General features: G+C 38.6%; 46 protein-coding genes and 1 pseudogene (2 of these 47 running past the window's edge). 14 read left to right on the top strand and 33 right to left on the bottom strand.

Annotated elements, in window-relative coordinates; genetic code table 11:
* The 3 genes from ACKWBX_RS17510 to ACKWBX_RS17500 form a co-directional block, all read right to left on the bottom strand.
* On the bottom strand, positions 1–163 hold the beginning of the coding sequence (locus ACKWBX_RS17510) for a hypothetical protein (RefSeq protein WP_413970017.1). Its footprint begins 557 nt before the window's first position; the window shows 163 of its 720 coding nt (coding positions 1–163); its start codon is at positions 161–163; its stop codon lies beyond the left edge, outside the window.
* Positions 164–237: 74 nt separating this feature from the next.
* Positions 238–3,735: a T9SS type B sorting domain-containing protein gene (locus tag ACKWBX_RS17505; RefSeq protein WP_413970016.1), complete on the bottom strand. Its 3,498-nt coding sequence runs from the start codon at positions 3,733–3,735 to the stop codon at positions 238–240.
* An 873-nt stretch (positions 3,736–4,608) separates the two neighbouring features.
* On the bottom strand, positions 4,609–5,181 hold the full coding sequence (locus ACKWBX_RS17500; RefSeq protein WP_413970015.1) for an REP-associated tyrosine transposase: 573 nt from the start codon (positions 5,179–5,181) through the stop codon (positions 4,609–4,611).
* A 162-nt stretch (positions 5,182–5,343) separates the two neighbouring features.
* On the opposite strand from ACKWBX_RS17500, the gene ACKWBX_RS17495 reads away from it, so the two are divergent.
* The gene (locus ACKWBX_RS17495) at positions 5,344–5,520 is read left to right on the top strand and encodes a hypothetical protein (protein ID WP_413970014.1); all 177 of its coding nucleotides are present in this window, start codon (positions 5,344–5,346) and stop codon (positions 5,518–5,520) included.
* Positions 5,521–5,577: 57 nt separating this feature from the next.
* On the opposite strand, the gene ACKWBX_RS17490 is transcribed toward ACKWBX_RS17495, so the two are convergent.
* The 5 genes and pseudogenes from ACKWBX_RS17490 to ACKWBX_RS17470 all read right to left on the bottom strand — a co-directional run bounded on the left by ACKWBX_RS17490 (position 5,578) and on the right by ACKWBX_RS17470 (position 11,630).
* A complete protein-coding gene (locus ACKWBX_RS17490) occupies positions 5,578–6,108 on the bottom strand; it encodes a hypothetical protein (RefSeq protein ID WP_413970013.1) in 531 nt (176 codons plus the stop codon).
* Positions 6,109–6,126: 18 nt separating this feature from the next.
* Positions 6,127–7,110, bottom strand: a pseudogene (locus ACKWBX_RS17485) (RHS repeat-associated core domain-containing protein); the annotation flags it as partial.
* Positions 7,111–8,176: 1,066 nt separating this feature from the next.
* Positions 8,177–9,064: a tyrosine-type recombinase/integrase gene (locus ACKWBX_RS17480; RefSeq protein ID WP_413970011.1), complete on the bottom strand. Its 888-nt coding sequence runs from the start codon at positions 9,062–9,064 to the stop codon at positions 8,177–8,179.
* Positions 9,057–9,986: a tyrosine-type recombinase/integrase gene (locus tag ACKWBX_RS17475; protein ID WP_413970010.1), complete on the bottom strand. Its 930-nt coding sequence runs from the start codon at positions 9,984–9,986 to the stop codon at positions 9,057–9,059. The genes ACKWBX_RS17480 and ACKWBX_RS17475 overlap by 8 nt, the downstream gene beginning before the upstream one ends.
* 114 nt (positions 9,987–10,100) lie before the next feature.
* Positions 10,101–11,630 (bottom strand): hypothetical protein, encoded by a 1,530-nt coding sequence (locus tag ACKWBX_RS17470; protein ID WP_413970009.1) that lies wholly within the window; start codon positions 11,628–11,630, stop codon positions 10,101–10,103.
* A gap of 148 nt (positions 11,631–11,778) precedes the next feature.
* On the opposite strand from ACKWBX_RS17470, the gene ACKWBX_RS17465 reads away from it, so the two are divergent.
* Positions 11,779–12,114 carry a helix-turn-helix domain-containing protein gene (locus ACKWBX_RS17465; RefSeq protein WP_413970008.1) on the top strand — a complete coding sequence of 112 codons (336 nt, stop codon included), beginning with the start codon at positions 11,779–11,781 and terminating at the stop codon, positions 12,112–12,114.
* 46 nt (positions 12,115–12,160) lie between these two features.
* On the opposite strand, the gene ACKWBX_RS17460 is transcribed toward ACKWBX_RS17465, so the two are convergent.
* The 5 genes from ACKWBX_RS17460 to ACKWBX_RS17440 form a co-directional block, all read right to left on the bottom strand.
* Complete coding sequence (locus tag ACKWBX_RS17460) at positions 12,161–12,631, bottom strand: hypothetical protein (RefSeq protein ID WP_413970007.1); 471 nt, start codon at positions 12,629–12,631, stop codon at positions 12,161–12,163.
* Between the two features lie 6 nt (positions 12,632–12,637).
* On the bottom strand, positions 12,638–13,558 hold the full coding sequence (locus tag ACKWBX_RS17455; RefSeq protein ID WP_413970012.1) for an RHS repeat-associated core domain-containing protein: 921 nt from the start codon (positions 13,556–13,558) through the stop codon (positions 12,638–12,640).
* A gap of 1,093 nt (positions 13,559–14,651) precedes the next feature.
* Complete coding sequence (locus tag ACKWBX_RS17450) at positions 14,652–15,539, bottom strand: tyrosine-type recombinase/integrase (protein ID WP_413970011.1); 888 nt, start codon at positions 15,537–15,539, stop codon at positions 14,652–14,654.
* Positions 15,532–16,461: a tyrosine-type recombinase/integrase gene (locus ACKWBX_RS17445; protein WP_413970010.1), complete on the bottom strand. Its 930-nt coding sequence runs from the start codon at positions 16,459–16,461 to the stop codon at positions 15,532–15,534. Before ACKWBX_RS17445 ends, ACKWBX_RS17450 begins: the two co-directional genes overlap by 8 nt.
* Positions 16,462–16,575: 114 nt before the next feature.
* Complete coding sequence (locus tag ACKWBX_RS17440; RefSeq protein WP_413970009.1) at positions 16,576–18,105, bottom strand: hypothetical protein; 1,530 nt, start codon at positions 18,103–18,105, stop codon at positions 16,576–16,578.
* 148 nt (positions 18,106–18,253) lie between these two features.
* On the opposite strand from ACKWBX_RS17440, the gene ACKWBX_RS17435 reads away from it, so the two are divergent.
* Positions 18,254–18,589: a helix-turn-helix domain-containing protein gene (locus tag ACKWBX_RS17435; RefSeq protein WP_413970008.1), complete on the top strand. Its 336-nt coding sequence runs from the start codon at positions 18,254–18,256 to the stop codon at positions 18,587–18,589.
* A 46-nt stretch (positions 18,590–18,635) separates the two neighbouring features.
* Here ACKWBX_RS17435 and ACKWBX_RS17430 read toward each other — a convergent pair whose 3' ends face one another.
* The 5 genes from ACKWBX_RS17430 to ACKWBX_RS17410 are packed head-to-tail and all read right to left on the bottom strand — an operon-like array spanning position 18,636 to position 31,380.
* Positions 18,636–19,106 carry a hypothetical protein gene (locus tag ACKWBX_RS17430; protein ID WP_413970007.1) on the bottom strand — a complete coding sequence of 157 codons (471 nt, stop codon included), beginning with the start codon at positions 19,104–19,106 and terminating at the stop codon, positions 18,636–18,638.
* Between the two features lie 6 nt (positions 19,107–19,112).
* The gene (locus ACKWBX_RS17425; protein ID WP_413970006.1) at positions 19,113–24,872 is read right to left on the bottom strand and encodes a DUF6443 domain-containing protein; all 5,760 of its coding nucleotides are present in this window, start codon (positions 24,870–24,872) and stop codon (positions 19,113–19,115) included.
* A gap of 39 nt (positions 24,873–24,911) precedes the next feature.
* Positions 24,912–28,742, bottom strand: coding sequence for an RHS repeat domain-containing protein (locus ACKWBX_RS17420; RefSeq protein WP_413970005.1), 3,831 nt, complete (start codon positions 28,740–28,742; stop codon positions 24,912–24,914).
* 53 nt (positions 28,743–28,795) lie between these two features.
* A complete protein-coding gene (locus ACKWBX_RS17415) occupies positions 28,796–29,950 on the bottom strand; it encodes a LamG-like jellyroll fold domain-containing protein (protein ID WP_413970004.1) in 1,155 nt (384 codons plus the stop codon).
* Positions 29,951–29,988: 38 nt separating this feature from the next.
* Positions 29,989–31,380 (bottom strand): fibronectin type III domain-containing protein, encoded by a 1,392-nt coding sequence (locus tag ACKWBX_RS17410; protein ID WP_413970003.1) that lies wholly within the window; start codon positions 31,378–31,380, stop codon positions 29,989–29,991.
* A 223-nt stretch (positions 31,381–31,603) separates the two neighbouring features.
* On the opposite strand from ACKWBX_RS17410, the gene ACKWBX_RS17405 reads away from it, so the two are divergent.
* From ACKWBX_RS17405 to ACKWBX_RS17355, 11 genes are all read left to right on the top strand, one after another.
* Positions 31,604–32,011, top strand: coding sequence for a hypothetical protein (locus ACKWBX_RS17405; protein WP_413970002.1), 408 nt, complete (start codon positions 31,604–31,606; stop codon positions 32,009–32,011).
* Positions 32,011–32,493 carry a hypothetical protein gene (locus tag ACKWBX_RS17400; protein ID WP_413970001.1) on the top strand — a complete coding sequence of 161 codons (483 nt, stop codon included), beginning with the start codon at positions 32,011–32,013 and terminating at the stop codon, positions 32,491–32,493. The genes ACKWBX_RS17405 and ACKWBX_RS17400 overlap by 1 nt, the downstream gene beginning before the upstream one ends.
* Positions 32,494–33,906 carry a GspE/PulE family protein gene (locus ACKWBX_RS17395; RefSeq protein WP_413970000.1) on the top strand — a complete coding sequence of 471 codons (1,413 nt, stop codon included), beginning with the start codon at positions 32,494–32,496 and terminating at the stop codon, positions 33,904–33,906.
* 9 nt (positions 33,907–33,915) lie between these two features.
* Complete coding sequence (locus tag ACKWBX_RS17390; RefSeq protein ID WP_413969999.1) at positions 33,916–36,087, top strand: type II secretion system protein GspD; 2,172 nt, start codon at positions 33,916–33,918, stop codon at positions 36,085–36,087.
* Positions 36,087–37,292: a hypothetical protein gene (locus tag ACKWBX_RS17385; RefSeq protein ID WP_413969998.1), complete on the top strand. Its 1,206-nt coding sequence runs from the start codon at positions 36,087–36,089 to the stop codon at positions 37,290–37,292. The genes ACKWBX_RS17390 and ACKWBX_RS17385 overlap by 1 nt, the downstream gene beginning before the upstream one ends.
* Complete coding sequence (locus tag ACKWBX_RS17380; protein ID WP_413969997.1) at positions 37,282–37,794, top strand: hypothetical protein; 513 nt, start codon at positions 37,282–37,284, stop codon at positions 37,792–37,794. The genes ACKWBX_RS17385 and ACKWBX_RS17380 overlap by 11 nt, the downstream gene beginning before the upstream one ends.
* Positions 37,795–38,102: 308 nt before the next feature.
* A complete protein-coding gene (locus tag ACKWBX_RS17375; RefSeq protein ID WP_413969996.1) occupies positions 38,103–38,357 on the top strand; it encodes a hypothetical protein in 255 nt (84 codons plus the stop codon).
* 64 nt (positions 38,358–38,421) lie between these two features.
* Positions 38,422–38,784, top strand: a complete 363-nt coding sequence (locus tag ACKWBX_RS17370) for a hypothetical protein (protein WP_413969995.1) — start codon at positions 38,422–38,424, stop codon at positions 38,782–38,784.
* A 550-nt stretch (positions 38,785–39,334) separates the two neighbouring features.
* Positions 39,335–40,183, top strand: a complete 849-nt coding sequence (locus ACKWBX_RS17365; RefSeq protein WP_413969994.1) for an endonuclease/exonuclease/phosphatase family protein — start codon at positions 39,335–39,337, stop codon at positions 40,181–40,183.
* An 18-nt stretch (positions 40,184–40,201) separates the two neighbouring features.
* Positions 40,202–40,687 (top strand): hypothetical protein, encoded by a 486-nt coding sequence (locus ACKWBX_RS17360; RefSeq protein ID WP_413969993.1) that lies wholly within the window; start codon positions 40,202–40,204, stop codon positions 40,685–40,687.
* Between the two features lie 95 nt (positions 40,688–40,782).
* Entirely contained in the window at positions 40,783–41,979 is a 1,197-nt protein-coding gene (locus ACKWBX_RS17355) for an IS256 family transposase (RefSeq protein ID WP_413969992.1), read from the top strand.
* A 114-nt stretch (positions 41,980–42,093) separates the two neighbouring features.
* Here ACKWBX_RS17355 and ACKWBX_RS17350 read toward each other — a convergent pair whose 3' ends face one another.
* From ACKWBX_RS17350 to ACKWBX_RS17280, 15 genes are all read right to left on the bottom strand, one after another.
* The gene (locus ACKWBX_RS17350) at positions 42,094–42,747 is read right to left on the bottom strand and encodes a hypothetical protein (protein ID WP_413969991.1); all 654 of its coding nucleotides are present in this window, start codon (positions 42,745–42,747) and stop codon (positions 42,094–42,096) included.
* Positions 42,748–42,915: 168 nt separating this feature from the next.
* Positions 42,916–44,553: a hypothetical protein gene (locus ACKWBX_RS17345; protein ID WP_413969990.1), complete on the bottom strand. Its 1,638-nt coding sequence runs from the start codon at positions 44,551–44,553 to the stop codon at positions 42,916–42,918.
* Positions 44,554–44,555: 2 nt separating this feature from the next.
* On the bottom strand, positions 44,556–48,119 hold the full coding sequence (locus tag ACKWBX_RS17340) for a hypothetical protein (protein ID WP_413969989.1): 3,564 nt from the start codon (positions 48,117–48,119) through the stop codon (positions 44,556–44,558).
* Positions 48,120–48,142: 23 nt separating this feature from the next.
* Positions 48,143–49,678 (bottom strand): FtsZ/tubulin family protein, encoded by a 1,536-nt coding sequence (locus ACKWBX_RS17335; RefSeq protein WP_413969988.1) that lies wholly within the window; start codon positions 49,676–49,678, stop codon positions 48,143–48,145.
* A 4-nt stretch (positions 49,679–49,682) separates the two neighbouring features.
* The gene (locus ACKWBX_RS17330; protein WP_413969987.1) at positions 49,683–50,072 is read right to left on the bottom strand and encodes a hypothetical protein; all 390 of its coding nucleotides are present in this window, start codon (positions 50,070–50,072) and stop codon (positions 49,683–49,685) included.
* 2 nt (positions 50,073–50,074) lie between these two features.
* Positions 50,075–51,370, bottom strand: a complete 1,296-nt coding sequence (locus ACKWBX_RS17325; protein ID WP_413969986.1) for a hypothetical protein — start codon at positions 51,368–51,370, stop codon at positions 50,075–50,077.
* Between the two features lies 1 nt (position 51,371).
* Complete coding sequence (gene yidD / locus ACKWBX_RS17320; protein ID WP_413969985.1) at positions 51,372–51,653, bottom strand: membrane protein insertion efficiency factor YidD; 282 nt, start codon at positions 51,651–51,653, stop codon at positions 51,372–51,374.
* Positions 51,654–51,657: 4 nt separating this feature from the next.
* On the bottom strand, positions 51,658–51,888 hold the full coding sequence (locus ACKWBX_RS17315; RefSeq protein WP_413969984.1) for a hypothetical protein: 231 nt from the start codon (positions 51,886–51,888) through the stop codon (positions 51,658–51,660).
* A 339-nt stretch (positions 51,889–52,227) separates the two neighbouring features.
* Positions 52,228–53,160 carry a tetratricopeptide repeat protein gene (locus ACKWBX_RS17310; RefSeq protein WP_413969983.1) on the bottom strand — a complete coding sequence of 311 codons (933 nt, stop codon included), beginning with the start codon at positions 53,158–53,160 and terminating at the stop codon, positions 52,228–52,230.
* The gene (locus tag ACKWBX_RS17305; protein ID WP_413969982.1) at positions 53,147–54,199 is read right to left on the bottom strand and encodes a type I restriction endonuclease; all 1,053 of its coding nucleotides are present in this window, start codon (positions 54,197–54,199) and stop codon (positions 53,147–53,149) included. Before ACKWBX_RS17305 ends, ACKWBX_RS17310 begins: the two co-directional genes overlap by 14 nt.
* 1 nt (position 54,200) lies before the next feature.
* Positions 54,201–54,503: a DUF6804 family protein gene (locus ACKWBX_RS17300; RefSeq protein ID WP_413969981.1), complete on the bottom strand. Its 303-nt coding sequence runs from the start codon at positions 54,501–54,503 to the stop codon at positions 54,201–54,203.
* Positions 54,504–54,794: 291 nt separating this feature from the next.
* Positions 54,795–54,947: a YegP family protein gene (locus tag ACKWBX_RS17295; protein WP_413969980.1), complete on the bottom strand. Its 153-nt coding sequence runs from the start codon at positions 54,945–54,947 to the stop codon at positions 54,795–54,797.
* A 100-nt stretch (positions 54,948–55,047) separates the two neighbouring features.
* A complete protein-coding gene (locus ACKWBX_RS17290) occupies positions 55,048–56,082 on the bottom strand; it encodes a hypothetical protein (RefSeq protein ID WP_413969979.1) in 1,035 nt (344 codons plus the stop codon).
* A 117-nt stretch (positions 56,083–56,199) separates the two neighbouring features.
* Complete coding sequence (locus ACKWBX_RS17285; protein WP_413969978.1) at positions 56,200–56,865, bottom strand: DNA-binding response regulator; 666 nt, start codon at positions 56,863–56,865, stop codon at positions 56,200–56,202.
* A gap of 11 nt (positions 56,866–56,876) precedes the next feature.
* Positions 56,877–57,671, bottom strand: the end of a protein-coding gene (locus ACKWBX_RS17280) for an ATP-binding protein (RefSeq protein WP_413969977.1). It continues 969 nt past the right edge of the window; the window shows 795 of its 1,764 coding nt (coding positions 970–1,764); its start codon lies beyond the right edge, outside the window — the gene reads right to left on this strand; it ends in the stop codon at positions 56,877–56,879.

Raw genomic sequence — 57,671 nt, 5'->3', positions numbered from 1 at the left:
CCGGGCTTCCGACTTTATGAAATTGGGAATGCAACAATGATTTGGAATGCTTTCCGATGTCGCCCAAAAAGGGCATGTGTTTTTCCGTGTTGCCCTTTTGTTTCAGGGGCGCACAGCCAATGATCAGCATAGCCGATAGCAGTAAATAGCCAAAAGTTCGCATACGTAGGTTTTCTTACAGAACATAACGAAAAAAAGCCGTAAGTGTTGTACGAAAAAGGCGTGTAAGTGGAATTCTTATCGTTTCAAGGAAAAGTGGCCCGTAAAAACCTTCCCATCATCATAAATATATTTGAACCAATAATCCGAAGCTGGCAATTGCGTACCGTTCAACGTACCGTCCCATCCAAGTCCCGTAGCCGATTCCTGAGTCAATAACTTTCCGTAACGGTCATAGATAAATAGTCTGGATCCGGGATAATTTTTGGCCCCTATAATGTTCCAATATTCATTGTACCCATCCCCATTGGGCGTAAAAAAGTTCTGGTACCCCAAGGCAATGACCTCCCGGCTTATCGTACGGCATAAATACTTGTCCCTTACGAAGACCGTGTACACTCCGGGAAATACTTCCAAACGATCGCTGTCCTGAAAGTTCTCGCCATCTACGGAATATTCAAATTCTCCCGTGCCGATAACACTGACCCGTATTTCCACATTATCCGATGGCACCCCTATTTCCGCAGTAAAATCTTCGGGCGCACCCGAGGAGACCACCTCAAAGGCAACGGTCTTTTCACAGGCAACCCCGTTCGTGGTCTGGGTAACGGTCAAGCTGTAATCCCCGATGGCAACAATGTCAATAATCCTATCCGTACTTATTTCAATATTGCTCCCATTTCTCCAAGACCAAGTCTCAAAATCGCCTCCATCGACTATCAATTCGGGACTATCGGGACAGATGACATACGTTTCCTCTATATCTGGCTGTGGTAACGGGATTATATTGATGTTGAAATTGGTAATCTCATAACAGGATTCCAGTTGGGAATGATTGGTCCGTACAAAAATAGTCTCGGTCAACATATCATTCACGTATCCGGTTTTTGGAAGTGTATTCATATTGCTGATGGCATCGGCCTCACTTATAAAATAACTGATTTCGTATTCATTGGAATCTTGTCCGTTCAATACCTCTTGATCCTTTACGGAAAAATCAAAATTCGCTTTTCCGGTTTCAGCTACATCGCAGCGATTCATATCCGAGGGTTTATGGGCGACCGGACCGTTCAACACCTCAATGTTGAATTCACTTACTATAGAACAAGCAACGTTTTGCGCATTATGAACACGATAATATACAGTCTGCGGATTGCTGGTATTGGTATAGGAACCAGTGATCGGATTCATATTTTGTTCTGCATCCGTTTCATTTTCATAAAAAAGAACGGAATAAGTAGAATTACTTTGCGAACCTAGAATTTCAGCTTCCTTTTCGGTTAGGTCAAAATCAAAGATGCCATCGGTATTGTCCTCACATACATACCAAGCGTCAACATTTTGTACTACCGGTGTATCGAACACCCTTAGCTCTAATGAAGTAGTATCATAACAGCTAGGGTCTGCCGTGTTTTCCACTCTTACGAAAACCGTCTCGGAATAGGGCGTGCTATTGGTGTAATCCGTATTCAAGGCACCGGTCCCATTTTCCGCATCCATCTGAGTAGCATGATAGCTCACGGATAGGCCGGCCGGGTTCTGGGCCGCAATGACTTCCGCATTTTTGTCCGATAAGTCAAATAATAGTAGGCCATCGTTATCCGTATCACAACTGACAAAATCCGTTGGTCGGTTGGCCATTACGCCGTCCAATACCTCCAAGGTAAAACTGCCCGTTTCAAAACACTCGTTGTACGTACTATTGTATAAACGGAAAAAGATTTCCTGAACAGGTGTAGTGTTGGTATAAACAGGGCCTATTTCATGCGAATCCACCATGGCATCCGCTTCCGTTTCATAAAAGGAAATACTAAATGTGGTACTGTCCTGCCCATTTAAAATCTCCGTATTCTTATCGGATAGAACAAATTCAAATTCCCCATCGGTATCCGTATCACAAACGGTCCAATCCATTACGGGATAGAGAGTCGGGGCGGGTTTTACCCGTAGTTCAAAACTAGTGGTGTCAAAGCAACCGTGATTTCCCTTATTTTGAATCCGGACAAAAATAATCTCGCTCTCCAATGTGTTCGGGTAAGGATTGGGTAAGCTGTTTACATTGTTCTCGGCATCGAGCTGACTTGGATGATAACTTATATCAAAATCGTTTGCGTTTTGTGTTCCCAAAACCTCGGGATTCTTTGTAGAAAGATCAAAGTCGTATGTAGGTTGTACGCTACACACCTCAAAGGTTGAGACCGTATTAGCCGTCGGCGTTTCATAAATAGTGATTTCCCGAGTCTCAGTTTTGGTTTCCGTTGCAGTTGTAACCGTAACCGACACGATATAATTCCCAGTAGCTCCATAGGTATGCGTGGGGTTCTCCATAGTGGAAGTGTTACCGTCACCAAAATCCCAATTGCTACTAATTATGGGCTCGGTCGCATTAAGATCAAATTGAGTAATCTCACCGAAACATAAATTTTGAGCGGTAAAGGATACCAGAAAAAAGGATTGGATGAACTGAGGGAGTCCCACAGAGGCACGTCTTCCATTGAGTTGAACACTTTCTCCTAAAAAATTACATGCCAAACCTTTTTCCTCTGGATTTTCTATGGAACTTAGGTATAGGTTATTAAAGTTAGAGGCATATATCTTTCCATCTATTCCCAATTGGAGAGCGCCTAGAGCCACGCCTATTTGGCCCATATTGTCATGTATCAGAACACTGGAGCCTCTAATATCAGTACTTTCGGTATCATATTGATATAGTCTACTAAAACGCGGTAAACCAAGTCTGCTATCTACCAAATACAGGAACCTGCCGCTAGGCGAAAACTCTATACCGTAGTATTGCTTGGAAACATCCTCGTCCAATTTCCGTACATTACCTATTTCCCCTGTTGCATTGTTAAAATCAAAGAGTTCCACGATGCCCATGGTAGGTATGCAACCTGCCAATTTACTACCGTCAGGGGAAGCCTTAAGATACCCAGCAAAATTCCAGGACCCATTAGGTAAAGTTTCCCTATGGGGTTCTCCCACATTAGATTCTATGGCTACTGGATTTATACCTGTGGGAGTAACCAAATAGGCCAAATAAGCATCGCTATCCCATCTGTGGGCAAGAACCCATATATCTCTTCCGTTAGCATGTTGCACCGCAGTTAACTTTTCTGATACAAAAGATTCTAATTGTATATTCTTTTGAGTGGTAATATCCCCTAAGCCCCCATCCAAGCTCAAATCGATTAACGAATACGTAAGACCCGGTAAGTTGGTATCACTCATAACCGCAAAAACATAGTATAAGTTGGGAGACTCGGGCATCGGAACAACTATTGCGGACTGGGTGCTGGTTATATTTCCTCCTAGACCTGTGCCATTGGCCATTACAGCGTGGTTTCTGTTCCACACCGTACTGCCGTCGGTGTAAAAGAGAAGATTACCATTAGAATCTGAAACTGTAGCACAACCCTCATCCGTATACATTGCACTATCTGTTAATGCAATGGGTGTTCCCGAATTAAAATCGAGTCCTGCGTTTTTACCAAAATACCAGATTGCGGCTTCCTTTTGTGCAAAAAGGGCATGGGAACTTACGATTATAAGAAAGGCGGTAATTATTTTTTTCAAGATTTGGTCGTGTTGGTATACGGAACAAAAATAAACAACTATTAAGACATAGTAGGTATTTTACTACATAACGTAAAAACTATGGACGAAGTGTATTTTTCCTAACGTTTTTATACATAAAATACGTGGTAAAATATGCTACTAAATAAATTGGATTTCGCAATGGTCCTGTATACTCTTATTCGGTACGGTCACTGTTCACGCTTATCTACCCTTCCGTAGTGAACAGTAGCCCTTAGTTTGGGAATGTCATTTCGAGCGAATGCGAGAAATCTATGGATTTTGTCGAGATTTCTCAGTCATGTTTTCCTTCGAAATGACCGGAAAGTAACAATGATTCTTTTTGGAGCATGCACGCAGAATGCCGCTGTTCATACTGTCTGCCTTCGGTAGTGAACAGTAGCTCTTAGTTTGGGGATGTCATTTCGAGCAAATGCGAGAAATCTCAATATGCTAACCTTGTTTTTAAATAGCTAACGTGTTTCTATCATTTATGTTCAAAGTAGAGTTGTGCACTTTCCTTTTCCTTCGGCTCCACTCAGGATGACGGAAAACCTTTTGTTGGGATTTCTCGATCGCTACGCTCATTTCGAAATGACAAAACGTGGCAACTGGGTCATTTCGAGCGAATGCGAGAAATCTATGGATTTTGTTGAGATTTCTCAGTCATGCTTTCCTTCGAAATGACTTGAAAGTAATAATGGGTCTTTTTTGTGTATGCGCAAAGAATACCCCGCTTCGCAGTAGCTGCGCTGCTACGGTAAAACCGTAACCTCCGGCAATATTAATTCTTTCTCTAAATAATTCGATGCCGATGAATATACCCCCGCTGGCGAGAGCGTCGCGCTCGTGCCCCGCTTTGTTATGCAATAATCACGGTTCCATCATACCCGAATGCATGCCCTCATTATCAATTTTCAAAATAGTATCGTCATCGGCATAATTTCTGGCACTGCTGTATTTCCAATCTACTGGGTCGGTAACGAAGCCTTGTTCAACAGGGTTGTTATGTATATACCCTATCTTTTGTTTGATGACTTTTCCGATGCACAATTCTATAGGTTTGTTATGCTGTTGCCAGAACTGCCTTTTCACAACATTGCTTTTCTTCTTCCCTGCCCTTTCCATCATCCATAAAAGCCATTCTTTTCTACTTTCTTGAGGATTTTCCTCTATCGCCCTTATCGACTTTCTAGCCGTGAAACCTTTAAAATCCCGTAACAGACCCGAAGGGTCTTCATGGTCTGACCTGAATACTAGATGAACATGGTTCGGCATGAAGCAATAGGCAAATATCTCCATTCCTTTTTCAGTTCTACAATACGTTACCGCTTCCTCTAAGATTGAAAAATATACTTGTCCTGTAAAAACATCTAGCCAATAGACCGTAGCGAAACTTACAAAATAAGCCGCCGAGGGGTTTTGAAACTTGTATTTTCTGCTCATCGACTAAAAATACAAAAACCGCGACATCTCCTTCGTGGCTTTTTACCTGTTTATATTTCTAATCGTTATTGCTTACTCTGGACGGCACGAGCAGAAAGATGCTCGCGCTAGCGGGGGGGGGACTATAGCTTGAACAGGGGTAGCACCAAAATCATAAATATTATGGCATATTGTAATAAATGCTCCTGCTCCCTGGTCGGCCATATATGCCCGAACTGTAAAACGGATTACAATACCTACATGCCCGGCACACCTAATTTAAAACATCCGAGCGAGGTCGAGGCCCTTATCATCCACCGTATAGAGAACAATCTCTTTGAAAGACCTGTTGGGCTCTAGGGCATAAAAAAACCACCTTGCGGGCGGTTTCTATAAATCCTCTCTGAAAATAATTCATTATTCTAGTGTGCTATCTACATAGATTTCTTTTTCAAAGTAATACTTTTTAACCTTCTTGCTTTTGAAAACAGAATCGATGGGTAAATCTTTATTGTAATATTCCAGAATGTAGCCCTTAATGGTATTACTGCCAGTCGAATCAAACTTTTTTCCAAAGACTACGGTTTTATCAAAATCATTGCCTTTCATCCATTTTTGATTAATCGTATCATGTCTTAGATTAACAAAAATTTCCATATTTACATCGTACTCATTTGACAAATCCTCTTTAAGTGAATATTCGTCATCATTCTCCATGTAGACAACCATTCCAGAGTTTTTAAAAAAAGGTTTTTCCAAGAAAGCAAAACTTTTTGCATATTCACCTTGGTATATGGTATCGGATGATGTTTCTATTTTAAAACCAACCTGTTTATTTGTAATAGCTTTTGATTTATCCTCACCCTTGCAACTAGAGAATTGAATAATCACTAAAGCAATTAAAAAAAACAGGATGGCATCATTAAACTTTTTTTTATTGTTGAACATAAATTATTCATCTTTAATTTAATTTCTCCTTATCGTTGTATCACGGACCGTTCTAATTTCATTAGAACCTCTTGCCCTAGTAAAGTGTGGGCTTACACTTACCGAATCACGCTTAGAGTCTGCTGAAAGCAAACTGTCCGCTTTCTTAACCGCAGCTTCTTGATCTCCCAATGTACCAAATCCAGAATAACTAGTACTGAAGACATTTTCCATGGAACCCTCATCAAAGGTAATTAGGAAAAAACTAAATGGATATTGAACATTCGGTTCTAGTTCCGGTTTTTGTTCCATTGTGCTTTTATTCGCTTCAGGTACCGGGGAAGTCACTACCTGCTGTACATCCGTAGCTCTATCAAAAGTACCGGTCAACCACTCTATGAGCCTTACCCATGGATTGCCGCCTCCCTTAGCACTTCCAGCCCCAGGTAGATCATCATAGTTTAATTCTCCTTTTCGCCTTCCTCTTCGCCCCCTGTCTTCAGTACCTATACCCCAACTAGATATTCCGTCCCAACCGTCATCGGAAGCATTGGAACTTGGACTACTAGCCGTTACCACTACTCCATCTAAATTTATGGCTCCCGTAGAACTCGGAACCCCACCAGGCCCCCACAAAGTTCCTGTTTCCGGATTATAATAGGAAGGGCCTATGTAGGTTGCACCGTCCGGAACATCCCCTGGTCCGTGTACATCCGGGTCATAGATAACTGTCCCATCACCGGTACGGTAATAATCGGTAATACGGTCTGCTCCCCCTGGCATGAGTCCATCGATATCAATGTAATAGATTGGATTGTTCAGAGCATAGCTATAGGGGGAGTAGCTTTTCATCATATCTGCCAAATTATCCATGTTGAACCATCGGCCCAAAGCAGGGTCAAAATTTCGCCAACCAAAGTCCAGCCAGTCTAAACCCAGAGATTTATCAAGCTCCTTTCCGTTATAGGTCATGTAGTTGTTCTCCACTCCATTCACTACCGAATTGTAACCTTTATGTTCAAGCCCGAAGGGATAGACGTTTACACATTTTTTTCAACTACGGGTCAGTTTTCAGCGGTTTCCCTCAAAAAATTTTTCATAAGAACGTCCTTTCTACATCATCTTTTCAGTCTTTAAAGATAAAAAAATAGGATAGATTCCTCGCAAGTAAAAGCCAGTATTTTCGTGCCTCAAAAACCTCTGTCTTTCACTTGCTCCCACGTCCTCGGTATGTTACATAAAACGGGTTATAATACATTCCCTAAAAGTCCAACGCTTCTCCACCTGTAGTTATAACCAGTTTTATGTAAAATACTCCCATTCGCCATACTTCCAACGCTCACAACGGAACTCGGATTTATATTTTTAGTTATTATTCAGAAGATTATGAAGACTAACGCACTTCGTTTGTTTCATTTTAAAAGCTTGCGGAACTCATCCGCATCAGCCAACAGCTTCCGCAACCTTTTAAAACGTAAAACCGTTTTCAGAAGAGCAAAACCGTTTTTAAAAGATGAAGATTTAGGCGGTGGATTCGACGCAAAGGCAATCTTCAGCTTTTAAAAATGATAGCCTAAGTGGCTACGGAACGTCACGCAAAGATTGGCGGAACGAGTTGTGTAAAAAAACAAGCAAAGAAGTAAAGCAAGCTTTTCCGCTTGATGTCTTTTTGTGAAGATTTTTTTATGCAAATTCGGTGCGTTGGCTTACGAAGTAAATATTTCCGTTTTCCTAGTGCGATGGAAGAAGTGGCTGTAAAAAGCGTTGGATTAGCGGATATTTTACATAATAGCAGTTATAACGACGCCCGCAACAATAACAACAAGCCGTAGGCAACCAAAAGGGAAGCTCTTATAACTACTATTATGTAAACATAGCTTGGGGCATTTTTTGGCTTTCGGCGGTGGGAACAGCTCTTTACTTTTTTAAGATTTCTGCTTTCTTTTAAACGACTAATTTTCTTAAAAAAGTAATGTGCTGTGTGAGCGATTTGGCAAGCCAATAAAATGCAGAAGTGTGGCGAGGAAGCAAAGCAAAGACAGAGGATTTTGAGGTACGATAAAACTGGATTTGATTTGCGTGGATTTATTCAGCTAATTGGATGGAAGTTGTTGACGATTTCGTGTAGGTTTTCCAAGTCGTCCTGTAAATATCTTTCGGTGGAACTTATGTATCTGTGTCCTGCTAAATATTGAACCTTTCGCAAGTTGTATTGTCCTAACCAATTTGTAATTACTGATGCTCTGATTTGATTGATGTTCTCAACTTTGTGATTGGTCTTTTTCAGCTTTTTAATGATGTTGGTAATTGTGTTACTCAATCGTGCATTATTCGGTATCAATAAGCGTTCACTTTCTATATTTCTACGTTGTTTTATTTCTTCTCTAATTTCTTTGATGTATTCTAATAATTCTATGACTTGCCAAGGTTTTAGCTCTAATTCTCGTGCGTTCATTTTCTTGTGTCCTGGAACGTAGATTTTACCTTTGTAGACTTTTATGTGTTCTATTTCCAACGCTTTTAAATTGGTTGTGCATAATCCTTGATACACCATTAAACCAACTATTATTCTATCTCTTTTAGCTGTTAATTTATGATACTGGTCTTTGATGTTTTCAGTTTCATAACTATAATATAAATCTTCTAATTCATCAGCTTCAAGTAAGTTGTAATTGACTATCCTTTTTACGCCTTTGATGTTGGTACTTTCGATTGGGTTTTCACTTTTATAATTTTCTTCCACCAAGTAATTTAGATAGACTTTTACTCGTCCCAATCTATGGTTTACGGTCTTTTTGGTCGTTCCTTTTCGTTGTAGGTATTTGATGTATTTCAAGCAATCCTTATAATCGATTTCGATAGCTGTGGTATGGTTTCTATTGCACCATTTTATAAATAACTGTGCTTGTTTTATGTAGTTCTCGATTGTGGTTTCTGCATACCCTTTCTTTTGTAGATGTATTTTATAATCATTCATTTTCAACGGTTTTTAACAAGTGGGTGTAAATCTGTGTGCTTTCCAGACTGCTATGACCTAAAAAGGATTTGATACTTTCCAATGGCACTTCCTTTTGCAGTAGATGTGTGGCGATTGAGTGGCGTAACGTGTGTAACGTAATTTGTTTCTTTTCGATGCTTTTGTTTTCTGTGGCCAACACAATGGCCTTTAAACGGTTGGCAATGCTCATTCCGTCCATTCTTCTTCCTTGTTGGCTTATCAACAAGGCTTCGGTGCCCTTGTAATTGTAGAACTCTGGTCGAGCTTCAAAGATGTAATCTTCCAATACTTGCAGGTTGTAACCGTTCATTGGCACGAACCTTTCTTTGTAGTTCTTTCCTTTTCTGACGTACAGGCGTTCCTTATCAAAAAGTACGTCCTTAACGTCCAAGTGTACTGCTTCATTTCTTCGTAAGCCACAACTGTACACAATGCTCAATATCGCTTTATCCCGTAACCTAAATCGTTTTGCATCGTGGCTGTAACTGCAAGCCGTAAAGAGTTCCTTGATTTCTGATTGCGTGAGTATATTTAACTTTTCTTCTGTTGGATTGGTTTCATATTTCAGATGTAAATGGATGCCTTTATGGTTGTGGTTCTGTAAATATTCCTTGAACTTTTTTAAGGCTTGTTGGTGTTTATTCAAGTAGCTTTTACTTAATGCTCCGTTTCGTCTTTCGTTGTTGCGCTCTTGCAAGTAGCTGTAATATTCCTTTGTGGTTTTTGCCGTGATGTGGTTGATATTTAGGATGCTTTTTTGCTCCAAGTAGTAAAAGAACTCTTGCAGATGATTGGGCAGATTGTAAACCGTACTTTCTGCATATCCAAGTATATCCAACCATTGTTTGTAACTCTTGACCAGTACTTTGTAATGTTCGTTCTGTAATTTTAGATGCTTCATTTTGGACAGTTTTTTATTAGGGCATACCTTTTTAGTGGTTTACCTATTTTTATTGGCAATTGTTTTAAAATGTGATAGTTAAGTGAGCCATTTTGTAAGTGGCCCATTGGTGGCTCATTGGCTCACTTCCATCAAGCTGACACAGTTGTCCAGAGCGTTGTTTATCTGTTCCTGCAACTCTGTGTATTCCTCGTAACTTACGATTTCGTAGATATAACCTTTGTACTTATTATTAGTGGTTTTCTTGATGTAATTATCTGCTATTAACTGCGTGTGGTATCTTCGTAATGTTGTGCCTTTTATGCGTAGATTTCGTCTTATTTCTGCATTGGTAAACGTAGTTTGTTTATTGGCTTTGAGATAGGTTTTAAGCGCTTCAAGATAGTTTCTACACGCTCCGCTTATCATATCGCTTTTACGTAGTAAAACCTCTTGTAAAAGTTGGTTAGCTTCTTTAATATCTTCGATAGTCGTTTCAATATATTCCTCTCCAGTGTTTTTGTCATAATGCCTGTGGCGCTGCCACTGTTTGTAAAAGGTAACAGCTTCAATAAATTGTAAATAATGTGAGTTTGTTCTACGTGGTTTAAATACAGATTGTGGTAATTGTAAATGTTCTGCAAAAGGATTTACTACTCGTATTTTTTTAAGTAGATGCTGTACATTTTGTAATTGTCTTTTAGCTTTTAATTCTGCATCGATGTTTACATTTCCTGCCGATAGTTTACGTTGATACTGCATTATTTTTTCGTCCTGTTCGTGGCTTTCATCGATGTATAATAAAAAGGAACGATTGCTATTATCTTCGTAAATGCTTTCTTGTGTGGTACAACCTGCAACACATACAGGACCTTCAACCGTTAATTTTATCGTCTTAGTATTTCCGTTTCTGTCTTTATGGCTTACTCGTTTTGTGATGCTTCTTTTTGATTGTAATTCTCGTAATGGATAGAGTGCGTTTTCTGCTCCGTCCATATCTTCTATCAATATTAACTTGTGTTGTAATTCTGTGCGATTGAAGTAATAAAAGGCATTCTCGCTTAAAACCGTCATATCCACGATGTCGTGTTCTGGTATGAGTTCTGCTACTTTAGATTGTAAATGGGTCTTTCCTGTTCCGGAACTTCCCAAGCTGATGCAATGCAATGGGTTTGCGCTTTTACGAGAAGTGAAGATGATGTACATTAACAGCCTGTTGGTTTCCTCGCCGATTACTCCGCTATTTCCGATTAGGTCATTTGTAAGCTGTAATAGATTTTGCTTTTTGAGTAATTTAATGGCTTCGGTTTCTTCTTTCTTTGTGAGTTCTCTTATGGTAAACTCGTTTGCATCTTCTTGCTCTAATTGTGATAGGCGATAGGTTTCTAATTCGTTGGTTAGTTCCTGTAATATTCTTCTAACTATCGATGTTCCTATTTCTATGCGTTCCGCTACTTTTCTAACTAATTTCTCGACTTGGTTATCGTTGTATAAATCAATATTATGGCGAAGTTTCGTGTGATGCTCCTTTTTGTTGATGCTTAATGTTACTCGTAAACTGTCTAATTTATTCAGCTTTATACCGCCTAATACGTGTATCTCTAAATGATTCGTGAAGTATTCGTAGTTATTGGTATTGGCGGTATTCAAAATATTTTTACTCATAATGCAGAGTTTTCTATTTTTTGTATTGTTTACTCTGCAATATTAGATATTACTATTCAATAAATCAAGACAATACTATTATTATTTGATTATATTTGCCCAAAACGTATAGTTTACTACTATTTAAAGACATTAAGAAGACTATTCTATGAGTTTAGGACAGAAGATTACAAAGATTAGGAAAGAGAAAAAGTTATCTCAAGTAGATGTAGCTTCGTATGTAGGTGTTTCTCGTGATGCGATTTCTAAATATGAGCGTGATGATATTGTACCGTCTGTTGAAAACGCTAATAAAATAGCACAGATTTTAGGTGTATCTCTCGATTATTTGATGTCGGAAGATGATAATTTAGAAGTCGTGGATATTGATATGCTTAATCGTATGAAAGAGATACAGCGACTTTCGGAAGATGATAGAAATACGGTTACCAAAATTATTGATGCTTTTATCAGAGATACTAAAACTAAAAAAGCCTACGCATAAAAAAACCGCCTCGTTAAAGGTGGCTTCATTTAGACTTATTTTAGTGTTAAACAACTTGTAAGTTACTTGAGTCTGGGTATATTTCTAAAATAGATGTTTCTTTGAGCTCTATTCCAATACTATAAAGCATATAAAAAAATGGGTCAATGTTATAGGGGTAACCAATGGTTTCTAAATAAATTACTGTTTTAGAATTAAGATTTTTAATACCCCACCATTTCCATTGTCGTTGTCTTATAGCATCAATCCAAGAACCAAAGTCCCATAGTTGGTTATTTGTAGAAAGGTCATCTCTAGTTATATTTTTCGTTTTTAAAACAAACCATTTGGGTAATGTTTTTTCCCAAACTTTATCGTCTTGACTTTCATTAGTATTCATCTCTATAATACTTCCCATTAGACTTTGTAATTTATCAAAAGATTTATTTGACAACTTAAAAGCAATAGTTATAGCTAATCCTGTTTGAGGAATACCATTAGAAATATCTTTCTTTAAAAGCCTATCTAATTCATTCATAATTTACTACTGCGCAGTTCTATTTATACTACTTTGGTCTATACTTTTCAGTAACTTTTCAAAATACTCTTTAGGTATACCAAATGAGTTATTTGTTACTGTTTGGTCTACTTGTTGTGGTGAACCTGGGTTCAATCTACCTAATCTTTGAGGAACAGCATTATTTCTTATTTCATTTGCAAATTCACTACTAACATTAAAACTAATCAATTCTGCATTTTCACCTCTTTTTTGTAAAAATTGTACAGCTCTAGCTTTGTCATCAAAGGTCACAAATAACATATCATCACCTTGTATACTTAAATCACCTGCGCCATCTACCGCAAATCGTTGTTTACTGGCATTAGGCATATCACCACCCTGAACCCTAAAGACCTTGGTTGCATCACTTGCCTCTTCTGTCGCATTAGCGACATTAGCAACTTTATTTGTAGCAACACGCATACCACTTGTAAGCCCTACACCTGAACCTCCCATTTGGGCTTGAACACCATAAAGAGATTTTGTTGTCTGTAATGAACTTCCCTGTGTGTTTTCGTATGTTCGAACAACTTGCGTAGCTGTATTACTCGCCAATTGTGAAGCATCTCTGTAAGGCTGTGCAACTCTATCAAAAGCTTGACTTGTTCTGGTTGTCATAGCACTTCCTTGACTTTGCCACCTTTTAAGAGTATTTAGCAACTCCTTACAACACATTTCTACTTGATTTCCATCTGGGTCAATAAAAAGAATAGGATTGTTTACGGTATAAGTATAAACAGATTGGTCATAATATTTTTCTGCCATTGCATCTGGCGTGAACCATCTTCCTAAAGCTGGGTCGTAGAATCTCGCACCATAATCGTACATATCAAGTCCAAGCTCTTCTTGGATTTCTTTTCCGTTGTACCTGAACTTGGAAGCCACGCTGTTACTGTTGGCGCTCACCACATTGTTGTACCCTTTGTGTTCGAGACCGAAGGGATAGACGTTTACACATTTTTTTCAACTACGGGTCAGTTTTCAGCGGTTTCCCTCAAAAAATTTTTCATAAGAACGTCCTTTCTACATCATCTTTTCAGTCTTTAAAGATAAAAAAATAGGATAGATTCCTCGCAAGTAAAAGCCAGTATTTTCGTGCCTCAAAAACCTCTGTCTTTCACTTGCTCCCACGTCCTCGGTATGTTACATAAAACGGGTTATAATACATTCCCTAAAAGTCCAACGCTTCTCCACCTGTAGTTATAACCAGTTTTATGTAAAATACTCCCATTCGCCATACTTCCAACGCTCACAACGGAACTCGGATTTATATTTTTAGTTATTATTCAGAAGATTATGAAGACTAACGCACTTCGTTTGTTTCATTTTAAAAGCTTGCGGAACTCATCCGCATCAGCCAACAGCTTCCGCAACCTTTTAAAACGTAAAACCGTTTTCAGAAGAGCAAAACCGTTTTTAAAAGATGAAGATTTAGGCGGTGGATTCGACGCAAAGGCAATCTTCAGCTTTTAAAAATGATAGCCTAAGTGGCTACGGAACGTCACGCAAAGATTGGCGGAACGAGTTGTGTAAAAAAACAAGCAAAGAAGTAAAGCAAGCTTTTCCGCTTGATGTCTTTTTGTGAAGATTTTTTTATGCAAATTCGGTGCGTTGGCTTACGAAGTAAATATTTCCGTTTTCCTAGTGCGATGGAAGAAGTGGCTGTAAAAAGCGTTGGATTAGCGGATATTTTACATAATAGCAGTTATAACGACGCCCGCAACAATAACAACAAGCCGTAGGCAACCAAAAGGGAAGCTCTTATAACTACTATTATGTAAACATAGCTTGGGGCATTTTTTGGCTTTCGGCGGTGGGAACAGCTCTTTACTTTTTTAAGATTTCTGCTTTCTTTTAAACGACTAATTTTCTTAAAAAAGTAATGTGCTGTGTGAGCGATTTGGCAAGCCAATAAAATGCAGAAGTGTGGCGAGGAAGCAAAGCAAAGACAGAGGATTTTGAGGTACGATAAAACTGGATTTGATTTGCGTGGATTTATTCAGCTAATTGGATGGAAGTTGTTGACGATTTCGTGTAGGTTTTCCAAGTCGTCCTGTAAATATCTTTCGGTGGAACTTATGTATCTGTGTCCTGCTAAATATTGAACCTTTCGCAAGTTGTATTGTCCTAACCAATTTGTAATTACTGATGCTCTGATTTGATTGATGTTCTCAACTTTGTGATTGGTCTTTTTCAGCTTTTTAATGATGTTGGTAATTGTGTTACTCAATCGTGCATTATTCGGTATCAATAAGCGTTCACTTTCTATATTTCTACGTTGTTTTATTTCTTCTCTAATTTCTTTGATGTATTCTAATAATTCTATGACTTGCCAAGGTTTTAGCTCTAATTCTCGTGCGTTCATTTTCTTGTGTCCTGGAACGTAGATTTTACCTTTGTAGACTTTTATGTGTTCTATTTCCAACGCTTTTAAATTGGTTGTGCATAATCCTTGATACACCATTAAACCAACTATTATTCTATCTCTTTTAGCTGTTAATTTATGATACTGGTCTTTGATGTTTTCAGTTTCATAACTATAATATAAATCTTCTAATTCATCAGCTTCAAGTAAGTTGTAATTGACTATCCTTTTTACGCCTTTGATGTTGGTACTTTCGATTGGGTTTTCACTTTTATAATTTTCTTCCACCAAGTAATTTAGATAGACTTTTACTCGTCCCAATCTATGGTTTACGGTCTTTTTGGTCGTTCCTTTTCGTTGTAGGTATTTGATGTATTTCAAGCAATCCTTATAATCGATTTCGATAGCTGTGGTATGGTTTCTATTGCACCATTTTATAAATAACTGTGCTTGTTTTATGTAGTTCTCGATTGTGGTTTCTGCATACCCTTTCTTTTGTAGATGTATTTTATAATCATTCATTTTCAACGGTTTTTAACAAGTGGGTGTAAATCTGTGTGCTTTCCAGACTGCTATGACCTAAAAAGGATTTGATACTTTCCAATGGCACTTCCTTTTGCAGTAGATGTGTGGCGATTGAGTGGCGTAACGTGTGTAACGTAATTTGTTTCTTTTCGATGCTTTTGTTTTCTGTGGCCAACACAATGGCCTTTAAACGGTTGGCAATGCTCATTCCGTCCATTCTTCTTCCTTGTTGGCTTATCAACAAGGCTTCGGTGCCCTTGTAATTGTAGAACTCTGGTCGAGCTTCAAAGATGTAATCTTCCAATACTTGCAGGTTGTAACCGTTCATTGGCACGAACCTTTCTTTGTAGTTCTTTCCTTTTCTGACGTACAGGCGTTCCTTATCAAAAAGTACGTCCTTAACGTCCAAGTGTACTGCTTCATTTCTTCGTAAGCCACAACTGTACACAATGCTCAATATCGCTTTATCCCGTAACCTAAATCGTTTTGCATCGTGGCTGTAACTGCAAGCCGTAAAGAGTTCCTTGATTTCTGATTGCGTGAGTATATTTAACTTTTCTTCTGTTGGATTGGTTTCATATTTCAGATGTAAATGGATGCCTTTATGGTTGTGGTTCTGTAAATATTCCTTGAACTTTTTTAAGGCTTGTTGGTGTTTATTCAAGTAGCTTTTACTTAATGCTCCGTTTCGTCTTTCGTTGTTGCGCTCTTGCAAGTAGCTGTAATATTCCTTTGTGGTTTTTGCCGTGATGTGGTTGATATTTAGGATGCTTTTTTGCTCCAAGTAGTAAAAGAACTCTTGCAGATGATTGGGCAGATTGTAAACCGTACTTTCTGCATATCCAAGTATATCCAACCATTGTTTGTAACTCTTGACCAGTACTTTGTAATGTTCGTTCTGTAATTTTAGATGCTTCATTTTGGACAGTTTTTTATTAGGGCATACCTTTTTAGTGGTTTACCTATTTTTATTGGCAATTGTTTTAAAATGTGATAGTTAAGTGAGCCATTTTGTAAGTGGCCCATTGGTGGCTCATTGGCTCACTTCCATCAAGCTGACACAGTTGTCCAGAGCGTTGTTTATCTGTTCCTGCAACTCTGTGTATTCCTCGTAACTTACGATTTCGTAGATATAACCTTTGTACTTATTATTAGTGGTTTTCTTGATGTAATTATCTGCTATTAACTGCGTGTGGTATCTTCGTAATGTTGTGCCTTTTATGCGTAGATTTCGTCTTATTTCTGCATTGGTAAACGTAGTTTGTTTATTGGCTTTGAGATAGGTTTTAAGCGCTTCAAGATAGTTTCTACACGCTCCGCTTATCATATCGCTTTTACGTAGTAAAACCTCTTGTAAAAGTTGGTTAGCTTCTTTAATATCTTCGATAGTCGTTTCAATATATTCCTCTCCAGTGTTTTTGTCATAATGCCTGTGGCGCTGCCACTGTTTGTAAAAGGTAACAGCTTCAATAAATTGTAAATAATGTGAGTTTGTTCTACGTGGTTTAAATACAGATTGTGGTAATTGTAAATGTTCTGCAAAAGGATTTACTACTCGTATTTTTTTAAGTAGATGCTGTACATTTTGTAATTGTCTTTTAGCTTTTAATTCTGCATCGATGTTTACATTTCCTGCCGATAGTTTACGTTGATACTGCATTATTTTTTCGTCCTGTTCGTGGCTTTCATCGATGTATAATAAAAAGGAACGATTGCTATTATCTTCGTAAATGCTTTCTTGTGTGGTACAACCTGCAACACATACAGGACCTTCAACCGTTAATTTTATCGTCTTAGTATTTCCGTTTCTGTCTTTATGGCTTACTCGTTTTGTGATGCTTCTTTTTGATTGTAATTCTCGTAATGGATAGAGTGCGTTTTCTGCTCCGTCCATATCTTCTATCAATATTAACTTGTGTTGTAATTCTGTGCGATTGAAGTAATAAAAGGCATTCTCGCTTAAAACCGTCATATCCACGATGTCGTGTTCTGGTATGAGTTCTGCTACTTTAGATTGTAAATGGGTCTTTCCTGTTCCGGAACTTCCCAAGCTGATGCAATGCAATGGGTTTGCGCTTTTACGAGAAGTGAAGATGATGTACATTAACAGCCTGTTGGTTTCCTCGCCGATTACTCCGCTATTTCCGATTAGGTCATTTGTAAGCTGTAATAGATTTTGCTTTTTGAGTAATTTAATGGCTTCGGTTTCTTCTTTCTTTGTGAGTTCTCTTATGGTAAACTCGTTTGCATCTTCTTGCTCTAATTGTGATAGGCGATAGGTTTCTAATTCGTTGGTTAGTTCCTGTAATATTCTTCTAACTATCGATGTTCCTATTTCTATGCGTTCCGCTACTTTTCTAACTAATTTCTCGACTTGGTTATCGTTGTATAAATCAATATTATGGCGAAGTTTCGTGTGATGCTCCTTTTTGTTGATGCTTAATGTTACTCGTAAACTGTCTAATTTATTCAGCTTTATACCGCCTAATACGTGTATCTCTAAATGATTCGTGAAGTATTCGTAGTTATTGGTATTGGCGGTATTCAAAATATTTTTACTCATAATGCAGAGTTTTCTATTTTTTGTATTGTTTACTCTGCAATATTAGATATTACTATTCAATAAATCAAGACAATACTATTATTATTTGATTATATTTGCCCAAAACGTATAGTTTACTACTATTTAAAGACATTAAGAAGACTATTCTATGAGTTTAGGACAGAAGATTACAAAGATTAGGAAAGAGAAAAAGTTATCTCAAGTAGATGTAGCTTCGTATGTAGGTGTTTCTCGTGATGCGATTTCTAAATATGAGCGTGATGATATTGTACCGTCTGTTGAAAACGCTAATAAAATAGCACAGATTTTAGGTGTATCTCTCGATTATTTGATGTCGGAAGATGATAATTTAGAAGTCGTGGATATTGATATGCTTAATCGTATGAAAGAGATACAGCGACTTTCGGAAGATGATAGAAATACGGTTACCAAAATTATTGATGCTTTTATCAGAGATACTAAAACTAAAAAAGCCTACGCATAAAAAAACCGCCTCGTTAAAGGTGGCTTCATTTAGACTTATTTTAGTGTTAAACAACTTGTAAGTTACTTGAGTCTGGGTATATTTCTAAAATAGATGTTTCTTTGAGCTCTATTCCAATACTATAAAGCATATAAAAAAATGGGTCAATGTTATAGGGGTAACCAATGGTTTCTAAATAAATTACTGTTTTAGAATTAAGATTTTTAATACCCCACCATTTCCATTGTCGTTGTCTTATAGCATCAATCCAAGAACCAAAGTCCCATAGTTGGTTATTTGTAGAAAGGTCATCTCTAGTTATATTTTTCGTTTTTAAAACAAACCATTTGGGTAATGTTTTTTCCCAAACTTTATCGTCTTGACTTTCATTAGTATTCATCTCTATAATACTTCCCATTAGACTTTGTAATTTATCAAAAGATTTATTTGACAACTTAAAAGCAATAGTTATAGCTAATCCTGTTTGAGGAATACCATTAGAAATATCTTTCTTTAAAAGCCTATCTAATTCATTCATAATTTACTACTGCGCAGTTCTATTTATACTACTTTGGTCTATACTTTTCAGTAACTTTTCAAAATACTCTTTAGGTATACCAAATGAGTTATTTGTTACTGTTTGGTCTACTTGTTGTGGTGAACCTGGGTTCAATCTACCTAATCTTTGAGGAACAGCATTATTTCTTATTTCATTTGCAAATTCACTACTAACATTAAAACTAATCAATTCTGCATTTTCACCTCTTTTTTGTAAAAATTGTACAGCTCTAGCTTTGTCATCAAAGGTCACAAATAACATATCATCACCTTGTATACTTAAATCACCTGCGCCATCTACCGCAAATCGTTGTTTACTGGCATTAGGCATATCACCACCCTGAACCCTAAAGACCTTGGTTGCATCACTTGCCTCTTCTGTCGCATTAGCGACATTAGCAACTTTATTTGTAGCAACACGCATACCACTTGTAAGCCCTACACCTGAACCTCCCATTTGGGCTTGAACACCATAAAGAGATTTTGTTGTCTGTAATGAACTTCCCTGTGTGTTTTCGTATGTTCGAACAACTTGCGTAGCTGTATTACTCGCCAATTGTGAAGCATCTCTGTAAGGCTGTGCAACTCTATCAAAAGCTTGACTTGTTCTGGTTGTCATAGCACTTCCTTGACTTTGCCACCTTTTAAGAGTATTTAGCAACTCCTTACAACACATTTCTACTTGATTTCCATCTGGGTCAATAAAAAGAATAGGATTGTTTACGGTATAAGTATAAACAGATTGGTCATAATATTTTTCTGCCATTGCATCTGGCGTGAACCATCTTCCTAAAGCTGGGTCGTAGAATCTCGCACCATAATCGTACATATCAAGTCCAAGCTCTTCTTGGATTTCTTTTCCGTTGTACCTGAACTTGGAAGCCACGCTGTTACTGTTGGCGCTCACCACATTGTTGTACCCTTTGTGTTCGAGACCGAAGGGATAGTAATTTCTCTCATGTAAAATCTCTGTACTCGGATTTATCGAACCATTTCCATCAAGGTCTGAATACGATAGTCTTACATTATTTACTTGATCTTTATACTGATATACGTAATCATAGCCTCCCTGTCCATTGGGTTCCACATAACCTTCTGGTTGGTCAAACTGTTTCAAGCTTCCATTTTCGTAAATAAAATTTCCTGCGTAGTCCGTGACCGTGCCATTGCTGTTCTCCTTTTTGAGTTTTACACCCGTGGCAGCATAAACATAATCCAATGTACCTGCATTCGTACCTGTTACGGTTATTTTCGTTGGTAGATTTAGGTGGTTGTATTCAATCGCAGATATTCCTTTATTGGCATCGGACGTTAGGTTCCCGTTTTGGTCGTATACATATTCGTTACTTCCCATATAATCAACGTCCATAAACCCAACGCTATCGCTTCCTCCACCGTTTTCATCTTCAACAATGGTGAGTTGGTTACCGTTATATCTATAGATGAGTTTGTCAATGGTACCGAACGAGCTGTCACCCGTCTTTAAGCCTTCTCTGTCCAAAGTAAAGATATTCCCGTTCCTGTCGTAGGAGACATTGATCAGGTTATAGTGGGTAGTATTATCCACTGCCGCTGTTATCCGGTTTAGCGCATCGTACTGGTACGAATATCGTTCACTTGGCGTATTGCCCGAGGTGTTCGCACTTTGGGTCTGCCACAAGGTCTGGGAAATGTTACCATTGTACAACGGCTCTGGGTTCTCGTTACCTCCAAAATTGGTAGGGTCGTTGTACTTTATAGTGAAATTAAAAAGGTCGTTATCCACAAAAGGATCATCGTTTATGTTCCGCAACCATCCCCTGACGTTATAGGTATAATTTACGGTCTGTAGGCCTGCCGTAGCGGCATAATCCGTATTGGGCAGTCCCCCTACTTTTTTCTCCTTTAAAAGACCCAGATCATCATATTCGTTATAGGCAATGAGCTCTTCCGTACCGCCACTTCCACCGGAACCGTTGGCATCGATATACAAACGTGCGCCATCGGTCAAGGTGGCCTCGGTTACGGTAATGCTCTGGGTAGCCACCTGTGCCGAGTTGATGGAGCCACTCAATGGCAGGTTCATTGGCAGTCCGCCACCTGCACCATCACAGCTCGTACCCAAGGTCTCGTCCCCGATGCATTGCGTCTGTGCCAACAGCCTCCCCACATGGTCATAGCTGAAATTGTCGATAGTGACAACGGTCGCGTTGTTACGGGTATGGGCCGTCCTAGTCTTCAACGGTCTGCCTACAAAGTCCAATTGTGTCTCCACGATATCCACGGTTTCAAGATAATCATTTTTACTGTAGGAATAAACTGGCCTTGCCTTTTTATCGTAATAGGTCAGCGTAGTGATCCAATCATCTGTATCCAATACCTTTACCTTGCTTATGGTAGGCAGGCCCTTTACATTGTTGGCCCGGTCCACCATAGGGTCGCTCCCCAAAATGGTGATGGAAGCCGGTGCGCCGGTCGTAGGATCTACATAGGCATCGTAATAGTTGATGGTCAAGATCTCACTGAGCACCGTACCCGTAACCGGGGTAGGCGTCGGCGTCGGGAAGGCACCATTGTCATAATATATGCCCGTGGCACCTCCAAAATTGGTTGCCGCACCTGATTGCTCCACCCATAAATCTCCGGTCTGGGCATCAACCTCTGCTTGGATAGCGGTTCTCGCGGTATCGTCGGGGCTTGTGGCCTTTCCGGTATAGGCCACCCTGCCAAAGGCATCGTATTTGGTGAACAGCCATTCCTCAGGGGACTTGTCCCTTTGGTTGGCGTCCTGTGTCATGATCGGTTGGTCCAGTTTGTTGTAGACGATGTATTCCTCTTTCTTGCCCGGTAGCTGCTTTACGACCAAGCGGTTACGGTGGTCATAGGTGTATTGGTACCCTAAATCGTCCAGTTCGTTACTGATATCCGCAATGGACCTTCCCAGATCACTGGCATTCATCCTAGGCGGGAGCACATAGGTAAGGTTCCCAAAATCGTCATAGACGTAGTAGGTGTCGTGCGGGGCCTCGGCCTGGGCCTGTTCGCCTATATCAGCGGTGTCGCCGTCATTGTTCAGGTCCAGGGCGGGAACATCGGCATAGGTACGCTTGAGTACCACACGGCCTTGTTTATCGGTGAACTCTTCCGTAGTATGGTTTTTACCGGAGGTATGGTTCTCGTCCTTGGTCACGGTCTTGTAGAGTTCGCCTTCTCCATAATACTGCTGCTCGTTACCATCGTTGTCCGTACCGAATTCCAGCGTTGGGGTATAGGTATTGTCCGCAAAAACGGTGGTCACTTCGAACAGGCGTACTTCGTCAGAGGTCACGTTCGATAGATATTCGAACTCGATGCTATGATCGTTGCCCGTAGGGTTCAGTTTCCAATCCTCACCGGGTGCCGCTTGCTTTAGCACCCTGTTCAACGGGGAGGGCTCAAAGAGTTTTTGCGAGTACGCGTTGACATCGGTACCGCTCAGGTTCGGGAAATCGGTACCGTAATCGGGATGCGTCTTGTAATAGGTTCTTGTGGCCTCTTCCATATCGATGGTGCGATAACCGGCAAAAGTTTCGGCTTCCCCCATGCTAATGGGCAACCACTCCCTGTCCATCCTGCCAAAACCGTCATAACCGATATGGGTCACGATGTCTTTTGGGGTACCGTTGGTATTTTTGGTCGGTGACTGTGCGATCCCGGTCTGTTGCATGGGCCTTCCGAGTCCGTCAAAATAGGTAATCTCTTGGATCAGACCGTCGTCCTCTGTGAAAAAATTTGGTGCACTATCCCGCTCTTCCTGGTAGGTACGGGTATAGACGTAGTTCTGGTCGAGGGGGTCGGCCACTATACATTCATTTGATATAGATGTTATATCTGGACAATTATCGTCCGAATTCAGAACATAGCCAACAGGTTGCTCGCATTGAGGGGTACTTGGACTGCTAATATCCCCATAACCGTCGCCATCGGTATCGGCATACCAAATGGTATCAGGGTTAATTCGGGAATCGTTATCGTTACAATCGCCTAACGGTAATACGGTTTGAGTGTAGTTGTTCCCGGGGCTGGCACAATCATCTATAAATGAAACCGCATGGCCATCGTCATCTGCATCCAAATACCATCTAATTAACGGAATAACCGTTGCTTCAACATTGACGAATTCACCTTCACATTCCCCTACAAAAGTCTTTAATTTATAACCGGTGGTTTCATTGATCACCGTTGTCTGAAAAGGATTGCCTTCGAAAAGGAGTTGCGTACCGGAGGCATTGTACCATTTGTATGTGGCCCCACCAACTCCCGTCGCGGTAAAGGTCGCTGTACCGCTACCGCACCTAGACGGTGCGTTTACGGAAGGCGTACCCACTCCCGTAACGTCCACGCTTACCGTCTTCCGTGTCCCCGATTCAAAAAGACATCCCAATGAAGAGGTCATAGTTGCCTCAACGTAATAGGTCACATCGGTCGTGCCCATGACTGGACTGTAATCCCCTGTTGTGCCGACATGCACGGCACTGTTTGAAGTAGGAGAGGTAAACCACCGGTATTCTGTGCCATTGCCACCGGTACCTCCTATTACTTGCAACATTGCCGTACCACCGGGACAAATTTGGTAGGTAGGCGTTACGACCCCCAGTTGCGGAATCGTATTGTCTTCAAAAATTGCCTTAACTTCGATTCTGTCACTCTCACAACCATGATCGGAACTGCTTATCCAATACGACCTGTTCTGACCACTGACCGTTATTTCAGATACAAGATGGGGCGCATTGGTCCTTTTTATGGACGGTACAGGAGTGCCGCCCGTTGATGCTGTGTACCAAAGAATATCGATATCCGGATCATTGGGGGGAAGGTTTACATTACTGGCAGTAAGCGTAATATCGTTCGGGGCATTGCACCCATTATATACATCCGGAGCATTTGGTACGGATGGTGTGGTCTTTACCGTATAGTTTATTGTGAGCGTAGGGCCCCAGCAATCCGTACCGTTCACCTTTGCACGTAAATAGGCCACGGTTCCGCTACTCCTGTTGATAAAAGGGGCATCATTGGTATCGTTTTTCCCTGTACTACTGTTCTGCCAATACCATGTTATGTTGTTCGTAGGAGGATTATTCCTAATGATCTTGGTATTACCGCAGCTGTTTTCGACAGATTGTACGGTAGGCCGTGACGGCACTCCTGCCACACCCACGGTAAAGCCTATCGGCTCGCTCCATTTCAGTGTGGACTTATTCTGTGCCCGTATCCAATGTGTGCCCCCTACGTTGGTGGTATAACTATTGGTCCCGTTGGTCCTGCTCTTTCCCGTTGAGTTTAGACCTTGCCAGAACCAGTCGACACCGTTCGGCGGGGATACTCCATTAGGCCAGCGCATGGTGGTACTGCCGCAGCCCGGCTCAAGTACTATTGCATCGGAAGGTGGAGGAACCGGACCGTTCACCGTAACCGGGAACGTTATCGATTGAAAATTGTTATTGAGGTCCTGTAGCGTAACGATTACCTGCCGCTGACCTTCCTGGTTGAACTGAATGTCCGCATAACCGGAGGTGGGGTTCACCCTGATGACCGTACCCAGGGTCCTGCTCCAATCGGGATTGGAATAGGCTCCTCCTTGGATATAGTAACGATGGGTATCCCCCAAGTCTACCGTTGCGTCACCGCTGATGCTATACTGTGCATATGTACTGGTCAAGCCACTTAAACCCATGAGCAATACAAGTGCAAGGCTTGGTAAAAATTTAATATGAAACAAAATTTTCATGATTTTTTGGTTTAATCGGTTCTAAGGATTTGGGTGTATCTACTCGTTGATCTGCCCTTTGTAACGATACTCGTAATCGGTCACGAGGTCACCGTTCCCGTCCCGCACTTCCTTGAGCCTATTCAAGTCGTCATAGGCATAGTACATCGTATACCCACGGGGGTCCGTTATACTGGTCACACCTACCAAGAGATCATAGGTGTACGTGGTGACCATGGCCTGGGGGAAACCTTCACGCAAAGTTTCCAATGCGGCGATTAAGGTTTCTTCAGAGTTTTTATCAATGTCAAGTTCTGAATTGGCCACTACCTGATCTATCAGACCTTGTTGTTGCGTTGTTATCGTTGTTGGAAAACCTTCTTCAAAAGTCGCATTCTCGATTTTAGCAATAGGATATTCATAGTTGTAACCCCATACATAAACTAGGTGTACACCATCTGCTTTTGAAACTTCCAATGGATTGCCCTCATCATCATATTCATGATATACAACCCGATCTTCTAAACTATTTGCACCTTTAGAGGTTTGAATAGTTTTTACTGAAATAATGGCATCATCATTATTGGAGTTGGGGCCCCAATCTTCAAAATTTATACGTTTTATACTTTTCTCGCCATTCAACTCTGTTACTGTCTGTATGGGGGTGCCAACTCTTTTACTTTCTCCGTTTCTTTTCATTTTGCCAATCGCATTATATGCTTCTGTGGAGAGTGTACCTCCCTCTACTAAACCGTTGACACCATCAATATCATCTGGATAATATATTTTAGTTTTAATAGTATTGCCCTCGCTATCTATCAGTTCCGTACCGGTACGTTGTAGGTGATTGGGACTATCATAAAAAAACTTATTTACTGATACTACAGGATTTTCCCCATTACTATCATAAACAAATTCTCTAGTGGCACTAGGCTGTACCACATGTGAATAATAGGGATGGTACCTAAACTTGAAATAAGCAGGGCCACATATAAAATCAAAATATTCTTCATAATTGGCTATATGGTTTGGTCCGTCCGAATGATAAATCCATGGCTGAGGTGGGTTATTGTCATTATGGTTATCTCTATATTCATCCAATTCAGCTAGAGAATATATTCCTATACCTGTTCGATTTCCCAATACTCTTCTCACGTTTCCATTAATCCTATCGCCTGTAGTGCCAAGAGGAGGTATAGGAGCGTGATACGTTTTCCATCCTAATATATAATCCGCATTATCAAAAATTTCTTTGTAATCAATTGAAAGTAGGGGAGTTGATAATGGTATACGATAATCCGATAAATTTACGTCAGATGGAAAGTGAACTCCATTGATTTGATAATCATTCTCAATTTTTCTTACTAGTTTCCCATTATTATCATAGTGTATTTCCTTTGACAATAAGCCATTATGTGGATATTTTATTTCAGGAAAATCATAAACAAAATCCATATTATTGTAAAATCTTCTATGTTCGGGGGAGAACTCCTTTTGTGGCACCGAACAGTGATAATAATATTCCGATAGACCATTATCCTCTCCAGAGCGCGAAACCTTTTTTACGTCTACTTTGGTATATCCTACAAAGCCCCCTGTTTCTTTTAATAATGGATTTAAAGATTCTGATTTGGCTAATAGTGGATGTTGATCAGCATAAAGATTTGCTAAATAAGGTGTCAACTCCTTTGCAAGGCTTAAAGCATCAGTTCTATATCTTGGGTAATAAAATAAATTGCCATTGGACCTTTCATGACCTGATGAAAGTTTGGTATGATAATTATAATCAGACCTTAACTCCTCTCTATTATCGCTATCAAATTCCGCAATGCTTTTTACACGTAGTCCCGCTCCAGAGGAAAAAGGAAGACTATGTGCAGACCTGATCCATTCTGCCCTTACCGAGACATCACCTACATATGCCGAGCTGCCCCAAGAGGCATGTAATCTATAAGTTATATTATGGTCTGCAAAAATCCTTTTTGTAAATTTTCTAGCCAAAATCCCATTTTCTGGTGGAAGTAATGGTTCTGAAGTGACAGATGAGGTAAAATAGCGGTTAAACCCGTTAATTCCATCAATTAAGTTATTATTTTCATCGGTCAACCATACCCGAGCAGGCGAAAACTGATATTGACGGTTCTCCGTAAGGTTCATTACAACAAAATCAGCCGTGATGTTAAAATAACCATCTGATGTGCCTCCTAATTCTGCAAAATTAAAATCAATTGTCATTTCTTGTATATCATCGGGCCCAGAATCACTTGCAAGGTTTCCAGAGTGTATAGAGGGAAACTTAAAACCATCTGTAGTAGGGTCAACAGAAAATGGATGACTATTGCCATAGGGCCCTGGAATTGACTGCTGGTCATAAGTATTCAACTCTAAATCTATTTTTTTATAACCTCCTGTTGGGTAGTTGATGCGATTTAAGCTAAATATCTTGGCATGCTTTTGTACAGGATATCTTTTGGCAGGTTTTGCTCCTGGCGCATAGATACTGGTAATATCTGGTATAAAAATGCTGGGGTTAAAAACCCCATTATAAAAACCCCAGTAATCTTGGCTCAAGGTTGTTTTTGTAGGGTATTCTGAACTTTCATTATATACGAATGAATAGGGTTTTATATCATCTTCTATAATGGAATCCAACTTTAAACGTAATCGGATATCACTTCCTAAGAAACTGCCATCAATAAAAGAACTCCAATCCGCTACGGCACTTGGATCGCTATTTGCATTAACAAAATCGGCGTAATCGCCTTTATTTAAATTATACTGTGAAGTAAATAAACTAGGATCAGTATTGTTGCCGAAATAAGAATATACAAGGTCATAGTTTTTAACCAATTTTTGATTAATACAGTTACTATTATTATCTTTTTCCAAACAATCATACACTTTGACCGCATTTAAACTATGTGAATTTTTTATATCCTCGCGCTCCCCATCGACCGAATAATCGAACTCGATTTTGATGTTAGGTGCAGTTATTTTCTTTAAAAGAACTTGGTCTGTCTGTGTGATTGGACCTACTTGGTTCCATATAGCAGGTGTAGTATCCAGTGTACCGGTATAAGCAGTATAACTTTGAAAGAAAGAAGGTATTCTAGAAATCCTACCATCTGCCATATATTCAAAGGTAATTTCCGCACCGACGTTTGAAGTAATTTTCGTTAAATACCAACTTTGAACGACACCAAGTACACCACCAGTTGGATATGTGAATTGTTTTTGGGTAAATTCATACGTAGCACCATCCGGAGTTCTAATTGATCCTCCACCTTCATCTATATAAATAATCAAGTCAGTTTTGTTGGATAATTCCTTGATTGTCCCATCTTCATCTCTCATAAAACTACCCGAGTACCCAGCAAAATTATAATAATAGGTATCTGGAACACTATCGGGCTCCCATCCATCATTAGTACCCTCCGATGGGCCCACATTTCTAACATAGGTTGGCACCCCATTTACTAAAAAGTTACAATCACCATCAGAATCAACAAAACCGTCACGTGGATTTACCACATCTGGTGCATCAGGGAATAATCTGCCAACATCATAATCATCATTCATTGCGATAGTTCGGGTAATAACTCCACCTGCATTTAGTGCCCAACCCAAACCAACACTACTGGCTTCTTCATTGACCATAATACCGCCGGCGTGATAGTCTATAGATATTGGGAGGGATACATTGTCAACATTTACCGTATACAATGGAATGCCAATACTGGGTATTCCCGTATATTTATTAACAGGGGTAACAACAAATTTTGTCAGGGCTGCAACATCAGGATTGGCAGGTGCTAAATCTGTTGAGTTCAATTGCGCATTGGAAATGCGAACCGAACTTAATACTATTATAATCAATAAAAGATACTTCATTTGTTGGGTTCTTTAAATATTTGTCTGCTTGAACATTTCTTTAACATTAATCTTTAAGGTGTAGATTTTTCTTCCAAGGTTTGTATCCGTTTTTCCTGATTAATTATATACAGCGTCAACTCCTCAATTTTCTCTAGCAGGAGCTTGTTCATCTCGCCTAATTCTACGCCATCGGCCTCTACCTCTTCCGCAGATGGCATGTTGGGCAAGTGTCCTTTTTCGGCTATATGTTTTTGGATATCTTCTAGGGAAGGGAGCCGATATTCTTTGGAAAACACGTAATCTGGCCAGCTACCGCTGGGCTGAACCTTGACTTCTTCTGTAATCAGCTTGCCATTAATGGCCATATTGTATCCACTGGGCACCGTATTAATCCCAACGGCAACATTTCCTGCATTATAATAAGCCGTACTCCCGTTGGTAGACCAAACACTGGCGCCTGGTTCTGTTGCAACGTTAAAATCAGAGAAACCAAGATTGTCATTTATGAGGGTATTTTGTTCTTCGGTAGTCAATGCCCGATTCCAGATCATCACATTGTCAATCCTGCCGGTAAAACTACGGGTGGTGGCAGGTCCAGAAACATCATAAGAGCCAATGGTAACATCCCTGTCAGGGCTCACCCCATGTGTACCTGTGTGGACGACACCTTCTATATCCGTTGCCGAATTTATCCTAATAATTCTTGGCTGCCCCGATTTCCAGACACCAATGATTCGGGACCATGTATCCAATGGTGCGATCGTTGAACTTGTAAAATCTTTTTCACTACCATTGATGTTATTTCTGAGCCTTATCGTATTCGAATTCGTATAGGCTACCCCGTAAATATAATTACCGACTGTTCCCACTCCCTTCTGAAATATTACACTTTTCCCGGATTGACCATTGGCAGTGGGATATATATCTACCATAAAAGTCGTTTCCGTTCCGTCAAGATCTAGACTTTGGGAACTGGGAATTACCGCCATCGATGCTTGTGACCCCGTAAAGTTCAGTGCACTGCCAATGTTGCCTGCGACCGTGGTTGCACCGTTAACCGTACCGTTGTTGGTACCAAATTCATCGGTCAATACAGCGGAATCCTCCATTGAATAGGCGGATACCAAACCGTTCAAAAAATTGGAATGATCTGTGGTTTGACCATTTGTGTTTGCATGTAAAAATGAAATAATGGCAAATACGATAAACAGTTTTGATTTTTTCATATTTAAAAGGATTGGAAAATTCTGTACCAGATTTTTATTTATAATTTTTCTTTAACCATTTTTTCTATTCTCGACACTCTAGTCTCCTGCTGAATGATATAAAGCGTCAACTCCTCTATTTTCTCCAAAAGCAAGCGGTTCATTTCGCCGAGTTCAATACCGCTATTCTCAACTTCCTTGGCCGAAGGGATATTCGGCAAGTGTCCTTTTTCGGCGATATGTTTTTGAATCTCTTCCAATGAGGGGAGCTGGTACTCTTTTTTGAAGACATAGTCCGGCCAGTTGGCAGCCTCTACTTTGACTTCTTTTGTACGGATTTTTCCATTGACCGCCAGTTTGTAGGAACCAGTATCGGTAGTCCCGATGCCTACATTGTCCGAATAACTTGCCGTAGCGCCGTTGACCGACCATACCGAATTTCCGGTAGTGCCACCAGAATCGGAATCCGAATCGGTAGTGATGCTTATAATATTGCTGTCCCCACTTTCATTGCCCGCGGCATCCAACGCCTTTACCTTGAATTGGTAGCTTGTTGAAGCCGTCAATCCACTCACTTGATGGTTGGTCACCGTTCCCAAGGTCGTCAACAAACTATTGTCCCAGTATATTTTGTAACCGGTAACCCCAACATTATCCGTTGCACCGCTCCAAGAAAGCGAGACCGTCGTATCGGTATGGCCAGTACTGGTCAACGTGGCTGCGGTCGGGGACTGTGTATCACTAGTATTATTTGGCCCATTTATCAAATCCTGTATGGTAGGTTCCTGGCCGTTTACCTCGTACATTGAGGGACCGAACGTAATCATTTCATCACTGGTATCGGTTCCAGAATACATATAGGTTCTTAAGCGTACTATGGAGGCCGCTGACGAAAATTGGTAATCGGTTCCGTTCAGGACCATTTGTCCAGTTGCAGGGTCATATACCCCACCTAGGTTGGATCCGGAATAGCCATTGCCATGAATAAAGGCGATATAGAGATACCATTTGTTCAGTTCCGGCGTATCACCGGCCTCGAACAAGGGGTTGGTCGCATTGGACCCATTGAGGTTCAGACCGGCATTGGAAGAACCGGAATCATAGATATTAGGCGCAAAAATGATAATGCCATCTTGCGAGTTCGTTTTTTTGACCCATACACTAAAACGGTAAGTCTTGGTCGGGTCTATCGCTATATTATTTGTGTACCACCCTCCTTTGGCCCCAGAACTGTTTCGCAAAGCTTTCCATACTATGCTTTGATTATTGAACGGGTCGGTTCCCTGCTCCCTTATATTTATGTTATCCGTACCATACCTGGTGAACCCGGAAACAGAACCACTTCCTACGGTCCAAGCGGACGTATCAATAAAATCGGTCTGTGCGTTTGTACTTTGAAATGCAATAAGAATGAAAACGATGCTGGCTAAAAACGATGTCTGTTTGTTCATTTTGAATTGTTTAATGAAAAATTAAAAGTCTGCCGTATTTAGGAATACCTTAACAAATCGTTTTTTTTGTAGGATTATTTTGTCTTTAACATTATTTTTTTCTGTATTATTTATAATATATTGATTTTTAATTATATACAATTTTATATTTATTTTAAAACAATATTTTCCTACAATTTTTGTTATAGAAAGGCTTTTGCAAATCCCTAAAATTTTGCATCTTATGAGTCTATCCCGTAAAAAAATACCCGCCCTTAACCTTCAAGAAACATTGATTGTTCTGGCTATTATAGGAATCCTTCTCTTGTTGGCCCTTCCCAATTTGATGCCCTTAATTTCAAAAGCGAAAAGCTTGGAGGCACAAACGCAATTAAAAGCTATTTACAATGCGGAAACAACCTATAATTATATGTATAGCAAGTATACCGCCGATTTTAACGAACTGGATTTTGTGGCCCCAAAAACCGTTAAGGAAAACGGTACGGCAAATTATAGGTACGAAATTACGAGTGCCGAAAACGGTTCCTTTAAAGCCCGGGCAGAAGCGGTCACGGATTTTGACGGAGACGGTATTCTTAACGTTTGGGAAATTGACGAGCAGGGAAATCCCAAGCAAATCATAAAGGACTAATGATACTATTGAAGTTGATTGTCGGTCTCATTCTCGGTTCCATAGCCTTCCAAGACATAAAGGAGCGCATGGTCTATTGGATTCTTTTTCTACTAATGGGTGTTTTCCTAGGTTTTATGTTCCTCAAACATATTCACGTACAACAATATTTCATCATGGTGGGTTTAAACATTCTTCTGGTGACAATGGTATTGCTTACACTTTTTCTCTATACCAAGGCCATACGTAAAAAGGGTTTTATAAACGAAAGTTTCGGTCTAGGCGATTTGCTATTTTTTTATGCATTTGCATTGGGCTTCCCTCCGTTTACCTTCATACTGTTGTTTGTGGGAGCCATTTTATTCTCCCTTATCACCTATATAGCCTTCAAACGGAATAGTAAAATGAATACCGTGCCCTTGGCAGGCTTTATGGGCATCTTTTTGATAATGGTGCTGTTATTTAGTTTTTTGCCCAATTCCCCTTCCTTATACCTTATATAAATGTCGTTGAACAGCTATAGTATACCCAACAAACTACAACAGCGTATTACCGCTGAACAAGCTTTTCACTACCGGATAGTTCCAGTAGCGAATTCCGATAACGGTATGGTCTTAAAAACTGACACCGAGGCATTGGAAAATCTTTTGGCGGAACTACAGATCGTTTTGAACACTCCTGTAATATTACAACAATGCAATAAGGAAGAATTACAAAAATATCTATCCACCAATTATAGACAACAACTCGCCGCTACAGGAAAAAAACTGGAATATACCTCCGATTTCTTGGAAAAAATCCTGTTCCAGGCCAAACAGATCGGGAGTAGTGATATCCATTTTGAGTCCTATGAAAAGCGGTGTCGCGTGCGGTTTAGAATAGATGGGAAATTAATGGAACAATTTTCCGTCCCTATGGACGAATATCCTACGATCATCAATAAAATAAAGATCAAGGCAAATCTTGATATAGCGGAAAAAAGATTGCCGCAGGACGGGCGGATCTCCATAAAGACATCCAATACGGAATTCGATATACGGGTATCTTCCCTACCCACACTGTACGGCGAAAAATTAGTGCTCCGCTTACTGAGCAAAGACACCGAGGCATTGGATCTACAATCTCTTGGATTTACCAAAACAGAATTAAAACGGTTTGAAGAGAATATCAAGAAACCCAACGGAATTGTTCTGATTTCAGGTCCTACGGGTTCTGGAAAGACTACAACCTTATACGCAAGCCTAAAGCACCTGAACGATGACAGAACAAATATTCTAACGGTTGAAGATCCCATTGAATATACCTTGGAAGGAGTTAACCAGGTGCAGCTCCAAGAAAATATCGGTCTGGATTTTGCCAATACCTTAAAGACGTTCCTTAGACAAGACCCCGATATTATCATGCTTGGGGAAATTCGCGACGTCGCAACAGCGAATATGGCCATTAGAGCGGCTCTGACCGGTCATTTGGTATTATCGACCATACATACAAATTCTGCTTGGGCAACCATTTCCAGATTGATAGACATGGGTATCCCTTCCTTTCTGATTGCCAGTACCCTAAATATGAGTGTGGCCCAACGCTTGGTCCGGAAACTGTGTAATGATTGTAAGAGGGAAATTCCTTTGGACACCTCCTTGTTCCCAGAAAACTTTACGATTCCGGAATATCTGAATACAAATTTTAAACCCATAGGTTGTAATACTTGTCACCATACTGGATATCATGGCAGAAAGGCCATTTATGAAATCCTTCCGATAACACAAGATCTTTTAGTTCCTATCAAAGAAAACCATCTAGGCATAGAAGACTATCTGGACGAAAAAGAAATTGGCTCCTTGAAAGAAAATGCGATACAGCTTATACAGAGCGGAGTGACTTCTGTGGAAGAGGTACATTCCCTATTAATCGACTGACCCTAACGAATGAAAAAAATACTGACTTTCTTTTTCCTTTTGACCGTAATGCTTTTGCGTGGACAAGAATTGAACCGTATACAGCGTATCCAAAATCAATTGGAACTCCTTTCCGAAGAGAATTCCGAGTTGAAGGAAGATTTAAAATTGGAAATCAATGTTACCAATGTAACCTTGCCCAACTTTTTGCTCGCAGTTTCCAAAGTGCACGGTTTAAACCTGAACGTTTCCCAAAACCTAAACAATATTACCATTGTCAATAATTTTGCCAATGTCACTGTTGCCGACCTACTGGTTTATCTCTGTAAAGAATACAAACTTGATATTGAGTTTACCGGGAATATTCTTTCCATAAAGAAATACATAGAGCCGGTTCCCGAACCTGTGGAGAAGGCCATTAATGTCATTTATAATCCCAGCAACGAATCCATTTCATTAGATCTGCAGAATGACCCTTTGGAAAAGGTATTTCGAAAGATTATGGATGAAACGGGCAAGAACTTATTATTTTCCCAAGGGATGGAGGGCCGTATACTAAACCTCTATCTAAATAACATTCCCTTTGATACCGCTATGGAAAAAATGGCACAATCCAATGGTATCCTATATTCGAAATCCAAGGACGGTTTTCACCTGTTCAATAGTCCGGAAGTGTCAAATAACGGTTTGGGGGGGAAACGAAAACGTGTCTTGGCATTTGGAAATCCAAGCTATAAAGTATTGGATACCATCAACAAGGTCATAAACGTTGATTTTAAAAATACTCCTATCGCCTCTATCATAAATGATTTGAGTTATGACCTGGACTTGGATGTTTATACCGCTACCCCTTTGGATTTGGCAGGTAACATAACTTTCAATGCAGAGAAAATCTTCTTTGATGATATGTTGGAGTTGATTTTTGAGAGTCAGGAAACTACTTCTGATCCAATAGAACAAAACCCTACGAACAGGAATCAATCGGCCAGACAAAATGGTCCCACTACAACAAATATCTTGTCAACGGACAATTTTACCTTTAAGAAAGAGAACAACATCTATTTTTTTGGTACGGCCAATCAACTCAGTTTAAGAGAAGTAGAAGTCGTACAGATGATGTATCGCTCTGTCGAGCTTCTTAGCGATCCTTCACAATACTCTACAAACAACCGAACGGCCGGAAGGACCAATAGCGGTAACGTCAATTATTTTGGAAACGGGAATTCCCCAAATGGATTGGGGCAGCAGGGTATCGGGAACCGAAGGAACATCAATACCGACAGAAGAAGTTTCGATTCTTACGAAGATGGTGCGGAGGCCTTGATCAGTATTCTTCCCGATGAATTAAAAAACGATTTGGACATTCGGGTGGACTTTGAGCTCAACAGCTTTTTGGTGAGCGGTCCGGCCTCTAAAATAAATAGGTTTAGAAAATTTATCAAAGAGATTGACAAGCCGGTCCCGGTTGTCCTTATTGAGGTGATGCTAATCGAAGTTCGAAAATCGGCAACGGTAGAAACAGGAATAAGTTGGGGCATAGGTGAGAGTCCGGTGAATACCGGTGGAAAATTATTCCCGGAAACGGATGTTACGCTTGGAGCAAACACCGTAAATAAGATTATAGGTGGTTTTGATGGGTTTGGTTCTTTTAATATCGGTCAAGTGGTACCGGAATTCTTTGCAAATATCAAGGCAATGGAAGAAAATGGAAACCTTAAAATCCGTTCCACACCCAAGCTCTCGACATTAAATGGGCACAGGGCACATCTTTCCATAGGTGAGACCACGTACTACGTTGTTACCAATCAAAACTTTTTTGGTTCCCAAATCCCGACCACATCGGAAATTAGAAATTATGAACCTATAGATGCCGAACTGGCCGTAAGCATAAAACCGCTAGTATCGGGGAACGGACAAGTCACTTTGGACATTAATGTCATACAATCCGATTTCAGTGGTGAACGCATTGAAGACGACGCACCTCCCGGACTTACTTCTAGGGAGTTCAGCTCTATCATACGAATGCAAAACCAGGATCTTGCCGTGCTAGGAGGGCTAGAGGAAAAAGTTAAAAACGACTCTGGAAGCGGAGTGCCACTTTTAGCCAGAATTCCCGTAATCAAATGGCTCTTCAGTAAGAGAAAACGGGAAGACACAAAACAGAAGTTGACTATTCTGATAAAACCTACGGTAATATACTAATGGTCAAAAGATTTCGAACATATTTGAAGGAGGGGTTTACCTATACGGGGCTGGAAATTTCAGAATCCGATAATCGGGAGGTCTATTTTCTTTTGGAACTTAAAAGACATAAGGGCGAATTACGGATTACCAATAAAAAAGAGATAGACTCTTTGGAGGAAATCCCGATGAACGTTCAAAAAAAATACCCTGTTCTACTATGCATCAATACCTCTGGAATCCTCACCAAAAAAGTGGAATCGAGCAATTCCGATAACTTAGAGGAAATCGTCAATCAAGCGTTTCCGAACATTGATTTGGGCAACTTCTATTATGAGGTTATCCAGTTGGAAAATAATCCCATTGTATCAATCTCGCGAAAAGAGCTGATTGATTCCACATTAAAAAAATTATCGGATTCAAAAATTAAAATAGCCGCGTTCTCATTGGGAATTTCCGCTTTAAAAAATGTGGCTCCCTATTTGCACAAAGAGGAAGTTCTGGTCTCCAATCGTAAAGTGGGTATTATAGATCAATCCATTTTGACGGTTTCAGCAATTGAATCAAAATACAAAGAGCTTTACAATATCAATGGCCTAGAACTGTCAAGCACATACTTGCTTCCTTTTGCACAAATTTTGGCAAACCTGAATCCACAAAATAGAAATACCAATTTTGGAGAGGTCACGGATACGTTGGAATGGGAGTTCAAAAACTATCGCATCTTTGATCAAGTCCTGAAATTTTCATTAATTTTCTTTATTGTTCTTCTTTTGGTGAATTTCTTTGTTTACAATTCCTTTCACGAAAAAATAGGACAACTCAATGCTGCCGTGGAAGCAACAAGTTCCAAAAAGGACGAGCTGACTTTTCTGGACGCTTCGGTGAAACGAAAACAGGAACGCGTAGAAGCCTTGAGCAAATCATCGAATTCTAAGGCCACCTACTACTTGGACTTATTTGCGCAACATGTTCCAACATCGATCATGTTAAGTGAAATCAAGTATCGCCCTTTAACAAAACCCGTACGGGAAAATAAGCCCGTTCTTCTACAAGAAGGAACACTCTTGGTATCCGGAATTTCAAAAGACGTTAATGACTTTTCATTCTGGGTGGAGGAACTCGAAAAACAGGAATGGATCGGTTCCGTGGAAACTTTGGATTATGACTATGCCGGAAAAAGCACCTCGAATTTTTTAATTGAAATCGGTTTTCATGAAGATTGACAATAAAAATAAACTATTGTTCCTAGGGCTAGTGGTCTTGCTATTGGCAAGCTACTATCTGGCAATCAACAAGACCTTGTTGTTGCGAAAGGAGTCCCAACGATTGAACGCCCAAGTGGAACAGTTTAAGGATATCCCTAAAAAACTTTCCGTTTTAGGTCAAAGAAATGCACATTATGATTCCCTCTTGGTCAAAATGGATTTGGTCGATACCTCGGTACAGAACAACTTGTTACGAACCATAAATCAAGAAGCAACAAAAAACAAGGTTATCGTCATGGATTTTAATCAGCCCCATATTTACGAAATGGGAGATAATAGCCTACACACCTATAGTTTTAATCTTAATGGCAATTATACCGATATTTTAAAGGTTGTACATGCCATTGAACAAAAAGGGAACTTTGGGGAAGTTGTTCATATCGATTTTCAAAAAAAGAAAAATTATAGAACGAACAGGTATAGTCTTGGAGCAATTGTCTTTGTGCAACAAGTGAAGTGATTAGTGATTCAATATTATATTGAATTGATTCAAGCTATTCCCCTAAGGGGTTTTGAGTATAATACAACGGTAAATTACTAGATATCATTATTTTATATGTTCGAATCCCAAGGTATCACCTAAACAGGGCAATTCGATTTAAAGTATTGATTATCAGGACTTTTTCAGTTTGAACGTTTACTCCTTGAGCTAATCGAAGTACTCGCAGTAGGCCAATCGATCGTAAAGGACATCCATAAACCTCAAACGAAGGCTTACGACTTTAAATCTAAAAAAACGCTTAACTTAGAGACGTAATATCCCATATTATGAAAATAGCTTTCAGAACAAAGGACGAGGCAAATATGGAACGGGAAAGGCATTTCCTTGCTTTATCCCGAAGCGAAAGGTTCTATCGTTTTATTGAGTTTATGCAACACAGCAAGAGGGCTGCCCACAAAAGCAAAAAAACTGGACAAGAACAGTTTCAAGATCATGATCAAAACGTATTATTGATGCAACAATGGAAAAAGGACGTCGATCAATTTCTTGAGCTGGCCGTAAGCATGGTGTACGAATGCTGATGGTAGGTGGCGCAGCAGTAAATTTTCATGCCACCAAAGGCATTCCGCCGATATTGATTTTTGGTTGGAAACCTCTAAAGAAAACTTGGAAAAGCTGGGGAGGGTTTTCGAGGAAATGGGCCTTGATTTCAATGGGTTCCCTAACGAGGTGCGAGAACAGAAACAAAATATTTCCTTAAAGTTTTCTCCGGCCGATCTGGATGTTGAACTAATAACCAAGTTTAGTGTAGGCAGGTCTTTAGACCAGGCATATGAAGAATCCGAACAGGTTCAGATCGGCCCGACCAAAGTTGCTCGGCTTCGTGTCATCTCTTTAGATGATTTGATCAGCAGTAAGATTAAATCCAATCGAACCAAAGATTTGTTCGATGTCAAAGAATTAAAGCGAATCAATAAACCTAAAAGAAATAGGGGGCGCAGAATATGACAACAAAAATTCAAATTAAAGATATCGGTCAACGCTTTAGGGATAGCCCTGCATTTCTCCAAACTTTGAACATAAAACTCCTTGATAAATTAAAAACGGGCATTACTAATAAGGAATGATTCTTCAATAATAATTTCAATATCTTCTTTCAAAAAGTTTGAAGTCTGTTCTCTCACTGTCACACTTTTTATAAAGCTCTTTAAATCAAATATTTAGAGAGCTTTTTCTTTTTGCCTAAATATTTGGTTTTAGAGATATATTATTTGTCTTCAGTGCTTTAGAAGTTTGAATTTTTGATGAATTTATGGTGGATTTAAGCTCTTTACAAAAAGTGGATTCTGTAAAGAGTTCTAATTTTTTAGAGGATATTTCAGGAAGTTTAACCGCAATCACGAAATCTTACTCAAAAGGCATATTGTAAAGAGTTTCGAAAAAGGGAAGCTTAAACAGTTCTCGATAATGTTGGCCTTAAAAATGTCATTAACTATTAGTCTTACCAAGGCATAAAATTAATTTACTTTACGCTTATCTATAAAATGCACATAACATTTTGAGTAATTTAGTAGATATTAAACTACAAAAAGGAATGCTCAAAAATTTACTCCTGACATTTTTCATTTTTTTTCATTTTAGTATTCATTCGCAAATTGATACTATTAACGTGGTCTCATGGAATATTCGCGATTTTGGTAAAACAAAAAATAGCGATGAACTTGATAAGATTGCGGAAATTGTCAGAGATACTGATATTCTTGCCATTCAAGAAGTCGTAGCCGGCTTTGGTGGTGCACAAGCAGTTGCTCAACTAACCGATAACCTAAATCGAAAGGGTGCTCAATGGGATTACGTCATCAGCGACCCTACCAATAGTTCTAAATATGTCACAGAACGTTATGCCTTTATTTGGAAAACTAAACATATCAAAATAAAGAATAGAGGCTGGTTACTTGATGAATTGAATTCTCAGATAGATAGAGAGCCCTTTTTATTGGATTTCTATTTGAATAAGCAAAAATTTACGGTAATTAATTTTCACTCCAGGCCTCATGATAAAAACCCGGAAGGCGAGATTGATGCTTTGAGTCGCTTTGCTGTAGACTCCTTAGCAACACCACTTATAATTGCCGGGGATTTTAATGTCGACGAAAAGGAACCTGTTTTCGACCTTTTAAAAGTCAAGGGCTACGAGGCATCTATTAAGAATCAAAGAACAACCTTGAAAAAGATTTGTAAGCGAGGGAAGTATTTGAATTATCCAATTGATAATATTTTTTATTCAAGCGATATTAAAAAGATTGACGGGGGAGTTATTGATTTTGTACGGTTTTGTGACCGACTGGAGCAGGCTAGAAAACTGTCTGACCATTTGCCAGTTTTTTTGAAGTTCTATTTAAAATAACAATCTAAAACCAATTTAATGGAACAAACCGAATTAATAACTTTAGCAGCAACGTTGGGAGCTCCCCTACTTGTTTTCATTGGGGGACTTATCTCATGGTTTTTAAAAACAAGAAAAGAGGATTTACAAGCAATCGAAGAAAGAGCATTAGAGAGACGTATTGAAACTTACAATACGATACTTCATCCACTAATCACCATGTTTGCAAATAAATCAAATCAAAAAATGAAAGACAAGGCCATTTCCGAAATTGGTTCAGTACAATATCGAAAAGCGGGCTTCAATCTAATCACTTTTGGTTCTGATGATATGGTAAATGCTTACAATAGTATGATGCAAGCCTTTTATAAAGGAGAGTCAGAAAATGACCCTAAAGAAACAATGAGAAAATTTGCAATCTTTCTATTGAGTATTAGAAAGGACTTATATAATAAAAATACTAAATTGAAAGAATGGGATATGCTTAAATTTATGATTACCGATATTGAGAAATTCATTGAGTAATAAAATTTAAGGACTATCTCATAAAGTGTGTAAATAGAAAATAGCGGGGGCATGCCCCCGCTATTTTTTTGTCTAATTTTAAATATTTACACCTTATGAAAAAAGAGAAATTATTCAACGACGATTTTTTGAAGCAGTTCAAGACCAGCGACGAGCTCAACGGTTTTCTTAAGGAACTCCAAAAGCGCGGTATCGAGAAGATGCTCGAAGGCGAACTTGACGGCCACCTCGATTACGAAAAACACCAAAGGAGAAAAGGCGACAACTCCCGTAACGGGCATTCCAAGAAGAAGGTACGCACCTCCTTCGGCGAGTCGGAGATACAGGTGCCCAGGGACCGGGACGCGTCCTTCAACCCCATGATCGTACCCAAACGAGGGAATATGGTCGACGGTATCGAGAACGTCATCGTATCGCTCTACGCCAAGGGCATGAGCAACAGCGACATCGAGGAACAGATACGCGAGGTCTATAACTTCGACGTATCCACATCTACCATATCAAGGATCACCGAAAAGGTGTCGGGCGACATCACCGCATGGCAGAACCGCCCCTTGGAACCCGTCTATTTGATCGTGTGGATGGACGGTATCGTATTCAAGGTGCGCGAGAGCTCCAAGGTGATCAACAAGACCGTCTATGTGGCCGTAGGCCTGCGCAGGGACGGGAAGAAAGAAGTGCTCGGCCTCTGGCTGGGCAAGAACGAATCCTCCGCCTTCTGGATGTCGGTGCTCACCGATATGAAGGCGCGTGGCACCGAGGACATCTTGATTACCGCCACCGACAACCTGAACGGGTTCACCGATAGCATCAAGAACGTGTTCCCCGAATCGAAGACCCAGATATGCGTGGTGCACCAGATACGCAACGCATGCCGCTACGTGGTATGGAAGGACAAGAAGGCCTTCACCGCCGATATGAAACATATCTACAACGCCCCGAACCAGAAAGCGGCAAGGGCCGCCCTGGAGGACTTTGCCAAGAAATGGGAATCAAAGTACTCCTATGCGATAAAGAGCTGGAGGGACAACTGGGACGAACTTACCGTGTTCTTCGAGTTCCCCTTGGAGATCAGAAAAATCATCTATACGACCAACCTTATCGAGAACCTGAACGGGAAGATCAGGAAGTACACCAAGAACAAACTGTCCTTCCCGACGGACGATGCGGTGATGAAATCAGTATATTTGGCTACACGGGAGGCCACCAAGAAATGGTCCATGCCCATCAGGAACTGGGGCATAATCCTAAATCAGTTCCTTACGATCTATGAAAAAAGGGTCAGACTTTAGATAAAAGTCGAACCCCTGTTATTTTTAACTTACACAGTTATTGGGATAGTGTCAATTTATTTCCACATCAAGGAACCAATACCGCAAGAATTTTTTCATTTTACAATTTTGATATCAAAATCCAAAAAAGCCCTTTTTGTCTTTGCCTTCTTTTTTGAGCGCTCTTAGTTCAGATATAAAAGTGGCATCTAACCCCGAAATTGATTCATTGACTTCGGTTAGGTTCAGTTTTAATTCTTCATCTATATTTTGAATTTTATCTGTCAGGAGTTTTATTTGGTTATCCTTAAGCACTTTCTTTAATTGCTGATTGGTAGTTTCGGTAACCTTGTTTATGGCTTCTTTGCTTACTTCCAAAGTGTCAGAAATCGTTTTTTCACTATCTGCGGCTATTTGTTTTATTTTTCCGTTTGTTATCGTCTCTACGGATGATAGCGCATCTTCAATTTCAATTTTAATATCCTTTAGACTTTTTTCATAATTCGATACAAGCATCTTTATTTTACCGTAAATTTTTTCCAACTCCTCGCTACTGCTTTCTAAAAGCGGTTTTAATTCTTTGTTCTTGGTGATATTGAGTTTGGTTTTTTCCATGAGCTTTTCCAGCAAATCGTTATTGGTTTTCAACAACTGGGTCAGCGAACGGTAATCGGTACGTATAAAAGTGGTGAGTTCATTGAATTTTTTGGTGCTATCTTGATTAAAATCACTCGCTTTCTGTTCCAGTTTTTTTAATATCGTATTCGATTCTTCGTAATGAATGGTCATGTTTGATTCTACCAATCGAATACTCTGGGTAAATGAGGAGTTTATTTTACTTAGTTCACCCGTAATATGATTATGATTATTTAGCTTGTACGAATCTAAATACTTCTTTAGCAGATATAGAACCACGAAGTGCGTGATGAGTAATAAGATGATGATATAAATCATTTGCTATTGTGTTATTTTTATTGCCAATTTGGTTTTTAATATCCATTTCCCATCGTCAAGAATCATTTCACCATCCTTTCCATTTTGAGATATTTTAGTACCATTTCTGTCAAAGTCTTCACTTTTTAAATCGCAAATCGGCAATAGCAGAATATCATAACTCTGTATTCCTGCTAACATCATATCTGAATATTCATATAGTAATTGAAAAGTAGCCCGCGTTTTGTCTTTTGGGTCTAAAGTGAGTTTGATGGCACTATCACGTTCTTTCTCTTTTGATTTTTTGTCGTCATAAAGTATACCTTTTGTATCTGCATAAGGAAAGAATAATTGACCGTTTTCAGTAATCATTTTCTCAATTGCCATTACAATAGATTCTCTTAGACCTTGGGATTCTATTTCAAGGTCACTTTTAGAAATGACTTTAGGTATTTCGTCATAGAACCTTTTTTTGAGTGTCATCACTTTAGACCGTATTTCTTCTTCTGAAATAATAGATGATGCATATTTAAGCACAAAATTCTCAGTGTCTAATTGTCGTTCAAACAGTTGCCTTGCAGAATGCTTGTCTACTATTTGCACTAGCTTTTGAGCTAATTGGCCTTCATAATTTTTTATCAAGGGAGACACAAATTGTTCTAACTCATGTATTTCTTTGAATTGTTGGGATTTACTTTTTTGAGAAATAATCAATTCATAAGATTTGAACTCTTGACTTTGGGTTGCTACACAATCTGGATGATAGTTTGTAGCTAAATTGGCTTGTAGTTTTTTAAAAGTTTGTGAAACATAATCAGATACTTCTAAAGGGGTAAGGGAAGTATCTGGAACGGATTCTTCCTCTTCTTCAAGAATGACATCACTCTCTTGAACTTTAGTGTTCCTGATTTTTTTTCTATTTCTAAACCATAGTACGCCCAGAAGTAGATTTGCAAGCAAGCTGACTGCTAATAAGACAAGTAGCCAGGTATTGTTATTTTTTAATATGGAATCAGAATCTTTTACTAATTCATTTTTACTTTGCTGATAGGTTATAAACTTTTTCTCTATATGGGCATTATGCTTTTTAAGCCAAGTATTTTTGGGAATGATTGTTTCAAACTTCTCCTGCGAAGTCTTTATAAACCCTTCAATGCGAGTAGTTAAATCTATATAAAGTGAATCTTTGACGTTATCCTTAACGATATTTTGAAGGTAAACTTCACTTTTTACTATTCTATTGGTTTGATTTTTAAATAGCCGTTTTTCGCTAAGTCCTCTTTTAGAAAAATCTTTTTTAAGTGCAATAAATTTATCAATATAATTTCGAATTGCGTTATCATTTTCGCTGGAGCCTTTTATCTTCGACTTCATTTCACCCAACGTTATCCCTTTTAATTTGGGAGCTTCATTTGGCTTTGATTCATAGGCCCTATCGCGCAAAACCAAATCAATACTTCTATAAGCAACACTATCAAAGAGCTTATTCAACAAGATCTTGTTTTTCTTTACGACATCAGCTTTGTAACTTTTGTAAAGCGAATCCTTAAAGGATTCAAAACCAGGTCTAACTTTAATAGTAGTCTCCTCGGATTCTTTTGAACAACTAATAATGAATAGTACAACTACAACAGCGATAAAAAATTTGAAAATACCTTTCATGTTTATACGCCTTTAAATTCATTGATTTTCTCAGAAACGATAATTCTTGAAAAGGCATAGAGGTATGACTTTATAGCATCAAAAAATAGGGAATCATTTAGCTCGGGTTCTTGTTCTACCTCAATCTTATGGTTAACTACCTCTCGTATGGTATCGCTAATTTTTGAAGCATCAGCGAAAAAGTCACGTAGCTTTTCTGGGTTATAGGATTTTTCCAATCCAAAATTTTTGACAAAATCTGCCTCATGCCATAGTTCATCAAAAAAGAAATCAAAGAAACTAATTACGTTTTCTGTAATTTCATTTATAGTTGTATCCGATGCTTTGATGAAGTTTCCATACTTAAATTTTTTCCTGGCTTGTGTATCTGTTTCTCGGAACAAATCTTTATCATTACCCACGCACAAAAAGTAATTGTCAGTATCTGCGGTCGCGTTTTTACGTATATATTCCAAACCTTTTATTCCACCAATAGCTGTTGATTCTTTGGGGTTGTCCAAAATTTGTAATTCTACTCTAGGAGCTTTTTCTTTCTCAAATATTTTCTTGATAATCAACGAAACTAATGATGCTACTCCCTTAGGTTTATTTAAATCTGTTAAGCCATTCGTAATTTCTAAAAGCTTTGCGCCGTTACCACTTATTCCGATATAACTAGGGAGTTTATCTATTTCACTCATTTTTAGAACTTGAAACGAGTGATAAAAAATGGAACTATTATGCAGCAGAAAGAGTAGTTTGAATTCGCTGTCTAACATTAACTTTCTACTGAATGAATTGTAAGAGAAAAAGTAACTGATTAAATCAGTAGATAGTAGGCCCTTAGAATTTTTGATATAATCAATAATATCTGTTTTAGTAAATTCTTTCCCAAATTCTGAACGCATGATGGTTTCATATTTAGAGACGAATCCGTTATCAAATGGGTTATTTCCGCTTCGCGATTCAAATAAACTATTCCCAGCAAAACGAAAAGAGGTGGTCAATGCCGGTTGGTTATTGCGAAAGAGAATCAAGTCTGTAGTACCACCACCAATATCTAAATTCATATATACTTCTCCAGCGCCAAATGTTCTATCGTAACTATAGAAAGGAGCCCAAGATTCTGTGATGCTCATGAGCTTTTTAGTACCGCTGTATTTACCGTAATAGTTATCATATAATTTCTCCCAAATACCATTGAATACTGAGGTTTGGTTACTACCCATGCTTAAAGGTTTAAACCAAAGTACATCTGCCGCTGTAGGGTTAAAGCCCTCGCTCAAAAGTTTGTTGCGACCTAACCATATCAGTTGCTCTATAAATGCTGTTAATTTGTTCTGAGCCGCAACATTAGTGCCATCAGTAACACCCCATTTAATGTTGGAATGGGTAAAATCATAATCTCTACGCAGTTGGTTTTGACCAAATCCAAAAGGGATGTTTACGTTGGATAATAAAGAGACACTCTGGGTAATTTCCGGATTCGTATCATTGTCAATATTGATAATGGAGCGTATAGGGAATTTGAAGAAGGAATCTTTCCCCACTAGCGTAGGTAAAAATTCCGCTATCTGAGTTGCGCCATAAATAGCCTTAACATTGTCTAAATCACATGTTTTAACGCCTTCAGAATGTACTTTAGGGGCATTAAGCATTACCAAATCCGGCCGGGCTGCACTTTTTTTACCTTTGTAGGTGGATAGATGCTCAGGTGTATTTCCTGTTTTAAAGGCCACAAAACTATTGCTGGTGCCAATATCAAAGGCAATTATAGGGTTTCCATCCATTAATTGAATGGGTTCGCCCATAAGCGGAATCAAAACAGCTTTTGATGTTTCGTTTTTGTCTAAAAATTTAACAACAACTTGTACAGCATCAAAAGTGATGTCTAGTTCCGTATCTGCTATGGCTTCACCCTGCTTATTGGTTTTAATATTGGTCAACTCTAAATAATTAGAAACACAAGGGTAACTTTCTTCTTTTCTGGTTCTTGAAATTAAACTTGAAGTAACTTTGGTGTGCTGGGGTGCCGCAGTATCTTCCCTGAAAAATTGATAGGTTATCTCTTCGCCCATCATATGATAAGAAAGCACTTTATAGCGGTCATTAAAACGGGAGTCTGCAACTTTAAAGAAGGGGTAAACACCAAATGCCATTGACGATTTTAAAATAGCACCGTAATCATCGTTATCGATTGCATCTGGACTAACCAAATCGTATGTTCTTTCAAAAGTGACTACACCTCGGCCGTTGTCAGCAGCTACCGGAATATCTAACCGCACAACAATGGCACCTAGTTTTAGCTTAGTAATAGAAAGCTGTTCTCTTAAATCGGTAATGGTAAAGTAGTTGAAATACTCAGGCATAACAGGAATGAGAATGTTCTGTACATCCCCATCCGGCAACCAAAATTTAGTAGTATTGACGACATAATCTAGTTGAATCAAATGCTTGGAAAGCAAATCATTCCTGGTAATCCAAGGATATGAGATTACCGAACCCGGAAGTTTTCTTTTCTCGATGGGGGAAGAGGTGAGCAATTCTAGCTCTGGAGTGAATTTATTGCTTCCGTAATAGGTCCATCTTTTTTTGTTTAATCCCTTGGCCAATGCCAAAGGATATCGTTCCAGGTTTTTACTGGTCTGAATTATATAATCACTTTTTTTAACGGTAGTTTCTTCTTCTTGAGCATCAAACTTATCGCACATATACGGAACACTTCCCCCTAAAAAACAAACCTCATTACGGTCTAGTTCTAAATTGGCGTACCCTCTCAGAAATTCATCACCGCCATTACGCTCAATAGTTTTTATAAAGTTCTTTACTTCATAGTTTTCAATGTGCTTACGATTGATTTTAATGTAATTATAAACTTCCTTAAACGAACCGGACAAACCGCTATTAGATTCAAAAAAGGCATTGATGAATTCTTGAAATTCCTTGCCACGTTTAAATAACGGTTCGTTAGTGGTGAAAAAATAGCGATTGTTGTAGTTGCTCTTTATGGTCTTTGGCAGTTCGTCGCCGATGGTAAAAAATCCTGTATAAGGAGAAGTACCTGCAATGATAGTATTGTCGAGGTAAATTAGTGCAACTTCGTTAAAGGCATTCCCTATTCCGTTAGTTTTAAATCTACTAGCGTTGTTGTAGTTGTTGATGAATATTTTTAGGGTTTCCGCAAATGTTTTTACGCCGGGGTTATGGCTTTTCAACAATTCGTTTAACTCTTCTTTCTTCCAAATTTCGACTGCGATACGTCCTCTTAATTTCAAGGTTTCATAACTGAATAGAAGTTCAAAAACATCTAAACAGTTTGATATGTAATTGTGATAGGTGGTATTGCCAGATAAAGCCGATATATTATTATTCTCGCTCGTGTATGCTTTATTAATGAATGAAAAAGAAGTTTCAAACAAATGCATTTGGGCAAAAGGGGAAGGAATTGAAGTTACGGGCACTTCCAACTTTCCCATATTATCCGTAATGTCAGCAATTTTACCTTCGTCATACGGGTTGTTTGCAAATTGCCCCCACCCAGTTTCACTAATGGTCTGTTCTTTTATTAAACTTAACTTATGTGGCATAGCTTGTATTGTATTTTTTGATACTAAAGTGAAAAGCGTTCATCGATTATTTTAGAGATGCCTAGATTTAACATCTCACTAACCGTACGCTCTTTGTTACTGTATTGATTGGCGATAAGGTCTTTGCTTATTTTTGAAAATTCCTCATCATATTTAATCCGGTCTTTAAAGAAAAAATTGGAACTGTCTTTTGCAGGAATTGCGGTAACCAATGTGAATAGTTTTTTCTCGTCTACTATCAGTTTTGCCATTTGGGCACCACATATATCCTTATCTAAGTCTGTTTTGTTCCGAATTATGGATAAATCAAAAGGAAGAAATTTTCGGTCATGCCTATCTGCTGATAATTCATACAACCACCTAAAATAATAGCGACTCGCAAAGGATGCCATATCACCATAAAATCGCTGTTTTTCATAATTGTTCGCAAGTTTTAATTCGTTTCTCCAGGCTAGCTTATCATTCTTTAAAGCAAGAGCCATAAAGTTTGAAACGTAGATGTTATAATGATGAAAGCATAAAAAACGTTTGATATTCTCGTCGTTTCTAAGGTGCTTTAGATGTAGTGTTCCCGTATCTGTAGTAATGCCATATTCAAAAAATTTGGTGGACTGGGCAAGGTCTTCAATGGTTCCGGCATTGGGTTCGTAATCCATAAACTCAACAATAGAAGAGGCCGCTGTAAGCTCAATAAAATTGGCAGGATTCTTTTGTTCTAATCCTCCATCAAAATTTTCATAATTACTTTGCCTTGTATCACCTACATAGAACATGGCATTGACCAACTGTTTTAAGTTACGGTTGTAATAAGATAATGCCGCTTTGGTTTTGGTGATAAAAGTGCTCGAATTGATGGCGCTTTCACCACTATTGAATTTCTCAACATCGACCTGAAAATAAGGGAGTACCGATACACCACCAATAATGGCATTGTTGATAAACGATTTATTATTCATGCCGCTGGTTTCATCTCTAAAGACGTTCATAAGCAACGGAAAACCGGCGGCACCGGTACCTCCGAAAATTGAGCTAATGACGAAAATTCTATCGTTCTCTTTAAAATCTTGGGTAAATTCTTTGAATTCTGAAGATTCTACCACATTTTTTAGAACAACGTTTCCCACATTCGGATTTCCTAAAAAACCCTTTTCCAAAGGCATGTCTTTATTCCTATTGCTATAGAGAAGGTCAAATAGGCCTTTTGTTTTTCCGAACCCTTTAGAGCCTAAAGCGTTGTAATCAATCATTTCTCGAAGCGTTCCGTAGTCCGTTCCGCTAATGTTCAATTCTTTGGGCGGCATAATTTGGGTTCTAAAAAAGTGACCTTGTGACTCCTCTTCAGGTACACCATCGAATATGGCCTTATGAATATTATTGTACGTTTTTATGGTGTTTCTACACTTTTCTACATCGCCATTATTGATATCGGTATCAATAATCATAGGGATGATTTTCTCGGTATTCATTTTCATGCCCGTGGCAAGCAACATGGTCAAAGAATTAAGGACTCTTGAACCCGTACCGCCAATAGCGAATAGATATAATTTTGATTTTGACATGGTATTAAAATTTTACGGGATAGTATTTTGAAAAAATAGAAAAGCGCTTGAATACAAGGGAAAACAGAAAGTACAGCACAAAACCATAAAGGGCATTAATAATGGTAAATAGCCATATTTCATAATAGAATTCGCCAAAAACGGATAATTCGAAAACCTGAAAACCTTCTAATAGAAGTGTACTAATAAAAATGGTAATAAGGTTATATACCCCAAATAGAAACCAGCTGCCCATGCTAGAGAATCGCATACTTTTTCTTCCTAAAAGCAGGTAGAAAATAAAAAGGTAGAGCAGGGTAGAGAAGAACAGTACCATAAAACCTATGGTATATCCTTTCTGGTCCCAAATAGACCAATTGTTGAGGTCTTCAAATAAAAAGTAGAAATTTTCCATAATTAGTTGTGTTGTTTTCTTAGGAGTTTAAATTCTAATAAAGCTGGTGTATCTCGGTATGCTTTATCAAAAGCATCTGTGATAAAATGGAAGGCGAAAGTTTTGTGTTCTAAAGTTTCTGCAGGTACCTGATAATCGTCTGTTAGATGAGTTTCTTTAAACCAGGTGGACGGAGGATTCTTTAGAGAAAAGGTAATTTCTGTAGTTGCTACATCCATATCAGATAGTGTTGGTTGTAAAAAATGGGTAAAGCCATTGCCTAAACTACCTTTTAGTTCGTTTTTGGTTTTTGTCTCTAAGGCGGTTGTATTGGTTAAATGAGAGGGTAAAATTTCATAGTTCTCCACATTCATTAACAGGTTCTCATAAAAAGAAGGATGTTTTTCTAAATTTACTCCAATGGTAAATTGAACAGGACGTTTTTGCTCAACGTCCTTCATTAATACCATATTTTGAATGGGGTTAATGGCTACTTTTCCTTTTCGGGGCTCTTTTAAGATTGCAAAAGGCACATCATCCATTGAAATATTATAAGCGTATACTTTATCAGAATCTTCAAAAAGATTCTGAGATAGGAGCTCTTCCACTAATTGTTTGTCCCCTAATACCCAGATATAAAAAGGCCTATTTTTTAAGATGGTATTATAGTAAGGTCTTGCACTATGGCTGTAGCTTCCCGTATTTTTTCGGTCATAGTAATAGGTGCCATTAAAATCACTCAGGTACTTAAAAAGTGCTACTGCTGCATCTGGTTTCTTGATAAGATGGTCATATATTTTGGAGGTGACCGAAGACCCTTCTGTCATAGCTTCATCATCTCCTAAATCTAGAATACAGTCAGACACCAGAATACTAATCGAATTGGACTGCAATGAATCTATAATAGGCCCGAATATATTTTGAAGTTTTGATGACCTTCCATTTAGTAAATTCCCCTTGCGCAATTGGTCATTGAAGTGTTCTTTTGTTTGCAAGTACTTTCTTGGAGAGTCGCTTACCGTATATATTGTGGTAACGTCATCATATTTGTTATCCATGTCGGTAATCAAATAAGACACAACATCTTTTAGAGGATAATAACCAGGTTTGTTCACATTAACATAACCCTTCATACTGACGGAAGTCTCAAGAAAAAAATCGATTTTTTCTAACTTAGGTCTTACTCCAGAGGGCGGTGCATATGGGACAAAATCGAACAGATGTTTTTCAGTACAACCAAGCAAAAACAGGCTAAGTGCTACAATGCCCAATCTGACATTCTTCTTGTGTATAATATTTTTTCCTTTTTCACCTAACATTTCAATTGTTTTTCAAAATTCGTTGGTTAATTTCTGTAGACTTAAATACTTCATTTCGAGCAGAAATCAATAGTTTACCATCTTTACCATTAATGATATAGTAGCCTGGTCTGCAATGTTTAAATCGGTAGCGAAGTGCTTTCAGACCTTTTAGTAGTCCGTCTTCTTTGGCGATGTCAAACACGTAATGCGAGCAGCTTTTTTTAAAAAGGCATTTGTTTCTTTTTTTAGGAGGAATTAAAAGCCAATAGGTTTTGATAAGCCATAAGAGTAGTATGCTCATTGTTCTACTTCGTGAAGACAATCATTTGACGCGTTGTGGTATAACCTGCTCTTGCACCAAGTCCGAAACAACCATTATCAGGTTTTACAAACGTACTTACACTTTCAAGCCTTATGTATTTCCAACCTGCGTTTGCATAATGCTTAACAATCTCTTCTAATTGTTCTGCAACATGTTTAGAGGTGCCTTTGGTTTGGTCAATTGATGCCACGAAGGGGATTATTTTGTATTCCATTTTCCGTTGGTTTTGGTTCTGCATCAAACCTAAAGACAATCAACATCAATACCTTACAGATATCCGTAAAGCAAAAAAGAACGGCTTTTGAGCCGTTCTTTTTTCGCGTTTATTTACATAATGGTTAATCTTCCCAGCCACAAAGTGTTCTTTTCATTTCTTTAGCTTTTTTAAGTGTAACCTCATATACTTTAGTAGAACAATTAGAAAGGCCACGGCAAGATTTTGTGTAGTGATACTTTTTACTACCTTTTCCTTTGCAGATATAGACGTTGGTTTCAACGGTAGGTATAGTTTGAGCAAATAAAAATAGAGTGGTAATGAATGCTATGAATGTTTTCATCTTTGACTCTGATATATTTTTCTAATATTTCTGGCAGACTTCAAATTCCAATTGAAGAGAATGATATTGTCCAGACATTTTATGGCCCATTCAATTGTTTGGCCAGAATTAGGTTCCTTTTTTATTACAGAAATAGCATCGATAAATAATTCGGTAGCTTCAGATTCCTTGCCAATCATCAATAAGGCCAGCCCTTTGTTTACTAAAACTTGTCCAAGTTCATATTCTAAAATTGCTTTGTCACAGTATTCAATACATTTTTCATATTCTCCATTGTTGTAATGTGACATTGCTAAGTTTCCATACAATTCAGCTTTTTGTTGGTTTTCTGTTTTTTCGATTATCGTTCTCTCTTCAACAATCGCTACCACCTCAATATTTATGTTAAGTCCGGTGGAGGTACTAGGGTTTTTAATGCCAAGGTACCATGTCCCAGATGTGATGTCATCAATTTGAACTACGGCTTGTTTAGTGCTTTTTACAGTTCCTTCACGATAAAAGGAATATGTGCCGCCATGATTGTCAACTTTTTTGATGAACTCATCAATATTTAACTCGTCACATAAATATATATCTGCATGAGCTTCTCCTGTCGGAACGTTGATTTTAGACAAAAGTGAGGAAGTTAATGTGCTTGTGTCTGCAAGTAATGATGCTAGTTGAAGACCTAGTCCTAAGTTTTTTGTTGCACTTTGCCCTTTACTTGTTGAAAAGCTATAATACCATTCAATAGTATTTGGCGGTAAATCTACCTTGATTGAAATTCGTGAAGCTCCACTAAACGAAGCTCTAAACCCACCTTTTAAATAAACTGACCTATTTTGGATTAAGATTTTCTCAACTCTCTTTGCTTCGAATTGTTGGGCCAACCCGAATGCGAGATTTAGAATAAAAACTAAAAATGCTAATATAAATTTAGTCTTCCTCATAATAGTCTACTGTCTTTAGCAACTCGTTTTCAAATTCATAGATATCATCAATAGTTTCAATAATCTCCCTGCGTTCATTTTTAGCTTCATCAATTAGGCCAATGTATTTTGTAGTTGCATTGAGGTGTAATCGGCAAAGTGGTTTACGATTGTTGTCGTCCAAAAGAATTCCAAAATAAGATTGTGTATCACGATGTACAATGCGTTCAATAGGTATCTTTCTTCTTAGAATAGCCACTACAATACGGAAGCCTTCTAATTCTTCTTCTGTAGTTTCTATTTTGCTTACTTCTTCGGGTTCTTGAACTTCTTCCTGTTGTTGTTCAGCTTCTTTATTCAAAGCAGCATTCAAACGGTCGTTTACTTTGTCGCTAATAGTTTGAGTAAAGGCCCTGCCTACCAAATCAGTAAATTCCCCCATCACCTTTTCAGTAAGCCGGCCAGTATATACTTCGTTTGCAAATAGTTTTACAAAATGATGGGAAGGTGATTGTAACTCTTCAGCAATCACCTTTTTAATTTCCTTGGTATATTTAAGGGCGCTAGCGTTATCTACTATTTTTTCAATATCAAAGTTGGACTTATGAAACTTGGTAATCTCATTAATGGTATTTTCTTTCAGCTGGGTAATATCAAACTCCAAAAAAGGCTTTTCATCCATTTTGTTGGTGGCTTCCAAATCGGTATAAAACCGATATTCAATTCCGTTAGTCAATAAGGCAAATCGGGTTTTGGTGGTATGAAAATAACGGAACAACTGCGAGTTATGTGCATTAAGTTGTTGTTTCCAGTTTTTACATTCTATAATAATGATTGGCTGCTCGTTCTGGAAAATAGCATAGTCTACCTTTTCGCCTTTTTTAAGTCCAATGTCCGCTGTAAACTCAGGCACTACTTCGGTAGGATTAAAAGTATCATACCCTAACAGATTTATAAACGGGAGCACAAAAGCGTGCTTGGTAGACTCTTCGGTATCTATTTTGTCTTTAAGTCTACCGATTTTTTCGGCTAGGGCTTTTAGTTGTGGTTGGAGTTGCATATTATTTTTTAGTTTCCTTTTTTATGAAGATTGAAATGACAAGTATAATCGCCCATATTACATCGATGATATTCCATAGTTCTCGCCCGAGAGCAATTTTAAAAATCGGATTGATTAATATGGCCGATGCTAGCCAAATCAGAAACCAATTCTTATGTTTTTCGTAATCATGGAAGGCTAAAATTCCAAAACCTATCATTCCTAAAAACCGGACTAATTGGAAGTAACCGTAATCCCAGTCCAGTAAGCAACCAACAAATAATACGGCAAGAATTATTTTTATGAATAACAATGATTTATTCATAACTGCTTATTTCTAGATTAGAATTCTCTTATGAGAACTAGATTCAATTAGATCCATCTTTTTCACAAGTAACTGCCTCTATTGAGCTAACCCAATGACTCGCAGAAGTATCAAATCCGCATTCCGTTCTACAACCTTTTTGACCTCTGTGAACTTCTCCCGTTTCAGTATTCATGACAGTCATAATTTTTTGTTTAAGAAATTAATAACACTCCAAACCTAAACTCATTAAAAGACAATCCTTTACGCATATCTGTAAGGGATTGATTTTTCTTTTTAAAAGGAATTAGTTTACTCTACATAGCCATTTCTCTTTGCATTCGCAATACAATCGGATTTGTTTTTATATCCTTCCGCCGAAGCTCCAACTATATTTCCATTCGGAGCAGTTCTTCTCCATCTCCATTCATTTTTTTTGTCTTTGTAAAATTCCCATTTGTCCATACTATTTGTTTTAGAATTAATAATACCCAAACCTAAACCCATTAAAAGATAATCCCTTACAGAAATCTGTAAGGGATTAAAATTCTTATTATAATTATTTTTAATTGCACCTTATAGTGTACTCCTTATATGGTATATACTCTGTTCCACATACTCCACCATGATGAGAACAAGTACCTCTACCTATACTGCTGGATGTACTACCGTCACAGCAACGGGATTGTGCATAATACTTTGTTTTAGCTGTTAATTCCCTTAGATTCAAACAAGCTTCCTTATCTCCTTTTTCAGCCGCAATTCTCAAATATTTTTTTGCACTACTCTTTTTTTTCAGATTTAAATAACATTGAGCGGTTGTAGTATAAATTTTAACATCTAATGTATCATATTTGATACATTGCTTGAAAAAACTTAAGGCTTGCTTGTTCAATGATTTATTAAAATAATAATAACCAAGTTGTTTATAAGCTCTACTAGAGCTGCTGATTTCTTTTGTTAATTTCTTTAATGTGTTTATACTACGATTGGTGTCCTTTAGTTTCAGAAATTTATCACTTATCTTATAATGGATGTCCTGATAAACTAGAGTGTCATTTTTAAAATCTTGTATGGAATCAAGGAAAAAATCCAAATATTTTAAGCCCTTTTCTTTCTGACCAATTAAGAGCATTTTATCAACCAGATATAAATAAGAGGCAGTATAGTTTTGAAAATCTGACTTTTTAAATATTTGGAGTGTTCGTATTAATCTTTTATTAGCATCAACAGTATCATTTTTTTCCAGTTTCCAATCAATAATATTCTTTGCTAAAAGATATTTTAATGAATCATTTTCTACTATGGATTCACTTTTCAAAATAGATTGCTCATAAACTAAAGAGTCTTCTAATTCATAAGCGATTTTAGCTTTTAACAGATAATAATCAGAATTTAGAGAATCCTTTTTTAATGCATCATTTATAGCTGTCATTGAATTAGAAAAGTTAGCTTCATAATACAAGTCTTGAGCATTTTTATAAATCTGATTCTTTGATTCGGGTATGAAAATTGCGACAATTATAATTAGAAAGAAAATACCCAATATTGACAATAATGTGATAAGACATCCTTTAATACAACCTTTTTTTGACTTCATTTTTCTTGATAAAATCTCTTTTGTTAAACTTAATCCCATTAAAAGACAATCCCTTACAGGTTTCTGTAGGGGATTTAAATTTATTTGAATAATGAAGTTCTTAGTAAATGTTAAGTATCAGATTTTACCTTCCTTCGCGAGTTTGAATAGCAGATTTGTAGTATTCTTGGCTTCGTACTCATCATAAAGCCTGCTTATTCTTTTATCAATGGTACTTTCACTATTGGGAGTTCTATTTTCCTTTTTAAATTTGTCGGAGACTTCTTTCTTGGTAAGACCGCTAGCAAGTTCTTTCAATATTGCACGGTCAAAATCATCTAGTTCAAGAGCATTGTTTGCAGCGGTCAAATTAAGTTGTGGGGAGACATAGGTTCTGTTGTGAAATACTTCATTAATGGCATTGACCAACTCCACCATTCCGTTACGACCCTTGCACACGTATCCATTAATTTTATGTTCTTTAAAAAGGGTGTTGATGTGAATGGGATTGTTTTCCATAGAATGGACAATAATCTTTAAACCGGGCTGCAATGCTCTTGTCGCTTTAATGAGTTCGCTGCCAGAAGTTAACTTTCGGTCGACATGGTCTGCTTCAAAAAATAAATCGGTAATCAATAATTCGTAAGGTTCCTTATTTTTTAAAGCTACTTTTAAACGGGTAAATGCCTTGTCGCAATAGAACTCGTTTTGCAATTCTTCAATGGCCAATTTTTCATGCAAGGTTTCAGCGATACCTTGGTTTTCACCCTGAAAATCTTCAGCTAATACTACTTTTTTGAACATGGTGCGCTATATTACTTAGGGATTCGGATTTCGGCCCGAAAGCCCTTTCCTTCTTCTGAATCAAAAGTAATGCTTCCGCCTATGGCTTGAATACGCTTTTCTGTATTCTGAAGACCATTTTTTCTTAACAACGATTCTTCCGATGCTCCAACCCCATCATCTTCATAGTAAATAGAGAGTTCTTTCTTTTGGTCTCTGAATAAAATCACGGTTTGGTTGGCCTTACTGTGCCGTGCCATATTCATAACCAGTTCTTGCAATACCTTAAAAAGTATCGTTTTAGTTTGATGACCTACCAATGACCAATCCAGTTCTTTACCACCATCAAAAGTCATTTCGACTTCGATTGGTTTTATATATTCCAAAGTTGCTTTAAGACCTTTCCAAAAATCAGGACCCGTATCTACGGCGTTGATTTCACGGGAGAAATCCCTAATCTGATTGTAGAGAGATTCCAACTTGTCTAAAACAATTGATTTGTCCGTATCACGCTGTACCATTAACATCGCTTGATTGACTTTGCCGCCGTGGTCGTCATGTAACTTTCTCGAGAATTCTACCTCGGTTTCATGAATAGCCTCTAACTTTTCGGTTTTGACTTTTTGCTTTAATCGTTTGGTACGTTGTCTAAAACCATATAAAGAAAGCCCTAAAACCGAAGTGATAAAAAGGAGACCGCCCAAATACAAAATCTTCTGATTTCGTTGTTGACTAGCTTCCAGTTCTTTCTCGGCCTTTTCTTTCTCTAAACGTAAAATGGATTCCTGTTTCAGTCTATCGTCGTATTTGTATTTGGCAAATTGGGT

It is taken from the genome of Maribacter algae (assembly GCF_047345745.1).
In the GTDB taxonomy this organism is placed as follows: domain Bacteria; phylum Bacteroidota; class Bacteroidia; order Flavobacteriales; family Flavobacteriaceae; genus Maribacter.
Note: the sequence above shows the minus strand (reverse complement) of the source record. Positions and strands in the feature narration are given on the sequence as shown.

Excerpts from the sequence above, each read along its gene's own strand:
- ACKWBX_RS17500 (WP_413970015.1), bottom strand. The coding sequence starts at position 5,181 with ATGAGCAGAAAATACAAGTTTCAAAACCCCTCGGCGGCTTATTTTGTA.
- ACKWBX_RS17495 (WP_413970014.1), top strand. The coding sequence starts at position 5,344 with ATGGCATATTGTAATAAATGCTCCTGCTCCCTGGTCGGCCATATATGC.
- ACKWBX_RS17490 (WP_413970013.1), bottom strand. The coding sequence starts at position 6,108 with ATGTTCAACAATAAAAAAAAGTTTAATGATGCCATCCTGTTTTTTTTA.
- ACKWBX_RS17480 (WP_413970011.1), bottom strand. The coding sequence starts at position 9,064 with ATGAATGATTATAAAATACATCTACAAAAGAAAGGGTATGCAGAAACC.
- ACKWBX_RS17475 (WP_413970010.1), bottom strand. The coding sequence starts at position 9,986 with ATGAAGCATCTAAAATTACAGAACGAACATTACAAAGTACTGGTCAAG.
- ACKWBX_RS17470 (WP_413970009.1), bottom strand. The coding sequence starts at position 11,630 with ATGAGTAAAAATATTTTGAATACCGCCAATACCAATAACTACGAATAC.
- ACKWBX_RS17465 (WP_413970008.1), top strand. The coding sequence starts at position 11,779 with ATGAGTTTAGGACAGAAGATTACAAAGATTAGGAAAGAGAAAAAGTTA.
- ACKWBX_RS17460 (WP_413970007.1), bottom strand. The coding sequence starts at position 12,631 with ATGAATGAATTAGATAGGCTTTTAAAGAAAGATATTTCTAATGGTATT.
- ACKWBX_RS17450 (WP_413970011.1), bottom strand. The coding sequence starts at position 15,539 with ATGAATGATTATAAAATACATCTACAAAAGAAAGGGTATGCAGAAACC.
- ACKWBX_RS17445 (WP_413970010.1), bottom strand. The coding sequence starts at position 16,461 with ATGAAGCATCTAAAATTACAGAACGAACATTACAAAGTACTGGTCAAG.
- ACKWBX_RS17440 (WP_413970009.1), bottom strand. The coding sequence starts at position 18,105 with ATGAGTAAAAATATTTTGAATACCGCCAATACCAATAACTACGAATAC.
- ACKWBX_RS17435 (WP_413970008.1), top strand. The coding sequence starts at position 18,254 with ATGAGTTTAGGACAGAAGATTACAAAGATTAGGAAAGAGAAAAAGTTA.
- ACKWBX_RS17430 (WP_413970007.1), bottom strand. The coding sequence starts at position 19,106 with ATGAATGAATTAGATAGGCTTTTAAAGAAAGATATTTCTAATGGTATT.
- ACKWBX_RS17425 (WP_413970006.1), bottom strand. The coding sequence starts at position 24,872 with ATGAAAATTTTGTTTCATATTAAATTTTTACCAAGCCTTGCACTTGTA.
- ACKWBX_RS17420 (WP_413970005.1), bottom strand. The coding sequence starts at position 28,742 with ATGAAGTATCTTTTATTGATTATAATAGTATTAAGTTCGGTTCGCATT.
- ACKWBX_RS17415 (WP_413970004.1), bottom strand. The coding sequence starts at position 29,950 with ATGAAAAAATCAAAACTGTTTATCGTATTTGCCATTATTTCATTTTTA.
- ACKWBX_RS17410 (WP_413970003.1), bottom strand. The coding sequence starts at position 31,380 with ATGAACAAACAGACATCGTTTTTAGCCAGCATCGTTTTCATTCTTATT.
- ACKWBX_RS17405 (WP_413970002.1), top strand. The coding sequence starts at position 31,604 with ATGAGTCTATCCCGTAAAAAAATACCCGCCCTTAACCTTCAAGAAACA.
- ACKWBX_RS17400 (WP_413970001.1), top strand. The coding sequence starts at position 32,011 with ATGATACTATTGAAGTTGATTGTCGGTCTCATTCTCGGTTCCATAGCC.
- ACKWBX_RS17395 (WP_413970000.1), top strand. The coding sequence starts at position 32,494 with ATGTCGTTGAACAGCTATAGTATACCCAACAAACTACAACAGCGTATT.
- ACKWBX_RS17390 (WP_413969999.1), top strand. The coding sequence starts at position 33,916 with ATGAAAAAAATACTGACTTTCTTTTTCCTTTTGACCGTAATGCTTTTG.
- ACKWBX_RS17385 (WP_413969998.1), top strand. The coding sequence starts at position 36,087 with ATGGTCAAAAGATTTCGAACATATTTGAAGGAGGGGTTTACCTATACG.
- ACKWBX_RS17380 (WP_413969997.1), top strand. The coding sequence starts at position 37,282 with ATGAAGATTGACAATAAAAATAAACTATTGTTCCTAGGGCTAGTGGTC.
- ACKWBX_RS17375 (WP_413969996.1), top strand. The coding sequence starts at position 38,103 with ATGAAAATAGCTTTCAGAACAAAGGACGAGGCAAATATGGAACGGGAA.
- ACKWBX_RS17360 (WP_413969993.1), top strand. The coding sequence starts at position 40,202 with ATGGAACAAACCGAATTAATAACTTTAGCAGCAACGTTGGGAGCTCCC.
- ACKWBX_RS17355 (WP_413969992.1), top strand. The coding sequence starts at position 40,783 with ATGAAAAAAGAGAAATTATTCAACGACGATTTTTTGAAGCAGTTCAAG.
- ACKWBX_RS17350 (WP_413969991.1), bottom strand. The coding sequence starts at position 42,747 with ATGACCATTCATTACGAAGAATCGAATACGATATTAAAAAAACTGGAA.
- ACKWBX_RS17345 (WP_413969990.1), bottom strand. The coding sequence starts at position 44,553 with ATGAAAGGTATTTTCAAATTTTTTATCGCTGTTGTAGTTGTACTATTC.
- ACKWBX_RS17340 (WP_413969989.1), bottom strand. The coding sequence starts at position 48,119 with ATGCCACATAAGTTAAGTTTAATAAAAGAACAGACCATTAGTGAAACT.
- ACKWBX_RS17335 (WP_413969988.1), bottom strand. The coding sequence starts at position 49,678 with ATGTCAAAATCAAAATTATATCTATTCGCTATTGGCGGTACGGGTTCA.
- ACKWBX_RS17330 (WP_413969987.1), bottom strand. The coding sequence starts at position 50,072 with ATGGAAAATTTCTACTTTTTATTTGAAGACCTCAACAATTGGTCTATT.
- ACKWBX_RS17325 (WP_413969986.1), bottom strand. The coding sequence starts at position 51,370 with ATGTTAGGTGAAAAAGGAAAAAATATTATACACAAGAAGAATGTCAGA.
- yidD (WP_413969985.1), bottom strand. The coding sequence starts at position 51,653 with ATGAGCATACTACTCTTATGGCTTATCAAAACCTATTGGCTTTTAATT.
- ACKWBX_RS17315 (WP_413969984.1), bottom strand. The coding sequence starts at position 51,888 with ATGGAATACAAAATAATCCCCTTCGTGGCATCAATTGACCAAACCAAA.
- ACKWBX_RS17310 (WP_413969983.1), bottom strand. The coding sequence starts at position 53,160 with ATGAGGAAGACTAAATTTATATTAGCATTTTTAGTTTTTATTCTAAAT.
- ACKWBX_RS17305 (WP_413969982.1), bottom strand. The coding sequence starts at position 54,199 with ATGCAACTCCAACCACAACTAAAAGCCCTAGCCGAAAAAATCGGTAGA.
- ACKWBX_RS17300 (WP_413969981.1), bottom strand. The coding sequence starts at position 54,503 with ATGAATAAATCATTGTTATTCATAAAAATAATTCTTGCCGTATTATTT.
- ACKWBX_RS17295 (WP_413969980.1), bottom strand. The coding sequence starts at position 54,947 with ATGGACAAATGGGAATTTTACAAAGACAAAAAAAATGAATGGAGATGG.
- ACKWBX_RS17290 (WP_413969979.1), bottom strand. The coding sequence starts at position 56,082 with ATGAAGTCAAAAAAAGGTTGTATTAAAGGATGTCTTATCACATTATTG.
- ACKWBX_RS17285 (WP_413969978.1), bottom strand. The coding sequence starts at position 56,865 with ATGTTCAAAAAAGTAGTATTAGCTGAAGATTTTCAGGGTGAAAACCAA.